Source organism: Streptomyces sp. NPDC024687 (assembly GCF_055559055.1).
On sequence record NZ_JBVHLJ010000005.1, the window covers coordinates 16,115 to 71,689 of the forward strand.

Here is a 55,575-nt window from a genome sequence, read left to right on the forward strand (position 1 = left end):
TCCGTCAGAACCGCCGCGAGAACATGGCCCGCATCCCGCACACCGGGACACGAGCCTTCTTCAGCCACCACGCCCGCGCCCAGGGGGAGGCAGCGCCCGCCGCGAAGCCGCACCTTCCGTCAGAACCGCCGCGAGAACATGGCCCGCATCCCGCACACCGGGACACGAGCCTTCTTCAGCCACCACGCCCGCGCCCAGGGGGAGGCAGCGCTCGCAACGGAGCCGCACCTTCCGTCAGAACCGCCGCGGAAACACGGCCCGCATCCCGCTCATCGGGGTGTGGGCCTTCTTCGCATCGCTCCCGCCGCCCCCGCAGCCCAGCCGCCCGTATACGCAACGCCGGGCCGGGCGACCGGCGCCCGACAGCGGGGCAGGGCGGCGTCCGTGGAGGCTCGCGCCATCTTGACGGCGTCTTCTGGCCCGGGTACCCAGAAACCAGGCCCCGTTCCCGTGGAGCCCGGAGGTGGCGTATGGCGGCATCGGTCAGGCACGAGACGCGGGCGTTGCTGCGCGCACACCTGGCGGCCGCGTCGTCGTATCGGCATCTGACCCGCCACTGCGCGATCTGCCACCGCCTGTTGCGGCTGGCGATGGACTCCGGGCCGGCAGCAGGCTCACCACCGGAGGAGCCCGTGGAGGACGGAACCCCCTCCCCGGCGTAACACCCCTAGCTCACCGGGCCCGACGGCAACAAGGACTCTGGTATGTGACGGGAGTCACCGCATGAGTTTTTGAAACCGTGGAACTTACCGCTCACTTACCACAGGTCAATTTAATATGTGCAATTGCACCCCTGATCGCACACCGGCCAGGGACCGCCCCACAGGAGATCCGACACCCCTCCCCAGACTCCGACAAGCCCGCCCACAGGCCCGCCGGACGCCCACACTCCGCGCACAAAAAAGATCGCGCTGGACTCGGCGGAGTCCAGCGCGATCGACGACGAGGTTGAGAATGGGCCCTGTTGGGGCAGGACCCGCGTCGCTTGGAGCCAGTGTCCGGACGTGGCGACCGGCTGGGGGGCCGACCGGTTTGTCCGGTTATTCAGTTGTTCAGGCCTCGCTGCGCTGCTGCGGGATGCCCGCGAGCAGAGCGCGGACCTCAGCCTCGCGGTAACGGCGGTGCCCGCCGAGCGTACGGATCGACGTGAGCTTGCCGGCCTTCGCCCACCGCGTGACCGTCTTCGGGTCCACGCGGAACATCGTGGCGACCTCAGCCGGGGTCAGCAGCGGCTCGGCATCAGGGGTGCGAGCGGTCATGAGCGGCCTCCTCGGGAGAACCGAACCTTCTCGGTTCTTTCCTCTAAATTCTGCACCTTGACCCGCGTTGCCCGAAATGGCGGATGCGGGTCGAGTCGGTTATAGGACGAACGGCTTGTCCTCGGCACTACAACTACACCATCTGTCCAGCCGCGTCGGCCAAACCGATGGAATTGCCCCCCAGGTGTTCATCGGCGACGGAAGCCGATGGACCATGCCATAGCGGACAGTCACACCCCTGTGACGATCAGTCACAGGGGTGATCAGGAGTCATCAGACCCCCCAAAGCGGAACCTCCCCCGGGCCCCTTGTCCTATTTTGGCATGAGGAGGGGCAAGAGATGCAAGAGCCGGGTACGTGCGGTCCGTCACGCTTGACACTCCGTGAGGCGTACGCCCGGATCGGGACCTACGTCCCCTGTCGGTGAGACTTCAGGGGAAGTTGAACACCTTGAGCCAGGACGAAACCCCAAAACGGGCGTCAGGTCAAACGCCTGTTCGTGACCTGGCGCACATCAGTTCGCCGAGCGACGGTCCCTGACGGCCCGCCAGCGCTCCACGAGCCGCCCGTAGGCCTCGCCCGCCGCGGCCCCGTCACCGTGCCTGAGCGCCTCGATGCCCTCGGCCACGTCCGCCGCCGAGTGGTCGTCCTCCAGCTCGCCCGGCGGGAGCACATGCACCAGACCGCCGTAGTCGAGTTCGACCAGCGAGCGCGGGTGGAACTCCTCCAGCCAGCGCCCGACGTCGATCAGGCCGTCGATGAGCGGCCCTTCGTCGACGGCGTCCTTCAGGGCCCGCAGAGCCCGCGCCACGCGTCGCCGCGCCTGCACCATGGGGGTGCGGTAGCGCAGCATCGGCGGGATCTCGCCGGACCCCTTGTCGAAGCGCCGCTCCTCGTCGGAGACGAGCACGAACCAGTTCACCGGCACCTGCCAGGTCGCGGTGCGGATCCAGGGCCGGGCGTCCGGATTGCGGGCGAGCCAGCGCTCGTAGTCCTGGGCGGTCTGGCGGCGTACGACCTCGGGCAGCACCGCGTCCAGGACCGGCGCCGGCAGCTCCTCCCCGAGCTCCTCCAGGGCCAGCCAGCCGCGCAGCCGGGTGCGCCACGGACACACGCACACCACGCCGTCCACGTCGAGCACGAAGGCGTCGCTGCTCTCGTGCACCGGCACCGGGATCGGCGGGGTGGGCAGCAGGTCGGCCAGGGAGCGGCGCAGCTCGTCCTGGTACGAGGGGCGGTCCGGGCGGCGGGCGTAGCGCGCCCAGTGGCTGCGCTCGGGCTCGGGGAAGGCGGCCAGCGGTTCGTACACGCGCAGATAGGTCGCGTACGGGACGGTCACCGAGGACACCTTGGGCACGCCTGCTCTCTCCCCCGCCGCCTGCCGGGAAAACCTGCGAAACCCGCACACAAACGCGCGGGAAAACTATGCAAATCGTCGCACGCCCGCCCCCCGCGGGAAGGTGATCCTGAGCACTGCACGGTCATGGGCCGCCACAGGCCCTAATCTCGTGCCCACAGGCCCCGCCACCCTTACGGGCGCCTGTGTCCCATCGCCGCAATGGACCCAGGAGTCACCACAGTGACCGACGTAACCGGCGCCGCTGCCGACGTGCTGCACACCCTGTTCCACTCGGACCAGGGCGGTCATGAGCAGGTCGTGCTCTGCCAGGACCGCAAGAGCGGCCTCAAGGCCGTCATCGCCCTCCACTCCACCGCGCTCGGCCCCGCCCTCGGCGGGACGCGCTTCTACCCGTACGCGAGCGAGCAGGAGGCCGTCGCCGACGCGCTGAACCTCGCGCGCGGGATGTCGTACAAGAACGCCATGGCCGGGCTCGACCACGGTGGCGGCAAGGCCGTGATCATCGGCGACCCCGAGCGCGACAAGAGCGAGGAACTGCTCCTCGCGTACGGCCGTTTCGTGGCCTCGCTCGGCGGGCGCTACGTCACCGCGTGCGATGTCGGCACCTACGTCGCCGACATGGACGTCGTCGCCCGTGAATGCCGCTGGACGACCGGCCGCTCCCCCGAGAACGGCGGCGCCGGCGACTCCTCCGTCCTCACCGCCTTCGGCGTCTACCAGGGCATGCGGGCCAGCGCCGCGCACCTGTGGGGCGACCCGTCGCTGCGCGGCCGTACCGTCGGCGTCGCGGGTGTCGGCAAGGTCGGCCACCATTTGGTCGAGCATCTCCTGGAGGAGGGCGCCCAGGTCGTGATCACCGACGTACGGCAGGACGCCGTGGGGCGGATCGCCGAGCGGCACCCCTCCGTCGCCGTGGTCGCCGACACCGACGCGCTGATCCGGGTCGAGGGCCTCGACATCTACGCGCCCTGCGCGCTCGGCGGCGCCCTGAACGACGACACCGTGCCCGTACTGACCGCGCGGATCGTCTGCGGCGCCGCCAACAACCAGCTCGCCCACCCGGGCGTCGAGAAGGACCTCGCCGACCGCGGGATCCTCTACGCGCCGGACTACGTGGTGAACGCCGGCGGGGTCATCCAGGTCGCCGACGAACTCCACGGGTTCGACTTCGAGCGGTGCAAGGCGAAGGCCGCGAAGATCTTCGACACCACTCTCGCGATCTTCGCACGTGCGAAGGAGGACGGGATTCCGCCGGCCGCCGCGGCCGACCGGATCGCCGAGCAGCGGATGCACGAGGCGGCCGTGAAACCGGCGCGCTGACGTTTGAGCGGTACCCGTCGGCGCACTCTTGGAGAGAACTCTCACGTTCGTCGGCGGGTCGGCCGCGAAGAAGTGGTTAAAATCGCGGTTGACCAGCGAGGACGGGGCTCCTCGCGGGACCTGGGTGCGGGCACGTGGTGCGGGCGACGTACCGTATGGCCGTGGGCTCAGGTACCGTGGAAGCCCTACGGACCGGTCTCTCTTTGGAGAGCCCGTTCCAGATCATGAACGCGTGTCAAGACTCTGGGGCCACCGAGCCCCGTATCCGAGGGGGTCGAGCCATGGGGCGCGGCCGGGCAAAGGCCAAGCAGACGAAGGTCGCCCGCCAGCTGAAGTACAGCAGCGGCGGGACTGATCTGTCGCGTCTGGCCAATGAGCTGGGCGCTTCGACTTCGAGCCAGCCGCCGAATGGCGAGCCGTTCGAGGACGACGAGGAAGACGACCCGTACGCCCAGTACGCGGATCTCTACAACGACGACGGGGACGAGGACGACGAGTCCGGTCCTGCGTCTCAACGCCGCGGAGCGTAATGCCTGCAGCGGCCTAGCCGTTGGCTCACCCGGTCCGGAGCTCTCAGCGCCGGACCGGGTTTTGTGCTGACGTCGCGGGGCACCGCCCCGGATCCAGCTCCTCGTACGCCGAGGGGCTGGATCTCTGCGTACGGGATCTACGCGTAGTCGCCGACCAGCTCCGCACCCGTGGTGTGGTCGCCACGGTCCGTGATCTCGCCCGCGACCCAGGCCTCGACCCCGCGGTCGGCCAGGGTCTCCACAGCCACGTCCGCCGACTCCTCGGGGACGATCGCGATCATGCCGACGCCCATGTTCAGCGTCTTCTCCAGCTCCAGGCGCTCGACCTGCCCCGTCCTGCCGACGAGGTCGAAGATCGGGTCCGGGGTCCAGGTGGTGCGGTCCACGACGGCATGCAGGCCGTCGGGGATCACCCGGGCCAGGTTGGCCGCCAGACCGCCGCCGGTGACGTGGGAGAAGGCGTGCACCTCGGCCGTGCGGATCAGCGCCAGGCAGTCCAGCGAGTAGATCTTGGTGGGCTCCAGGAGCTCCTCGCCGAGGGTGCGGCCGAGCTCGTCGATCCGGGCGTCCAGGGCGAGGCCCGCCTCGTTCAGGAGCACATGCCGGACCAGCGAGTACCCGTTCGAGTGAAGACCGGAGGCCGCCATGGCGATGACGGCGTCACCCTTACGGATGCGATCCGCGCCGAGCAGCCGGTCGGCCTCCACCACACCCGTACCGGCGCCGGCCACATCGAAGTCGTCCGGGCCCAGCAGACCGGGGTGCTCGGCCGTCTCGCCGCCCACCAGGGCGCAGCCGGCGAGCACACAGCCCTCGGCGATGCCCTTGACGATCGCGGCGACCCGCTCGGGGTGGACCTTGCCGACACAGATGTAGTCGGTCATGAACAGCGGCTCGGCACCGCAGACCACGATGTCGTCCATGACCATCGCGACCAGGTCGTGGCCGATGGTGTCGTAGACGCCCAGCTGACGCGCGATGTCCACCTTGGTGCCGACACCGTCGGTGGCGGAGGCGAGCAGCGGGCGCTCGAAGCGCTTGAGGGCGGAGGCGTCGAAGAGGCCGGCGAAACCGCCGAGGCCGCCGAGGACCTCGGGGCGCTGCGTCTTCTTCACCCACTCCTTCATCAGCTCTACGGCGCGGTCGCCCGCCTCGATGTCGACGCCCGCGGCTGCGTAGCTGGCACCAGTTGTCTCAGACATGGCAGTAGAGAACCTTCGTGTCGTACGGCAGGTATGGCGGGCTGTCTACGGGCGACGGATCGCGTCGGCCGCGGCCGTGGCGGCGGGCCCTGCGGCCAGCTCGGTCTCCAGCAGCTGCTTGCCGAGCAGCTCGGGGTCCGGGAGGTCCATCGGGTACTCGCCGTCGAAGCAGGCACGGCACAGGTTCGGTTTGGCGATAGTGGTCGCCTCGATCATGCCGTCGAGGGAGATGTACGCCAGCGAGTCGGCGCCCAGCGAGGTGCCGATCTCGTCGATGGTCATGCCGTTGGCGATGAGCTCGGCGCGGGTGGCGAAGTCGATGCCGAAGAAGCAGGGCCACTTCACGGGGGGCGAGGAGATCCGGATGTGGACCTCGGCGGCGCCCGCCTCGCGGAGCATGCGGACCAGGGCGCGCTGGGTGTTGCCGCGCACGATCGAGTCGTCGACGACGACCAGCCGCTTGCCCTTGATGACTTCCTTGAGCGGGTTCAGCTTCAGGCGGATGCCGAGCTGGCGAATGGTCTGCGAGGGCTGGATGAACGTACGGCCGACGTAGGCGTTCTTCACCAGGCCCGCGCCGAAGGGGATTCCGGACGCTTCCGCGTAGCCGATGGCCGCCGGGGTGCCGGATTCCGGGGTCGCTATGACGAGGTCGGCCTCGACGGGCGCTTCCTTCGCGAGCCTGCGGCCCATCTCCACGCGGGAGAGGTACACATTCCGGCCGGCGATGTCGGTGTCGGGGCGCGCCAGATAGACGTACTCGAAGACACAGCCCTTGGGCTTCGCTTCCGCGAATCGGGAGGTGCGCAGTCCGTTCTCGTCGATGGCGACGAACTCGCCCGGCTCGATCTCACGGACGTAGGCGGCACCGCAGATGTCGAGAGCGGCGGACTCGGAGGCGACGACCCAGCCGCGCTCCAGGCGCCCGAGGACCAGCGGACGGATGCCCTGCGGGTCGCGGGCGGCGTAGAGGGTGTGCTCGTTCATGAAGACGAGCGAGAAGGCGCCCTGGACCTGGGGGAGGACCACGGGGGCGGCCTCCTCGATGGTCAGGGGCTTGCCGTCCTCGTCGACCTGGGCCGCGAGGAGCGCGGTGAGCAGGTCGGTGTCGTTGGTGGCGGCCACCCGGGGGCTGCGGCCCTCCTGCTTGGGCAGGTCGGCGACCATCTCGGCGAGCTGCGCCGTGTTGACCAGGTTGCCGTTGTGGCCGAGCGCGATGGAACCGTGCGCGGTGGCACGGAAGGTCGGCTGGGCGTTCTCCCACACGGAGGCGCCGGTGGTCGAGTAGCGGGCGTGACCGACCGCGATGTGACCTTGGAGTGAACCGAGAGAGGTCTCGTCGAAGACCTGGGATACGAGGCCCATGTCCTTGAAGACGAGGATCTGTGAGCCGTTGCTGACCGCGATTCCCGCGGATTCCTGGCCTCGATGCTGGAGGGCGTAGAGCCCGAAGTAGGAGAGCTTGGCGACCTCTTCGCCCGGAGCCCAGACACCGAAGACGCCACAAGCGTCCTGGGGGCCCTTCTCACCGGGGAGCAGGTCGTGGTTGAGTCGTCCGTCACCACGTGGCACGCTTCCGAGTGTAGGCGAGATCGACCACTGGTCCGAATTCACGGAGAGTGGGCTTTCTTACTCCGCGCGGGCCGTGACGCTCTCGCCGGGCGCCTTGGTGATCTTCAGGGAATCGCGTTTCTGCTGGTAGGAGACCTTGCCGGAGAGGATTTCGGCGAGTTGGCGCTCGGTCTTCATCACCGGGCCGGAACACATCATGCGCGTGGTCGCGAGGGGCCCGAACTCGATGGTGCGGTCCTTGACGGTCGCCTTGCCGCGGAAGGTGTTGCACCCGAGGCTGCCGGTGACGGTGTTGTTCTCGGTGAGGGTGAGGTAGGCGTTCTCGCCGAGGGACCAGCGAGTGCCCTTCAGGGCGGGCGGCTTCTCCTCGCGCAGGGTGATGGTGTCGTGCTGCGGGCTGGTCAGGGTGAGCGTCCGGGAACCCGAGGGCCCGTCCAGGCGGGCCTCGAGGTCGTTGTCGAAGACACCGACGAACTTCTCCTCGAACTGCCCCACGGCACCTGGGCAGCCCATCAGTGTCATGACGAGGTCGGAGACCCGCACGGTGTCGCCCTCGATGGCCACGTCGACGCCGATGCTGTTGCAGCCCACGGAACCGCCGGACTCACCACCGTCGCCGTCCGGTTCGGCGGTTGTCGGCTCGAAGATGATCTGGGCCTTGTGCCGGGCACCCTTCACGGGCAGGACGTAGTCCTTGCCGTCGACGGTGACCTTCTTGGGCACCCAGGAGACGTCCTCGATGGCGGAGAGGTCCTGGGTCGAGGTCCCCGCGGGCTCCGTGCCGCAGGCGGCCAGGACGGTGGTCCCGGCCAGGGCCGCGGCCGCGTACTTGGCACATGTCGTCCGCTTTGTCGTCCGCTGTGTCGTCCGCTTCATGGCTCTTTGACGCACGAGCCCCGTGAAGGGTTCAGCTCATCAGCGGGAGCAGCCCGCCCAGGTCCGCCCGCTCCCCGCTCGCGCTGACCTTGGCCGCCTCCAGCGCGTCCTGCCAGGCCAGCCTGCCGGTGGCGAGCCGGATCCAGGTCAGCGGGTCGGTCTCGACGACGTTCGGCGGGGTGCCCCGGGTGTGCTTCGGCCCCTCGACGCACTGCACGACGGCGTACGGCGGGATCCGCACCTCGGTCGAGCCGCCGGGCGCCTTCGCGGCCAGGGCGTCGGCGAGGAGACGGGTGCAGGCGGCGAGCGCCTGACGGTCGTAGGGGATGTCGAGGCCGGGCACGGCCGCGTTCAGGTCGTCGGTTTGGACGACGAGTTCGACGGTGCGGGTGACCAGGTAGTCGGCCAGGGTCATGGCACCGGTACGGGCGGCGAGGACGCGGGAGCCGGGGGCACTCAGGGCGTGCAGGAACCGCTCCTCGGTACGGGCGTACAGCGCGTCGAGGTCCGGATTGGCCGAGGCCAGGTCCCGGGTGCCGTCGGCGATGTCGCCGGCCCGGTCGGCCGTGGCGAAGGGCCATTCGAGAAGGGTGAGCCGCGGCGCCGGGGGTTCCTCCCGGTCGAGGTTCCGGCTGACCGTCTCGACCGCCATGGTGATGTGCGCGGCCAGGTCCCGCACGGTCCAGCCGGTCAGGCGCGTGGCGAGAGCGAGTTGCTCGGGGGTGAGGGCGCCCACGGCCTCCCGTACATGTCCGAACTGGTTCTTCAGAGCCTCGCGGATCTTGGCGGGGTCGTAGGTGCGGGCGCGCTTCCTGGTCGTGGGCATGGCGGTGAGCCTAATCGGCGGTGCTTCGGAGCCCGTCCGCGAACCGGTGGCCACGTGACGAAGGCCCCGCCCGTCACAGCGACGGGCGGGGCCTTCGGAGTCGTACGACCGGCTACTTCAGCAGTGCCGGGATCGTCTCCTCGTGGGCCGTCCGCAATTCCTCCAGGGACAGTTCGAACTCGCCCTGGAGCTCGACCGAGTCACCGTCGACGACACCGATGCGGGTGACGGGCAGGCCCCGCGCGCCGCACATGTCGTTGAAGCGGAGCTCCTCGGAGCGGGGGACGGCCACCACCGCGCGGCCGGCCGACTCCGAGAACAGCAGCGTGAACGCGTCCAGACCGTCCGGGACGATCAGGCGGGCGCCCTTGCCTCCGAGCAGCGCCGACTCCACGACCGCCTGGATCAGGCCGCCGTCGGAGAGGTCGTGCGCGGAGTCGATCATGCCGTCGCGGCTGGCGGAGATCAGGATCTCGGCGAGCAGCCGCTCGCGCTCCAGGTCGACCTTGGGCGGCAGACCACCGAGGTGGTCGTGGACGACCTGGGACCAGGCCGAGCCGCCGAACTCCTCACGGGTGTCGCCGAGGAGGTACAGCAGCTGGCCCTCCTCGCGGAAGGCGACCGGGGTGCGGCGGGCGACGTCGTCGATGACGCCCAGGACCGCGACGACCGGGGTGGGGTGGATGGCCACGTCACCGGTCTGGTTGTAGAGGGAGACGTTGCCGCCGGTCACCGGGGTGCCCAACTGCTGGCAGGCGTCGGCCAGTCCGCGGATGGCCTCCGCGAACTGCCACATGACGGCCGGGTCCTCGGGCGAGCCGAAGTTCAGGCAGTCGGAGACCGCGAGGGGCTTGGCACCGGTCGTCGCCACGTTCCGGTAGGCCTCCGAGAGCGCCAGCTGCGCGCCCGCGTACGGGTCCAGCTTCGCGTAACGGCCGTTGCCGTCCGTCGCGATCGCCACACCCAGGCCGGTCGACTCGTCGATGCGGATCATGCCGGAGTCCTCCGGCTGGGCCAGCACCGTGTTGCCCTGCACGAAGTGGTCGTACTGCGAGGTGATCCACTTCTTGGAGGCCTGGTTCGGGGAGGAGACCAGCGCGAGGACCTGGTCCTTGAGCTCCTCGCCCGTCTGCGGCCGGGGCAGCTTGTTCGCGTCGTCCGCCTGGAGCGCGTCCTGCCAGTCCGGACGGGCGTACGGGCGCTCGTAGACCGGGCCGTCGTGGGCCACGGTCCGCGGGTCGACGTCGACGATCTTGCCGCCGTGCCAGTAGATCTCCAGCCGGTCGCCGTCGGTGACCTCACCGATGACGGTGGCGATGACGTCCCACTTGTCGCAGATCTCCAGGAACCGGTCGACCTTCCCCGGCTCCACGACCGCGCACATGCGCTCCTGGGACTCGCTCATGAGGATTTCCTCGGGCGAGAGCGTGGAGTCGCGCAGCGGTACGTCGTCCAGGGTGACGCGCATGCCGCCGGAGCCGTTGGAGGCGAGCTCGGAGGTGGCACAGGACAGACCGGCCGCGCCGAGGTCCTGGATGCCGACGACCAGCTTCTCCTTGAAGGCCTCCAGGGTGCACTCGATGAGGAGCTTCTCCTGGAAGGGGTCGCCGACCTGCACGGCCGGACGCTTCGACGGCTTGGCGTCGTCGAAGGTCTCGGAGGCCAGGATCGACGCGCCGCCGATGCCGTCACCGCCCGTGCGGGCCCCGTACAGGATGACCTTGTTGCCGGCGCCGGACGCCTTCGCGAGGTGGATGTCCTCGTGCCGCATCACACCGATGGCACCGGCGTTGACCAGCGGGTTGCCCTGGTAGCAGGCGTCGAAGACGACCTCGCCGCCGATGTTGGGCAGGCCCAGGCAGTTGCCGTAGCCGCCGATGCCGGCGACGACACCGGGGAGCACGCGCTTGGTGTCCGGGTGGTCCGCGGCACCGAAGCGCAGGGGGTCGACCACGGCCACCGGCCGCGCGCCCATCGCGATGATGTCGCGGACGATGCCGCCGACACCGGTCGCTGCGCCCTGGTAGGGCTCGACGTAGGAGGGGTGGTTGTGCGACTCGACCTTGAAGGTGACCGCGTAGCCCTGGCCGACGTCCACGACGCCCGCGTTCTCGCCGATGCCGACGAGGAGGGCGTCCGACTGGGGCGCCTTCTCGCCGAACTGGCGCAGGTGCACCTTCGACGACTTGTAGGAGCAGTGCTCGGACCACATGACCGAGTACATGGCGAGCTCGGCACCGGTGGGCCGACGCCCGAGGATCTCGACGACCCTCTCGTACTCGTCCTTCTTCAGGCCCAGTTCGGCCCAGGGCAGCTCGACGTCGGGGGTCGCGGTCGCGTGCTCGACCGTGTCCAGAGGCGTCCGGCTCATACGTTGACCAGCTTCTTGAGGATCGAGGTGAAGAAGGGGAGGCCGTCGGTGCGGCCGGTGCCGATGAGCGGCTCCACGGCGTGCTCCGGGTGCGGCATCAGGCCTACGACGTTGCCCGCCTCGTTGGTGATGCCGGCGATGTCCCGCAGCGAGCCGTTGGGGTTGCCGTATCCATCAACGGCTGCGCCGTGGACGAGGTACCGGAAGGCGACCCGGCCCTCGGCCTCCAGCTTGTCGAGGGTGTACTCGTCGGCGACGTACCGGCCGTCCATGTTCTTCAGCGGAATGTTGATCTCCTGGCCGGCCGAGTAGTCGGTCGTCCAGGCGGTGTCCGCGTTCTCCACCCGCAACTTCTGGTCGCGGCAGATGAAGTGGAGGTGGTCGTTGCCGAGCATCCCGCCCGGGAGGAGGTGGGCCTCGGTGAGGATCTGGAAGCCGTTGCAGATGCCGAGGACCGGGAGGCCGGCCTTCGCCTGCTCGATGAGGGGCTCCATCACCGGCGAGAAGCGCGCGATGGCACCCGCGCGCAGATAGTCGCCGTACGAGAAGCCGCCGCACAACACCACGGCGTCGACCTGGTGGAGGTCCTTGTCCTTGTGCCAGAGAGCGACCGGTTCGGCGCCCGCGAGGCGGATCGCGCGCTGGGTGTCCCGGTCGTCGAGGCTGCCCGGGAAAGTGACGACGCCAATACGAGCGGTCACTTCGTGGCCCCCGCGACTTCCGCAGAGTCCTCGACCTTCACGGTGAAGTCCTCGATCACGGTGTTGGCGAGGAAGGATTCCGCAAGATCATGGATGCGGGCGAGCGCGGCCTCGTCGACCGGCCCGTCCACTTCCAGTTCGAATCGCTTTCCCTGACGTACGTCGGAGATGCCGTCGAAACCAAGCCGCGGCAGTGCGCGCTGCACCGCCTGGCCCTGGGGGTCGAGGATCTCCGGCTTGAGCATGACGTCGACTACGACGCGTGCCACTGGCACTCCCGGTGGTGTGGTGCTGAGCAGGTTCCTTCAGACTACCCGCACAAAAATTCTACGCGCGTTGAGTTGTAGGAATCTACGTGACGGCCATCACGACACATCGCGGAGGCGGCCGGTCGCGAAAATTTCCCGGAAAGATCTCAGATCGACACCCGATACCTATTGCGCTGGCACACGCGGAAGGATTTAGTCGAGCTCACAATGCATTGTTGGGCACTGTACAAATGAATTGGCAACGTGCCGTACGAAGGGACCGATATTCGTGGCGCAGAAGGTCGTGGTCACTCTCTTTGACGACATCGACGGCTCGGAAGCGGCGGAAACGATCGCCTTCGGACTCGACGGCAAGTCGTACGAGATCGACCTGAATCAAGCCAATGCCAAGAAACTGCGTAAGGCGCTCGAGCCGTACGTGGAGGCCGGCCGCAAGCGGTCCAGGTCGGGCAAGGCGTACCAGCAGACCGAGGTCGCTCCCGACCCGGCGGCGGTCCGGGCCTGGGCCCAGGCCAACAAGATGGATGTCCCCGCCCGCGGACGCATCCCCAAGAGGGTCTACGAGGCGTTCGCCGAGGCCCGGTAGGGCCGGTCGACGCCGGGTCACCCGCCCCTCGGGACAACCGACTTGCGTTGCACCCCACCTGGTCAGCTAGAGTCTGGAGCACGCCGAGGGGCGAGGCCGAAAGGCCAAGCTCACGGAGTACATGCGGGTGTAGTTCAGTAGTAGAACATCCCCCTTCCAGGGGGAAGGCGCAGTGTGCAATTCCTGTCACCCGCTCTGCATCGCCGTCCGGACCACTCTGGTGGATCGGGTAGGATGGTGCTCGCGCCGATCGGTGAGAGCCGGTCGGAGGCAATGCGGACGTAGCTCAGTTGGTAGAGCGCAACCTTGCCAAGGTTGAGGTCGCCAGTTCGAACCTGGTCGTCCGCTCCACGAAGAAGACCCCGGTCATCGCGACCGGGGTCTTTTTCATGCTCCGATGCACCGTCTGACATTTGTCATACGGAGTGGTGACAGCACGCACTGCTGTCGCCTCCGCTCCGCCGGGACGCTGGCTTCATGAACACCGACGAACACGAACACGTGATTGAGGTCACCGGCCTACGGCGTGTGTACGGGGGCGGGTTCGAGGCCGTGCGCGGGATCAGCTTCTCCGTGGCCCGCGGAGAGGTCTTCGCCCTGCTCGGCACCAACGGCGCCGGCAAGACCTCCACCGTCGAACTCCTCGAAGGACTCGCCCGGCCGACCGAGGGTCGCATCCGCGTCCTCGGACACGATCCGTACACCGAGCGTGCCGCCGTACGCCCGCGGACCGGGGTGATGCTCCAGGAGGGCGGCTTCCCCTCCGAGCTGACCGTCGAGGAGACCACGCGGATGTGGGCCGGCTGCGTCAGCGGGGCCCGGCCGCCGCTGGAGGTGCTGGAACTCGTCGGGCTCGCCCGGCGGACCGGCGTACGGGTCAAGCAGTTGTCCGGAGGCGAGCGGCGACGCCTCGACCTGGCGCTCGCGCTGCTCGCCGACCCCGAGGTGCTGTTCCTGGACGAGCCGACGACCGGACTCGACGCCGAAGGGCGCCGGGACACCTGGGAGTTGGTGCGGGCCCTGCGCGACCGGGGGACGACCGTGCTGCTCACCACGCACTACCTGGAGGAGGCCGAGGATCTCGCGGGCCGGCTGGCGATCCTCCACGAGGGGCAGATCGCGGCCACGGGGACACCGGCCGAGGTGACCGCCGCCCAGCCGGCACGGATCTCGTTCGAGCTTCCCGACGGGTACTTCGTGGGAGACCTGCCCCCGCTCGCGGAGCTCGGGGTGTGCGGGCACGAGGTCGACGGGAACGTCGTACGGCTGCGGACGCGGGAGTTGCAGCGGGCCGCCACCCGGCTGCTGGTGTGGGCCGAGCGGGCCGGCATCCAGCTGCGACGGCTCGATGTGCGGTCCGCCTCGCTGGAGGAGGCGTTCCTGGGGATCGCGGCGCGTGAGGAGGTCTCGGCATGAGCATGGTCACCACTCCCGCGAGCAGGCTGGGTGCCCTCGCCCGCGCCGAGTTCACGCTGCTCGGACGCAGCAAGGCCACGCTCGTCGCGGCCGTACTGGTGCCGCTCGCGCTGCCGTTCAGCCTGCGGCCCGTCGTGGACGACATGGACGTCGAGAAGTCAGGGCTGAGCGTCGGGCTGGTGCTGCTGCCGGCCGCGGTCGGCTTCACCCTGCTCTTCGGTGTCTACGGCGCTCTGGTCGGGATCTACACCGCCCGGCGCGAGGAACTCGTGCTGAAGCGGCTGCGCACGGGTGAGCTGCGGGACGTCGAGATCCTCTGCGGGACCGCGCTGCCGATCGGCGCGACCGGGCTCACCCAGTCCGTGGTGCTCGTGGCCGCGAGCACGGTCCTGCTCGACGTGCCCGCGCCGCACGCACCCCATCTCGTCGTACTGGGGTTGCTGTTGGGGCTGGTGATGTGCGCGGCGCTCGCTGCCGTGACGGCGGCCGTGACCCGGACCGTGGAGAGCGCGCAGGTCACCACGCTGCCGTTCGTGATGATCTCGATGGCCCTCTCGGGCGTCGCCGTGCCGCTGGAGCTGCTGCCCGACACGTTCGCGTCGGTGTGCGAGCTCCTGCCCCTGTCGCCTGTGATCATCCTGGTCCGCGGCGGCTGGGCCGGCACGCTCTCCCCCTACGAGGCCCTGGGCTCCCTCGCCACCGCGGTGGCCTGGACGGTGCCGGCCGTGTTTGCTGTACAGCGGTGGTTCCGGTGGGAGCCGAGGCGCTGACGTACGGGGAGAACATGCGCGAGGCAGGGGGCTGGTGGCGGCGGAAGAGCACGCCGGCGAAGGTGGAGACGTACACGCGCTGGTCGTTCCACTTCTTCGCGGTGATCTACGTCGCCTCGATCGGACTGCCGGTCTTCGGGCAGGTGACGGGGCAGCTCGCGGTCTGGCTGGTGCTGCTGGTGTGCGCGCACGCCCTGGCGTGCGCGGTGACCGCGTCGCGGGCGCTCGACTGGACGCGCGGGCGGCGCGAGCAACCGGTGCGGGCGCTGTGGCTGCTCGGGGCGGTCACTGCCGCCGTCTCCGTCGCGGTGATCGGCATCGCCGAGCGGGGTCCCCACAGTGACCGGCTCGACATGGCCACGGGGTCGGTCTTCGTGGGCGTGCTGACCTTCGCCGCCGGCATCGGCGCGCTCGGCATCCGCCGGCGACGGCGCGTGCTCGCGCTCGTGGGCGGCTTCGCCGCGGGCGCGGTGCTCGGCGGCTTCCCCCTGGGGCACGCCCTCCCGGAGTCCCTGGTCACCGGGGTCGTGGTGCTGATCGCCGCCGGGTTCCTCGCCTTCACCTCCGTCTTCTCCGTCTGGCTCCTGAACGCCGTCTACGAACTCGACACGGCCCGCGAGACCCGCGCCCGGCTCGCCGTCGCCGAGGAACGGCTGCGGTTCGGGCGGGACCTGCACGACGTGATGGGGCGCAACCTGGCCGTGATCGCGCTGAAGAGCGAACTGGCCGTGCAGCTGGCGCGTCGGGGACGCGACGAGGCCGTGGACCAGATGACCGAGGTGCAGCGGATCGCGCACGAGACACAGCGCGAGGTGCGGGACGTCGTACGGGGATACCGGGAGGCCGATCTGGGGATCGAACTGGCCGGAGCGCGAGGGGTGTTGACCGCCGCCGGCATCGACTGCGAGGTCACCGGTGAGCCGGGCGGGCTGCCCGCCGAGGTGCAGTCGGCGCTCGGCTGGGTGGTCCGGGAGGCCACCACGAACGTACTGCGGCACGGGGACGCCAAGCGGTGCGTGGTGGCCGTACGGACGGAGCAGGAGCGGGTGGTGCTGACCGTGGAGAACGACGGGGTCCTGAGATCGTCGGGCGGTGCCGGCGGGTCCGGGATCGCCGGGCTGCGGGAACGGCTTGCGGCGGTGTCCGGGACGCTGGAGGCGGGACCTGTCCGAGAGGGTGTGTTCCGGCTGGTGGCGGAGGTGCCGCTGGTGGCGGTGGAGGGGGCTTCATGACCGTGCGGGTACTGCTCGCCGATGACGAGCATCTGATCCGGGGTGCGCTCGCCGCGCTGCTCTCGCTGGAGGACGACCTGGCGGTCGTCGCGGAGGCGGCGACCGGCCCCGAGGCGCTGGCGATGGCCCGGGCGCACGAGCCCGACGTCGCCGTACTGGATCTCCAGATGCCCGGCGCGGACGGTGTGAAGGTCGCCACATCCCTGCGGACCGAACTGCCCTCGTGCAGGGTGCTGATCGTCACCGGTCACGGGCGGCCGGGGCATCTCAAGCGGGCCCTGGAGGCCGGTGTGCGGGGGTTCGTCCCGAAGACCTTGAGCGCGCAGCGGCTCGCGGAGATCATCCGCACGGTGCACGCGGGAAACCGTTACGTCGACCCGGAGTTGGCCGCCGACGCGATCTCCGCCGGGGACTCGCCGCTGACCGCGCGGGAGGCCGAGGTGCTGGAACTGGCCGCCGACGGGGCACCCGTCGCGGAGATCGCCGAACGGGCCGCGCTGTCGCAGGGGACCGTACGCAACTATCTGTCCTCGGCCGTCTCCAAACTGGGGGCCGAGAACCGTCACGCGGCCGTGCGGCTCGCGCGGGAGCGAGGTTGGGTATAGTGGTTCTCGCGCCACGGCGCATGCGAACGTAGCTCAGTTGGTAGAGCGCAACCTTGCCAAGGTTGAGGTCGCGAGTTCGAACCTCGTCGTTCGCTCCATCGAGAAGCCCCCCGGTTTTCACCGGGGGGCTTCTCCGTTACGACCAGCGCTACGACCAGCTCGTACCCGTCAGACGCTCGTACGCCTCGATGTACTTGGCGCGGGTGCGGTCCACGACCTCCTGCGGCAGCGGCGGCGGGGGCCGCTCGCTCTTCCTGTCCCAGCCGGACTCCGCCGAGGTCAGCCAGTCGCGCACGAACTGCTTGTCGTACGACGGCTGCGCGTGCCCCGGCTCCCACTGGTCGGCCGGCCAGAAGCGGGAGGAGTCCGGGGTGAGGACCTCGTCCGCGATGACGAGGGTGTCCCCGTCGAAGCCGAACTCGAACTTGGTGTCCGCGAGGATGATCCCGCGGTCCCGGGCGATGTCCCGGCCCCGCGAGTACACGGCGAGGGTCGCCTGGCGCAGCTGGGCGGCGGTGTCCGCGCCGACCTGGCGGGCGATCTCCTCGTAGGAGACGTTCTCGTCGTGCTCGCCGACGGCGGCCTTGGTGGCCGGGGTGAAGATCGGGGCGGGGAGTTCGCTGCCGTCCGTGAGCCCCTCCGGGAGGGCGAGGCCGCAGACCGTGCGGGACTCGTTGTACTCCAGCAGTCCGGAGCCGGTGAGGTAGCCGCGGGCGACGGCCTCCACGGGGACCATCCGGAGCGACTTGCAGACCAGGGTGCGGCCGGCCCAGTCGGCGGGGGCGCCGTCCGGCACGTCCGTGCTCAGGACGTGGTTCGGCAGCAGGTCGGCGATCTGGTCGAACCACCACAGTGACAGCTGGGTGAGGACGCGGCCCTTGTCGGGGATCTCGGTCGGCAGCACCCAGTCGAAGGCGGAGATGCGGTCGCTGGCGACCATCACGAGGTCGCCCGCCTCGTTCTGGTACAGCTCGCGCACCTTGCCGGTGTGCAGGTGCACCAGCCCCGGAACCTGGAGCGGCTCGGGCTTTTCTACGAATCCGGACACGGTTCCTCCCCGTGGGTATGTCCTACGGGTCGATTGTCCCGTACACCGGGCTGACCTTGGACTTGGGGTGTGCTGGGGGTGTGCTGCGGGTGCTCCGCCGGCGTTGTGCCGGTGGGGTGCCGGTGTTTTGCGTGGGCTCAGTCACGCTTGCAGATGCGGTCCAGGAGGTTGGAGGTGGCGCGCTGGACACGGGCGTCGACATGCCCCGGGCGGTCCAGCGCCGGGGACCAGGCGAAGGTGCCGGCGGCGAAGACCAGGGCGCCGGAGGGGGCGCGGTAGAGGGACGTCTCCTGGTGGCGGAGGACGCCCTCGCTGTCGGCGTAGGGCGAGTGGGCGAGCAGGATGCGGTCGTCGTGCTCGGGGAGCGGAGCGCGCGGGAAGTAGCGGTCGGCCTCGCCCGCGACCAGGCCGGCGAGCTCGTCGCCCTCCTGGGCGCCGGTCGCCTCCCACAGCCAGTGCTCGGCGTTGCGGACGATCAAGGGATACGGCTCCGGCACCCGGCCCGCGTACTGGATGCCGACCAACTGCTGTTCGGGGCGGTCGACTTCGCGCCAGAGCGCCGGTTTTCCCGGCCCCCTGCGCTTGCGGCAGGTGAGCAGGCGGTCGGGGACGCCGGACGGCGACGGACCCAACTCGACCTGCCAGTACATGGTGTTGGCGGACAGGAAGACCAGCGAGGTGCCGCTGTCGCGGGCCCGCTCGACCGTGCGGCGCATGGCCGCCGACCAGTACTCGTCGTGGCCGGGGAAGACCAGACCCCGGTAGCGGGTGGGGTCGAGGTGACCGGCGTGCAGGTCGCGGGCGTCGGCGTAGGCGAGGTCGTAGCCGTAGCGCTCGGCGAAGCGGATGAAGTCGTAGGCGTGGCCCACGTGCATCGGCAGGCCCGCGCCCGCGTACGGCCGGTCGAAGGAGACCGTGGTCGCCGCGTCGGCCTCGCCGAGGAGCCGGCCCTGTTCGTCCCAGGCGTGGTAGAGGCTGGCGCCGGTGCGGCCGTCCTCCGGGTAGAGGTTGTACGCCTGCCACGTCACGTCGGGCAGCAGGAGCAGTAAGTCCGCGGGGTGGTTGTCGCGGACCGTGAAGGGGATGTGGGAGCGGTAGCCGTCGACGGTGGTGAGGACGGCGACATACGCCCCGATGCTCCAGTACGACGGGATCTGCAGCCGCCAGGACAGCCACCAGTGGTGACAGGAGACCGTGCGGTCGGCGGTCAGCGGCGGGGGCTGGACGATGCCGGAGAGACGGGGGCTGGTGGTGATCTTCGCCGCGCCGTCGCCGCCGTAGTGGCCGATGCGGTAGATGTCGACGGCGAATTCCTGCGGCGGGTCGACGGTGATGTGGAAGTCGACGGCCTCGCCGGGGGCCACCGCGCCGGTCGAGGTGAAGCCCTTGATCTGGCGACGGACGTCGTCGGCGGAGCGGGGGCCGCCGCCGGGGTCCGAACGGGGGGAGGGCACGCGCGGGGCGCCCCGTTTCGGGGTGTGGGCGGGGTCCGTCTCGACGTACCAGGGGACCACCTGGCCGGTGTCGTCGAAGTACGTCTCACTGCCGCGCAGCCAGGGGACGGGGCCCTGGCCGAAGGGGTCCGTCACGGCGTGCGCGAGTGCTCCCGACTCCCAGCGGCGGATGTGCTCCTGTCCCGGCGCCATGGTCGCTCCCCTCCCTCGTGCCCCCGTCGTCCGTCCTGCGCGGTGCTTTGGTACGCGTGTCGTGCACCTGTCCTATGGCGCGAGCCCTTGCCATGTGCGCGACCGGTCCCAGCACATCACATTCCGCACTTGAACTGTCACTGTTCGTTGCGAATTGGCCGAAAGTGGAAGCGGGGGTTCCGCCTGTTCCGTCGTCGTCAGACGAGGCGGACGGGCTTCTCGGGGCGTATCCCCGACTTGACCAGCCAGGCACGCAGCGGGCCCGGGTCGCCGTCCTCCACGAGGCTCAGGACGCGGGGGGCGAGGTCAGCGGCGCGTTCGCCGTTGATGAGGAGCGACGGGCCGTCGAGCCAGTCCAGGCCCGGGGTGGCACCGGCGGTGTCGATCGCGGCGCAACAGATCATCGCGGTGACGTGATCGGTGAGCAGTTCTCGGGCGCTGCGCGGGGGCTGGAGCGGGAACAGGGGCAGCGCGGTGTCGTCCCAGGGGGTGGCGTCGGGAGCGGTACGGGCCGTGGGGGTGGCGGCTTCCTCACGGGCGAGCTCGGCGGTGAGGGCTGCGGCGAGGAGCTCGGCGAGGGGTTCGTCGTGGGGTGGCGGTGAAGCGTGGGGGGTGAGCTCGCCGGCGGCAGTTGTGGGGGCGTCCGGGGTGTCCGGAGCGTCTGCGGAGGGGTACGGCGGGGCCGGGGCGGGATCGGTGGTCGCGGGCGCCTGGGGCGGTGTGGGCGCGGGCGGTGCCGCGTCGCGGTCGGCCGCGGCGGTCCGTGCGCCGTCCGTCGCCGTGTCGTCGGACGGCGGAGTCGGTACGGGCTCGGCGGTGGCGGAGGCCTCGGCGTGCGGGTCGGTGGGTGCCGGGTGGGCGGCCGAGGGGCGTGCCGCCGGGTCGGCCGGCCTGTCGGCTGCCGTGGAGGGTGACGCCGTACCGGCGGGCCCATCAGTCGCCGCGGACCGTGACACCGAGTCGGTGGACCCGGACAGCGGACCCGAACCTGGCTGCGCTGCGGGGCCCGTCGGCGGAGAGGAGGACAGGTGGGACAGGACTCGGGAGAGGGTGGGGGCGTCGGATTCCGGTGGGGTTCCCGCGGGGCGGCGTACACCCTGGGCGTCGAGGACTCGGTGGAGGCGGGCCGCGTCGAGGCGCCACTTTCGGTCCACCACCTCTTCCGGGTACTCCTGCCAGTCCACCGGCGACCAGTCCGGGCCGGTCTCCGCGGGGCCGCCGTGGAAGAGACGGGCGGCGAGCAGGGAGGCGGCCTCGTCGATCGTGCCGGGCTCTTCGAGCAGGTCGCAGGCGGGACGCTCACCGAGGCGGGAGGCGAAACCCTCGGCCAGGCGGTCGCGGCGTGACAGTTCGGTGAGGGCGGCCACCACGCCCGCGTCCAGGCGGGAGGGCCAGCGCCCCATCCGCCAGGCGGGGAGCGCGACCCGGGTCAGCAGCCGGTCCCAGCCCGCGTAGGCCAGGCCGACCTGCTCCTGGGCCACGATCCTGAGGCCGTAGTCCACAGCCTGTGCACGCTCGGCGGCCGCCGCAGCGACCCCGCGCTCCATCTGGGTCGCGTGCTCCCGGCAACTGCGCAGGAGCAGGCGGGCCACCCAGGCGACGCCCGCGCACATCACCCGGGTCAGCGGACAGCGGCCGGGTACGGAGCCGACGGCCACCGCCGCGTCCAGACCCCGTACGAAACGGCGGGCCGCCGCTATGTCGGGGTGGGCCGAGGGGCCCGTACCGGCGACGACCGGGGCGAGGACCGCGCGCAGTTCGCCGACGCGCATCCACCACAGGAACGGCGAGCCGATGACCAGCACCGGTGCGGCCGGGACCCGGCGGTGGGAGCCGCGGACGCCCGCGATCTCGTCCTCCCGGCCCTCCTGCGGGGGCGGGCCGTGCGCAGGGTGGGTGCGGTCCTCGAGCCAGCTGTCGCAGTCCGGGGTGAGCGCTATGGCGGAGGGGGCGGGGACGTCCAGGCGGTCGGCGAGGTCGCGCACCATGCGGTACAGATCGGGCGCGGACTCCTCGGCGATCGCGACGGTCGGGCTGACCGCGGGGCGGGCGCGGGCGATGACCAGGGCGACGGCCCCGGCGGCGAGCAGCACCACGGCCCCGAGAACGCTCATGACCAGCCGGGCGGTGTCCCAGAACCCGCCCACGAGATGGCTGGTGGAACCTCCGGCGAGCAGCACCACGGCCACCGCCGCGGGCAGCAGTGCCACGGCCAGCGCACGGCTGCGGATCCGCAGCACGGCAAGGGCCCAGGAGCGCGCGGCCTGCGCGCCCGCCTCCACACCGATACCGGTCATGACCGGACCTCACCCCCTCCCTGCCGTCCTGAATGCCCAGCTTTCCTGGTGTTGCTCACTCCCCCACTGTGGCACCCGCCACTGACATCGCAATGCCGGTGGGCCAAGTGCCGGAACGCTTGCGCCGCACCCTAGTTGGGCTCCGGGCCCCCGTCAGCCGTATAGCGCCCCGGTCACTCGATGGAATGGCTTTGGGGAAAGGTGGATGACGTACAGCAAAGATCAGGCCCCGAATCCTTAGACGGATCCGGGGCCGGTCGGGTTGTTCGGAGCGGCTTCGGGACAGGGGTTTCAGGACAGGAGTTTCGGGGAGTTTCGCCCCGGACTCCGGGCTTCTCAGGCTTCGGACGCCGCCTTCGCCGCGATGTCCGTCCGGTGCTGGGAACCGTCGAGGCGGATACGGCCCACGGCCCGGTAGGCGCGCTCGCGGGCCTCGGTGAGGTCCTTGCCGGACGCCGTGACCGACAGCACGCGGCCGCCGGCGCTGACGACGGCGTCGCCGTCCCGCCTGGTGCCGGCGTGCAGGACGTACGCGTGCGGGGCGTCCTGCTCGGCCACCTCGTCGAGGCCGGTGATCGGGTCGCCGGTGCGCGGGGTGGCCGGGTAGTTGTGGGAGGCGACGACCACGGTGACCGCGGCGTCCTCGCTCCAGCGCAGGGGCGGCAGGTCCTCGAGGTTGCCGCTCGCGGCGGCGAGCAGGACACCGGCCAGCGGGGTCTTGAGGCGGTTCAGCACGACCTGGGTCTCGGGGTCGCCGAAGCGGGCGTTGAACTCGATGACCCGCACGCCCCGGGAGGTGATCGCGAGACCGGCGTACAGCAGCCCGGAGAAGGGGGTGCCGCGGCGGCGCATCTCGTCGACGGTCGGCTGCAGAACCGTCTGCATGACCTCGTCCACCAGCTTCGGGTCGGCCCAGGGCAGCGGGGAGTACGCGCCCATGCCGCCGGTGTTCGGGCCCTCGTCGCCGTCGAGGGCGCGCTTGAAGTCCTGCGCGGGCTGCAGCGGGAGGACGGTGTCGCCGTCGGTGATGGCGAAGAGGGAGACCTCGGGGCCGTCGAGGAACTCCTCGATGACGACGCGGTCGCAGGCGTTCGCATGGGCCGTGGCGGCCTCGATGTCGCCGGTCACGACGACGCCCTTGCCCGCGGCGAGACCGTCGTCCTTGACGACGTAGGGGGCACCGAAGGCGTCGAGGGCCTCGGCGACCTCCTCGGGGGTCGTGCAGACGTAGGAGCGGGCGGTCGGGACTCCGGCCGCGGCCATGACGTCCTTGGCGAAGGCCTTGGAGCCCTCGAGCTGCGCGGCCTCCCCGGACGGGCCGAAGACCGGGATGCCCACCTCGCGCACGGCGTCGGCGACCCCCGCGACGAGCGGGGCCTCCGGGCCTACGACGACCAGGTCGGCGCCGAGTCGCTGGGCGAGCGCGGCCACCGCCCCGCCGTCGAGGGCGTCGACCGGGTGCAGCTCGGCGACCTCGGCGATACCGGCATTGCCGGGTGCGCAGTGCAGTGCGCTGACGTCGGGGTCGAGGGACAGGGAGCGGCACAGGGCGTGTTCGCGGGCGCCGTTACCGATGACGAGGACCTTCACGGGGCTCAGCCTAACGGGGTTTTTGTGCGGGCTTCCCAAGGGGCGGAGGGAGAGGAGCCGTAGGTTCCTCCAAGGTGCGGGCCCTCTTGCCCGCTCCTCCGCCGCCCCCTACTCGTTCGTGATCTCCTCCACCACGGTCGCCCCGAGCTCCCGCACGATCAGTTCGCGGCCCGAGAGTGCCGACTCGTTGAGGTCGGGGTCGTCGTCCTCGGGGATGTCGTCCTCGATGGAGACCGGCGGGGGTTCCGGCGCGGACCGCTGTGGGGAGGGGGCCTGGGTGGGGGCGGGCGTCTGTCTGGGCTGGGCCGCCTGGCCGGACGTCGGCTGGGGGGACGACGGCGGGGCCTGGGGGGCCGGGGCGCCGTAGCCTCCCGTGTTTCCGGTGCCGTAGCCGCCGGTGTTGCCGCCTCCGCCGTAGCCACCGCCGCCACCGCTGCCGTTGAAGCCGCCGGATGCCGGGGGTGCCGCGCCGCCGCCCGAGGGGTCGACGACGGCCTCGATCTTCCACTGGACGCTGAACTGCTCGGAGAGTGCCTGGCGCAGCACCTCCTCGCTGCCGCTGCTCGCGAAGTTGTCGCGGGCGCCGACGTTGACGAAGCCGAGCTGGAGGGTGGTGCCGTCGAAGCCGGCCACCTGGGCGTTCTGGCTGAGCAGGATCCAGGTGAAGCGGCGGCGGTTCTTGACCGCTTCCAGGATGTTGGGCCAGAGCTGGCGGGGGTCGAGGCCACCGGCCGGCGGGGCGTAGGAGGCCGGACCGGGTGCGGAGGCCGCGGGGGCGGGCTGGGCGGGCGCCGGGACCGCCGCGGGCCGGTGTGCCGCGGGCGCCTGGGGCTGGCCGCCGCCGGTCGCAGCCGGGGTGGGCCAGCCGCCGGGACGCCGTCCGCCGCCGAGGGGGGCGGCGGTGGGCCAGGCGCCGGGGGCGGGGGCCGTGGCGGACGGTTGCTGGTGGGTCGAGTGGGGTTGGTCGGAGTGTGGCTGGTCCGGGTGGGCGGCGGCGGGGGACGGGCCGGGCGGTGGACCGGCGGGAGCACCAGGGGCCTGGCCCGCGGGTGAGCCGTGCGCCTGACCGGCGGACGGGCCCGAGGGCGGACCGGCGGGGGCGGCCGCTGCGGCGAAGGACGCCGGGTCGGCCGTAGCGCCGGGGAAGCCGCCCGAGCCACCGGCTGCGCCGGGAGTGCCGCCGCCCTGTGCGCCACCGCCCTGGGTGCCGCTGCTGTCGTTGCCGCTGCCGGGCCCTGGGCCGCCGGGCGTACCCGCGCCGGAAGCCCGGACCGCCGCCCTGGCCGCGGCCGGACCGCTACCCGGCGGAACCGGAACCGCAGACGGAGTCGCAGCCGGAGCCGATGGCGGGACGGCGGCCGCCGAGTGGCCGGGGGCGGCTCCCCCGTGCACCTCCGGCCCCGGCCCCGGTACGTATCCCATCGCGGGGGCGCCGCCGCCGGCCGAGAAGTTCACGCCCCGCTCGATGCGGTCGAGGCGGGCCATGACCGAGCGCTCGTCCCCGTAGGACGCGGGGAGCAGCACGCGCGCGCAGATGAGTTCCAGCTGGAGGCGGGGCGAGTTGGCGCCGCGCATCTCCGTCAGGCCTTCGTTGACGAGGTCGGCGGCGCGGCTGAGCTCCGCCGCGCCGAAGGTGCCGGCCTGGGCCTGCATGCGCTCGATGACGTCGGCGGGCGCGTCGATGAGCCCCTTCTCGGCGGCATCCGGGACGGCGGCGAGGATGACCAGGTCCCGCAGCCGCTCCAGCAGGTCGGCGACGAAACGGCGCGGGTCGTTGCCACCCTCGATGACACGGTCGACGACCTCGAAGGCGGCGGCGCCGTCACCGGTGGCGAAGGCCTCGACGACGGAGTCCAGGAGGGAGCCGTCGGTGTAGCCGAGGAGGGAGGTGGCCATGGCATACGTCACACCCTCCTCCCGCGCACCGGCGAGCAGCTGGTCCATGACGGACATGGAGTCACGCACGGAGCCCTGGCCGGCCCGGACGACGAGGGGCAGGACACCTTCCTCGACGGGGATGTTCTCCTTGCCGCACACCTGGCCGAGGTATTCCCGCAGGGTGCCGGGCGGTACGAGCCGGAAGGGGTAGTGGTGGGTCCGCGACCGGATCGTCCCGATGACCTTCTCGGGCTCGGTGGTGGCGAAGATGAACTTGAGGTGCTCCGGGGGCTCCTCGACGACCTTCAGCAGCGCGTTGAACCCGGCCGACGTGACCATGTGGGCCTCGTCGATGATGTAGATCTTGTACCGGCTGCTCGCGGGCCCGAAGAAGGCCTTCTCGCGCAGCTCACGGGCGTCGTCCACGCCACCGTGGGAGGCGGCGTCGATCTCGATGACGTCGATGGAACCCGGGCCGTTCCTGGCCAGGTCCTGGCAGGACTGGCACGTGCCGCAGGGCGTGGGTGTGGGCCCCTGCTCGCAGTTCAGGCACCGGGCGAGGATGCGCGCGCTGGTCGTCTTGCCGCAGCCGCGCGGACCGCTGAACAGGTACGCGTGATTGACCCGGTTGTTCCGCAGCGCCTGCTGCAGCGGGTCGGTGACATGCTCCTGCCCGATGACCTCGGCGAAGGACTCCGGGCGATAGCGGCGGTACAACGCGAGAGACGACACGCTTACGAGGTTATAGGCGACCACTGACAACCCGACCCCGCGCGGGCACTCCGTCCAGGAACGCGAACGCCCCCCACGCACCCGCCAGAGCCAACCTACCCTTGCTGCCTTCCGGCCCTGGGGGAGTTCAGTCAGATAGCGCCGCGTGAGGGGCTGCCCAAACAGTACCCGATGGCAGGGGGTGGGAACGAGTTCGCGAGCACTCCTCAACGTCTTGTATTGTTTGCCGCGGAGGATTCGCCTAGAGGCCTAGGGCGCACGCTTGGAAAGCGTGTTGGGGGCAACCCCTCACGAGTTCGAATCTCGTATCCTCCGCCAGTGCCTCACCGGGCACGATGTCGAAGGGCCCCACCGTTCGCGGTGGGGCCCTTCGTCGTTGTCCGTCTCGTGCGCAAGGATGCGGGGGTGAGCCTCATGGACATGAGTGAGCGTGAGTACTGGGCCTTCGTGTCCGAGGGCCCCGAGACCTTCGTGGGTCAGGCCACACTCGCCCGCGTGGAAAGCTTCTTGATCGGCTACGACGCCCACGCTCGGCGGCACGGCGGACCCGGACTCGACGGCTGGCGGGACTGGCTGGTGGCCAGGCGCGGCCGGGAATGCCAACACGCTTGGATGGGTCTGGTCCGCCACATCGCCCTCCCCGATGAAAAGTGGGATCACTGGCAGCTCTCACCGGAGCAGGAAGAGCGTGTCATCACGGTTCTCTTCGCGCTGCTCGATGAGTTCCTCGCCGAGCGGGCAGAAGAGCCGCCCACGCTCTGAGCGTCACCGCGTGAAGCCGACGGCGCCGCTGTCACCGCCCGCAGGCGGCGAGCCCGCCCGCGAGGGTGGCGGCGGCGGTCGCCGCGGTGATGCCGCGTTTCAGGCTGTGTCGGGAGTGGTGAACGGGCTGGCTTCCTTGGAAGTTGAGCGAGCAAACCGAGACGCATCGGCCGCCTCGTACTCGGCCCGTCCTACCTGGAAGCCTGCCGACACCTGAGAGAACCGTCGCAGGATGGTAACGGCAGCGATAGTATCTCTATCGATACTATCTTCTGCGGGGGCATCGATATGCGTCGTTTCATCGGGCGGGACCGGGAGCTGGGGGTTCTTCGAAACGCCTTCCAGGCGGTTCAGGATGCCGTCGGGTCGCCGAAGCCAGGGCAGTGCATCCTTCTGCGCGGACGGCGACGGGTCGGCAAGTCCAGTCTCATCGAGGAGTTCCTCCGGCGCACCGAGGCCCCGAACCTCTTCTTCACCGCGGCGGGCGGTACCGCGGAGGACGAACTGACGGAACTGCTCGACGCCGTCCTCAGATCCACCCTGCCGGAGCGGGGGTTGTTCTCGGAGGAGACCCCCGACCAGTGGAACGCGGCGTTCAGGCTGCTGGCCGAGGTTCTGCCCGACGACAGCCCCAGTGTGGTCGTCATCGACGAGGTTCCGTATCTCATGGACCGCATCGACGCCTTCGAGGGCATGCTCCAGCGGGCGTGGGATCGCCTGCTCAGCCGCAAGCCCGTACTCCTTCTCCTGGTCGGCTCCGATCTGTCGATGATGGAGAGGCTGAACAGCTACGACCGCCCCTTCCACCAGCGGGGCCGGGAAATGGTCCTGGGGCCGCTGAACCCTGCCGACATCGGTGAGATGCTCGGGCTCGAGCCGGCAGCCGCCTTCGACGCCGCCCTGGTCACAGGCGGGCTCCCGCTGATCTGTGCGGAATGGCGGCCCGGAGCGGACGTCTGGGAGTTCCTCCGCGACTCGCTGGACAATCCGATCTCGGCGCTCCTGGTCTCCGCCGAGCGTTCGCTGGCCGCGGAGTTCCCACCGCAGGCGATGAGCCGGGAGGTCCTGCGGGCCATCGGATCCGGAGAGCGGACCTTCACCAACATCGCACGCGCGGCCGGCGGCATCGCCCACACCACGCTGACCCGAGCCACGGAGGTCCTGACGGAGAAACGGGTGGTAGCCGCCGAGCTACCGCTTGCCCTACGACCGTCGAAGGAACGTCGCTACCGAGTGGCCGACCCTTACCTGCGCTTCTGGCTCGCGTTTCTCGATCCCCACATGGCGGAGATCGAGCGAATGCGAGGGGATCTCACACTGAGCCGGATCAAGGAGCGGTGGACAAGCTGGCGTGGGCGCGCGATCGAACCCCTCGTCCGGGAATCCCTCGCCCGCCTCCTGCCGGACGCGGTCCTGCCCGCCGCCCCGGCGATCGGCGCGTACTGGACCCGCAGCAACGACGTCGAAATCGACCTGGTGGGTGCCGACCGGCAGCCGGTGGCCAAGGAGTTGCTCTTCCTCGGCTCGGTCAAGTGGCTCGAGAACTCCACGTTCGACAGCCACGACCTTGCCGCGCTGCAGAAGCACCGGGCGGCGGTCACCGACGAGCCCGTGCCGCTCGTGGCGGTCTCCCGCAACGGAGTGAGCTGTTCAGGGCTCCAGGCGGCGTACGGCCCCGAGGAACTGCTCAGTGCCTGGCGCAGAGCATAAGCAGTTGCCGAAATCCCTGTCGTCCTAGCCGCCGCCGCGCTCGCCGCCGCGGCCGGACTCGCCACCGCCGCCCCGGCCGGGGCCCTGACCCCCACGGTGACCCAGCAGAGCACGCTGTACGCGTGGATCGACGGCTGGGGCGGTGGCACGGTCACCAGCAACCCGGCCGGGATCAGCTGCCACACCACGGCCTACGACCCGTACAGCGAGGAGCCACCCCCGGTGAACTCGACCGGTCCGTGCGAAGCGCGCTTCCCGGTCGGTACGACCGTCACCTTCACCGCCAAGCCCGACCCGGGCTCCGGCCTCAACCAAGGACCCGATCCGGCCTCCCTGACCGTGCGGTCCGGCTACAACTCGGTGTGGGCCATGTTCTGCCCCGACGGACGGTCTCTGCTCCGCCGGATGACACCTGGGCCCCCAAGGCCCGCCCGGCTCAGTGCACCGACAACCCACCGTCCACAAAGATCGACTGACCCGTGACATAGGCCGAGGCCCGGCTCGCCAGGAACACCGCCGCGCCCGCGAAGTCCTCCGGGACGCCGTTGCGGCCGGTCATCGTGCGGGCGGCCAGGGACGCGACCTGTTCCGGGTCGTCGGCGAGGCGGGAGTTGAGGGGGGTCAGGACGAAGCCGGGAACGAGGGTGTTGCAGGTGACGCCGTGCGGGGACCAGGCCTCGGCCTGGGAGCGGGCCAGGGACTCCAGGCCGCCCTTGGAGACGCCGTAGGCGCCGCTGCTGACGAAGGCGCGGTGCGCCTGTTGGGACGTGATGTGGATGATCCGGCCGAAGCCGCGCTCGGCCATGCCGGGGCCGAAGCGCTGGCCCAGGAGGTAGGGGGCCTCCAGGTTGACCGCCATGGTGGTGTCCCACACGTCGTCGGTGAGCTCGGTCATCGGTGGACGCAGGTTGATTCCCGCGGAGTTGACCAGGATGTCCGGTTCACCGAACAGCGCGGCCGCTGCCTCCGCCGCCGTACGGACACCCTCCCTCGTGCTCAAGTCGCCGCTCACCCAGGCCGCCCGGCAGCCGTCGGACCGCAACTCCTCGACCGTCGAGGTCAGTTCGGACTCCCTGCGGGCGACGATCACCACGCTCGCCCCCGCCCGCGCCAACGCCCCCGCGATCGCCCTGCCGATGCCCGAGCTCCCGCCCGTCACCAGTGCCACCCGGCCGTCCAGCGAGAAGAGTTGGGAGAGATACGCCTGGGAAGTCATGGCCGCACCCTAAGGCGGTACCCGGTCCCCCATGACCCGCATTCTCGTCGGCACGTGCTCCTGGACCGATCCCGCGCTCGTCCGCAGCGGCTGGTACCCGCCGGGGCGGCGGGACGCCGAGGGGCGGTTGCGGTACTACGCCGAGCGGTTACCGGTGGTGGAGGTGGACGGCACGTTCTACGCCCTGCCCAGCGAGCGCAACAGCCGTCTGTGGGCGGAGCGTACGCCCGCCGGGTTCGTGTTCGACGTGAAGGCGTACGCCTCGCTCACCGGGCATCCGGCGAAGCAGACCGCCCTCGTGGACGTCCCCCTGGACGAGGTGTGGGCGCGGTTCGCCGCCGGGATCGAGCCGTTGCGGGAGGCCGGACGGCTCGGCGGGGTGCTGTTCCAGTTCCCGCCGTGGCTGCGGCCAGGGGCGCGGGCGGAGCGGTTCCTGGAGGAGACCGCGGAACGGACCGCCGGGTGGCCCGTCCATGTGGAGTTCCGGCATCCGTCCTGGTGGGAGGAGGGGCAGCAGGACTTCACCTGCGCGCTGCTCGGCAAGTACGACTTCGCCGCCGTGGCCGTGGACATGCGCCAGGGACTGCCCGCTTCCCTGCCGCCGGTCACCCCCGTCACCGCGCCCCGGCTGTCCGTGGTGCGCTTCCACGGGCGCAGCTCCTCCTGGGGCCGCGGTAGCAAGGAGGAGCGTTTCCGGTACGACTACACGCGCGCCGAACTCGCCGAGTGGGTACCGCGGTTGCGCGCACTGGCCGAGCGGTCCGACGAGCTCCACGTCCTGTTCAACAACTGCTGCGGAGCGGCCGCCGTGCACGCCGCCGAGACCATGGCGGACCTGCTCAGCGCACGATCCTCACCGTCTTCGTCACGCTGATCTGGTCGACGTCGGAGACCCTGATCGTCGCCTTCATCCGCCAGTCGCCCGCGAGGGGGAGGGTGAGGTCGTTCGTGCCCCAGTAGCCGCCCATGTTCTTCAGGCCGGCGTCGATCGGGCCGATCTCCTTGGCCGGGAGGGTGAACGACAGCCGCAGTTCGGGGACGGTGGCGAGGCCGCCGTCGGCCGCGTAGACGATGGCCTGGACCGAGTTTTCGCCGGTGCGGCCCGGGTCGAGGGTGATCTGCACCTTGCCCGTGGCGCCGCCCACCGCGAAGGGGACATTGGTCAGGGACGCGGCGGGCAGTCCGCCCTCGGCCGGTCCCGCCTCGGCCGCCTCGGCCTGCGCCCGCCCGGGCAGCGTGCCGCTCAGCACGGTGCTCAGCACCAGGACCACGACCCCGACGGCCACTTCGGCGAGCACGGAACGACGCAGTCCGTGCCGGTAGGCCGGTGCGGCCGGCGCCACGGGTGTGGCCGGGCCTGGGCTGACGGGGCCCGGTGCCGAGACCGACGGCGGCCCGTCCACCCACGCCGACTCCACGCCGGCCGGGGCCCCGTCCGTCACCGCCTCCGCGGTGCTCGACGAACCCCCCACCCGCTCCGGCACCCTTTCCCGTACGAACGCCTCCGCCTCCGGCTCCCGCTCCCGCTCGGTCGTGATCGTCATCAGCCGTCCCGTCCACCGTCGCGACAGCCGTGCCGCCGCCAGCAGCAGCGTCACCGCGAGGAGCTTGAGGACGAGCAGGTGGCCGTACGTCGTGCCGGTGATCGCGCTCCAGGAGCCGAGGCCGCGCCAGGACTGGTAGACGCCGGTGCCGACGAGGACGGTCACGGAGGCGAAGGCCAGCCGCGAGAAACGGGCGACGACGACGGCCGGGACGTGTGACGAGGCCCGGTACAGCGTGGTGAGCAGGGCCGCGAGACCGCCCAGCCAGACGGCCATCGCCAGCACGTGCAGCACCGCGGACGTCATCGCCACCGGGACCTGGATCCCGGCGGACGCGTGTTCGGCGGCGGCCCAGGTCAGCGCGAGACCCACGGCGAGCGCGCCGCCCACCGCCTGCCATGCGCGGGGCAGCCTCGACTCGCCGAGCCGCAGCAGTCGTACGACGAAGAAGTACCCGATGAGCAGCAGCGCCAGGCGGATGAGCAGGGCCTCGCCGGGGCGGGTGGTCAGGGTGCGTTCGAAGGCCTTCAGTGAGAACGCGGACGTCGGGCCCGCCCCGGACTCGTACGGCGCCCGCAGCACCAGCAGGAACACGGTCGAGCCGAGCAGGGTGCCCCAGCCCGCCCACAGGAGCCGGCGCAGCGTGGACGGCTCCGGGGGGCGGCAGGCGGTGAGGAAGACGGCGGTGCCGATGAGCAGGGCCACGGCGAGGTAGGCCAGGTAGCGGCCCATGTTGAAGAGGCTCTCCGTGGCCGGGTTCTCGGTCGGGCCGGTGTTCACGAACACGGTGGCCGGGGAGGGCTTGCCGACCGAGAAGGTGAAGGCGCCGGACACCGGGTGGCTGTCGGCCGAGACCACCCGCCACGCCACCGTGTAGGTGCCCTGGGCGAGTTTCGCGGGCAGGGAGACACGGGCCGTGTCCGAGCCGCCCGCGCCGTGTCCGGCGTCACCGGTCTTCAGGCGCTTGCCGTCCGGGTCCAGCACCCGGAAGGAGTCGTCGAGCAGACCGACCGACTCGGTGAAGGTCAGGGTGATGTCACGGGGGGCGGACTTGAGGACGCTTCCGTCCTCGGGGTCCGTGGCCCTGAGGGCCGCGTGGGCCGACGCGGCCCCGGCACCGCCGAAGAGGAGCAGGACCAGCACGGCGCCCAGCAGCACCAGCCCTTGAAGTCCTCGCCTTCGCCGGCCTGCGCTGCTGCCTGCACGCTCACACCTCACGTCACTACTCCGTACCTGGGCTCGCGGTCTTCCCGACATGTACGGACGCGGACCGCCGAGCGCTCACCACGTCGGCCGGGCGGACACCCCGCCGTCCACCACCAGGTCGTGCCCGGTGACCCAGGACGCGAGCGGGGAGGCGAGGAACACGCACGCGTCGGCCACGTCCTCGGGGCGCCCGAGCCTGCCCAGGGGCGCCTTCCGCACCCACCGCTCCACCCCCTCCGGCCAGGCCTCCGCCAGCCCGTCCCGGTCGATCAGCCCGGGCGAGACCGTGTTCACGCGGATGCCGTGCGGGCCGTACTCCAGGGCCGCCGACCGCGCGTGCATCACGACGGCGGCCTTGGAGGCGGAGTAGGGGGCGTGCCCGGGAGCGGGGTGGCTCGCCTCGATGGACGCGATGTGGGTCACGGATCCGCCCGGCCCCATGACCTCGGCCGCCGCCTGCGTACACGCGAAGACGCCGGTGAGGTTGGTGTCCACGACGGCCCGCCACTGCACGGCCGTCATCCCGGGCAGCGGCCGCGTGGGCTGCACACCCGCGTTGTTGACCAGGGCGGTCAGTCCCCCGCCCCATTCCGCCGCCTCCCGGACCAGCCGGTGGCACGCGTCCTCGTCCCGCAGATCCGCTTCCAGTACGACGGCCCGGGCGCCGAAGTCCTCGATCCGGGCCGCCACTTCACGGGCCGCCGAAGCCGCCGTCCGGAAATGGACCGCGACCGCGACCGCGCCCTGCTCGGCGAACCGCAGCGCGATGCCCCGCCCGATGCCACCGCCGGCGCCCGTGACCAGGGCGACCTGGCCCTCCAGGAGTCTCATGGGCGGCACAGTCCCGCGATCCGCTCGGCCTCGGACGGGTAACGCGCCGTCAGTTCGGCCGGGTCGCCGTGCTCGTAGTCCTCGTAGGTGAAGCCGGGGGCCATGGTGCAGCCGAAGAAGGTCCACGCGCCGCGGGTGCGGGCCCCCATCCAGGTGCCCGCGGGCACGGTCAGCTGGGGGTGCTGGCCGTCGCGTATGTCGGGGCCCAGGACGGCGGTGGTCGCCGTGCCGTCCGGGGCCAGGAGCAGGAGGTCCAGAGGGTCGCCGAGGTAGTGGTGCCAGATCTCGTCGCTGGGCAGGCGGTGCAGGGCGGAGTAGTCGTCCGAGGTCAGCAGGGCGACGATCGCCGTGCCGTGGGGCCTTCCGTCGGCGCGCTCCTGCCCCGCCCAGGTCTGCCGGAACAGCCCGCCCTCACGGGGGATCGGTTCCAGGCTGTAGTGGGCGACGAGGTCGTCAGGCGTCACCCGGAAAGGCTACCTCCCTTGTCAGGAAGGCCAGTTGGGCGTGCTTCTCCGGCAGATGCACATCAGGGATGTCGATCTCCGGCAGCACGACCATGTCTCCGGCCACGAACCCCTGCTTCAGGAAACGGGCGATCGCCTTCTCGTTGCGCACGTCCGGATCGACCACGACCCGCCGCCGGTCCAGGCCCAGCAGCACGTACGAGGCGACGGCACCCAGCAGCGCCGACGACCAGCCGGTCCGGGTGCCCCCCGACGTGGCGGGCGCGAGCAGCAGGTGGACGCCGATGTCGCCCGGGCGGACCTCGTAGCACTCGCTGACCCGGTCGGCCTCGGGCTCGTAGGTCTGCAGGAGCCCGACCGGTTCGCCGTCCCTCTCCAGGAGATACGCATGGTGGGTGTCGAGGGTGTCCACATGGGCGTAGACCTCGGCCACTTGCTCTTGCGAGAGGCCGTTCATGCCCCAGAACGCGGCGCGCTCCTCGCGCACCCAGGCGTGCACGGTCGCCGCGTCGGCGTGCGGGTCGAGCCGCAGGATGCGCACGGTGCCGAAGCCGTCCACGCGCTGGGTGTGGACCGCCTCACGGGTGGGGATGTCGGACATCGCTCTCCTCAGTCTTCCTTCGTCAGGTGCTGCCGGTCGGTGACGACCGGGACGAGATCCCCTTTGAGCCACAAGGGGAGTTGGTCACGGTGATGCGCTGAGCCGGGGACACCGGACGCGCCGAGCGGGACCACCCAGAGGCTGTCCTCGCGGCGGGCCAGGTCCCAGACGTAACGCGCGGCCGGGCCGCGCGCGGCGAGGTCGGTGAGCCCGGGGACCGCCGAGGTGCACAGCACGCAGTCGTGGTCGCCGGAGAGGGCGGGGGCCAGCGCGGCGGCGTCCCCGTCACTGTGGCTGTCGCTGTCGCTGTCGCTCTCGGGGAGTGCCTGCCAGGCGGCGAGGCGATGGGTGTCGCCCCAAGTGCCCGGCAGCGGCTCGGCGGCCACTTCCTCCACGGCGGCCCGCACGATTCCGGCCCGGTCGATGCCGTACAACTCCTCGGCGCGCAGGAGGTGTTCGAGCGCGAAGGCGATACGCGGGACGAGACCGAGCCAGGGGAGGAGGACGTCGGGGTAGGCGGGCGGGTCCGCCAGGGCCGCGAACGCGGGGTGCGCGGCGAGCCGTCGTACGACCGCGCCGCGTACGGCGGCGTACAGGGCGGCCTCCGTGCTGTTCGCGGTCATGCGGCGATCCCAGCGGAGAATCGTTTCCCTCGCGGTCATGGCCTCGGGGCTCAGGCCGTCGAGAGCCTCGATGTGGTCCAGCAGGGGCTGTGCCGAGCCGAGATGGGTGTCCATGTGGATCAGGGGCATGTCGGCGGCCGACCACCGCTCCTTCTCCGCCAGCAGGGCGGTGATGCGGTTCGCCCGGTGGGGCGGGGCGAACTCGACGCCGAGCGGGGTGGCGGGGCCGCGCTGGTTGGCCATCACTGCGATGCCGTCGGTGAGACCGGCGCGGGGGGTGTCGTGCCAACCCTGCCAGTCGTGGCCGGGCTCCCAGGCGGGGACGGGGTGCAGCCGGTTGGCCTCCGCACGCACGGGGACCCTTCCGGCGACCCGGTGCAGCAGTCCGCCCTCGGTGTCGGCTGCCTGGACGACGTTCACGGGCTCGGCCCACAGGTCGAACGCCCGGTCCACGTCGGCGGTGCGGCGGGCCCGGAGCAGGGGGAGCAGGGCGCTGAAGCCGAGATCCTCGGTGACCCGGGGCGGGTAGCGGAGGGAGAGGGCCACGGGCGTGCCGGGGAAGCCCGGCAGCTCCCCCTCCGGCACCTCCCCGTCCAGCCCTTCCGGCACTACCCCGTCCAGCCCTTCCGGGCCCCCCGCGATCACCGGTCCCCGCCCGGTCTCGATCACCTCGATCTCGACCGGGGACTCGCCCGCCACCTCGACCGTCTCGGTGTGCCGGGTGGCACGGTGCCAGACGCCGTCCGGGCCGAGGGCCTCCACCCCGGCCCCCGTGCGGCGCAGTCGCTCCCGGTACAGGTCCTGGTAGTCGGCCATGGCGTTGGTGATGGACCAGGCGACCGTGCCGGTGTGGCCGAAGTGGGCGATGCCGGGAACGCCGGGGACGGCGAGACCGATGACGTCGAACTCGGGGCAGGCCAGGTGGATCTGCTGGTAGACACCGGGGTCCTCGATGTACCGGTGGGGGTCGCCCGCGAGGACGGCATGCCCGGTGGTGGTGCGGGCGCCGGCGACCAGCCAGCCGTTGCTGCCGGAGGTTCCCGGGCCGTCGGCGGCGAAGAGACCGACCGCGTCCGGGCCCAGGTGCCGTATCGCCTGGTCCCGCCAGAGCTTGGCGGGGAAGCCGGCGAAGAGGATGTGGGTGGCGAGCCAGACGCCGAGCGGGGTCCACGGCTCCCACCGCCCGGGGGCGAGGCCGACACGGGCGAACTCGGGGACGGAGGCGCCCGGCAGCTCCTCGTTCACGCCGTCGACGTACGCCCGCACCCAGTCGGCCGTCTCCGGGTCCCGTCTCTCCAGGGCCCCGAAGCAGCGTCTCGCCGTGTCGTCCAGGCGGGCCCGTCTCGCGAGGGTGTCCCAGGACAGGGCCCCGGCACCGAGGAAGGCGGCCGAGGTGCCCTGCGCGCGATGCCGTTCGACCTCCAGCTGCCAGGCACGGTCGCGGGCGGTGACCTGCCCCTGGGCGCGGGCGAGTTCACGCGCGCTGCCCGCGCGGAGATGGGGGATCCCCCAGGCGTCGCGGTAGATCTCGATGCTCACCCTCAACCCGCTTCTCTTTAAGTTAGGCTAACCTAAGTTGTCTTGGTGGGGGAATCGTACGCGAAGGGTGCAAAGACCATGGGGCAGGGGCACGGCTGGGAGGGAGCGGTCCTGCGGCTGCTGCGCGCGAAGGACTTCGTGTTCACCGTGACCGGCGCCGAGGACGTCACCGACGCGTACCGGCGGGTGCATCTCACCGACGGCGGGATGCTGGCGGCCACCGGCGTCCACCCGACGATGTGGGTCCGCCTGTGGTTCGCCGCGGCGGGCAAGCCGCACCAGCGCGCCTACACCCTGGTCGACCCGGACCCCGCGGCGGGCACCTTCACGCTGGAGTTCGCTCTTCACGACGGCGTCGCCAGCGACTGGGCCCGCGCCGCGAAGCCCGGCGACACCGTCGAGGCCACCGTCCACGGCACCGGCTTCGACCGCCCCGACCCCGAGCCCACGCACGTCTTCGCCTTCGGCGACCCGGCCTCCCTGCCCGCCCTCAACTCCCTCCTCGGCGCCCTGGACTCCTGCCCCGCGACCGTCTGGTTCGAAGGCGGCGACGAGGGCCTCCCCTTCCGCACCGACCCGTCCCGCCACGAGGTCCGCCGGGTGCTGCGCCTCGATTCCGGGGCCCACCTGGTCTCCCAGGCGAAGGCGGACCTGCCCAGCCTCCTGGAGAACCACCCGGACGCGTACGTCTGGATCGCCTGCGACACGGCGACGACCCGGACCCTGTCGTCGTACGTCCGCAAGGAGCTGGGCGTGCCGAAGCAGCGGGTGCACGCGCTCGGCTACTGGCGGGAGCTGCCGGCCGGCTCCCGGTAGAGGCGCGCTGCCGGCGGGGGCATGATCGGGGACATGGACGTCACCCTTCACCTCGCCCAGGACCCCGAGGCCGACGAACTCCTCGGCCGCTCACCGCTCGCCGCGCTGGTCGGGATGCTGCTGGACCAGCAGGTTCCGATGGAGTGGGCGTTCAAGGGCCCCCGCACCATCGCGGACCGGCTCGGCGCGAGCGACCTCGACGCGCACGACATCGCCGCGCAGGACCCGGAGGCGTTCGTCGCGCTGCTCTCCGAGAAGCCGGCCGTGCACCGCTACCCGGGCTCGATGGCCAAGCGGATCCAGCAGCTGTGCCAGTACCTGGTCGAGCACTACGACGGTCGGGCCGAGCTGGTGTGGAAGGGCGTGGCCGACGGCCGTGAGCTGCTGCGCCGCCTGGAGGAACTGCCGGGGTTCGGGAAGCAGAAGGCGCAGATCTTCCTGGCGCTGCTGGGCAAGCAGCTGGGCGTCCGGCCGACGGGCTGGCGGGAGGCCGCGGGCGCGTACGGCGAGCCGAAGTCCTTCCGGTCCGTCGCCGACATCACCGGTCCCGAGTCGCTGACGAAGGTCCGCGCGCACAAGCAGGAGATGAAGGCGGCGGCGAAGGCGGCGAAGGCGGCCGAGAAGTCCTAGTCAGCCGGGTGGCCCGCCCCGGGTGACCGCGCGGTGCACGGCGGTCCCAGCATGGACCATGACCGAGTTCGACGACCGCTCCGACGATCGCTCCGACGACCGCAAGGTCCACGCGGGCCACCCGCCGGGCGCCTCGCCGGGCACTTCGCCGCACGCGCCCGAACCGCCCTTCGAGGGCCCCCCTGCACGCCCTCTCCCGGGCGGCCTGGCAGGTCGTCCTGCTGACCGGCATCGCCTCCCTGGTCCTGGGCGTCCTGGTCCTGGTCTGGCCCGACGCCTCGCTGCTCGCCGTCGGTGTCCTCTTCGGCGTGTACCTCCTGATCAGCGGCGTCTTCCAGCTCGTCGCGGCCTTCGGCACCCACAGGACGACAGCCCTGCGCGTCCTGGCGTTCATCAGCGGCACCCTCTCCATCCTCCTGGGCCTGTTCTGTCTGCGCGGCCCGATGCGGTCGATCCTGCTGCTCGCCCTGTGGATCGGGATCGGCTGGCTGATCCGCGGCATCACCCAGACCCTGGCCGCCGCGTCCGACCGTTCCATGCCGGCCCGCGGCTGGCACATCCTCCTGGGGGTGCTCACCTTCGTCGCCGGGATCGTGCTGATCGACTCCCCCTTCGAGTCGGTGGCCGTCCTCACCCTGGTCGGCGGCATCTGGCTGGCCGTCGTCGGAGTCGTGGAGATCATCACCGCGCTCAGCATCCGCACCCGGACCCGCGAGGTACCGATCACACTGTGACGGGCCGGGCCGGCCCCTGCCGCGGACGGGCGGGACCCGGGCCCCCGACACGCACGCCGCGAGGACCGGCGGGGACGGCCCTTGACCTACTCCACAGGCGGGCCCACCGGCACGACCGGGCCGATCCCATGGCCGAGGTGATGCCGACGCACACCGGACAGCGACCGGCAGGCGCCACACCGGCGCCCCACCCGCCAGCGCACCACCACGACTGGGCCGAACCGAGGGACGAAGTGATGCGAGCCGCACACGGGACGGCGACCGGCAAGCGCCACGCCGACCGGCAGGCGCCACGCCGACGCCCTCGACACACCACCGCCCCCGCCGGGCGGAACCAACGGGCGAAGTGATGCGAGCCGCACACCGGACGCAACCGGCAGGAGCCACGCCGATGCCCTAGACACACCACCGCCCCCGCCCCACGACCCCACCCGCAGGCGCATCACCACGACCGGGTGGATCGCACGCCCGAGCAGGGCGCACCGGCCGGCTACCGGCCGGTGGTACCACCGCCTGCTCAGCCACCACCCCGGCCCGGCAGCCGCATTGCCACGGCCTGGCCGATCCCAGCCTGAGATGACCGACGCACACCGGACGGCCTCAGCTGCCTGAATCGGCGTCCCGCGCGCGGGACGACCCTGCGGGCGCCACCCGACCGTTCTCGGCACGCCACCACCGCGCCGCCGGCAGGGGCACCCCCTCGCTTGCTGCACCCGGGTGAATCCCCTGGCCGAAGTGATGAAGGGGGCGTGCCGGAGGGGGAGACGAGGTGTGTGAGTTCCGTACGACGCCCCCCGCGCAGCCGCGACTGGCTGCGGGCGCTCGTGCTGTTGCTCGCGCTGCTGGTTCCCGGCGCACATCTGCAGGCGCAGGCGATGCCGACCGTCCCGGCCGGGGAGCTCGTCGAGTACGACGTCCTCGACACGGCCCTGCGGCCACCGGCCAGGATCGTCCACCGTGCGGTCGTACCTCTGAGGCCGGTTCCCTGGCCCGAGGCGGCCCCCGGGGTGCCGGCGGACCGTCCCCTCCCGGCGGCCCCGCGACCGCCGCACGCCCTGCCCGCCCTGCGTTCCGTGGTCCTGCGCTGCTGACAGAGCCCGCTTCCGACAGGTCTGTTCAGCACTCACGCGAGGAACACCGCCATGCCCGTCGACCCTTACGCGGTCCTGCGCGCCCTGCTGCGCGCGGAGGCCGCCCGCAGTGCGCCGAAACCGCAGAGCACGACGAAACAGCCGCCGGTGAGACAGGAGAAGCGCGGCTGAACCTCCGGAGGAGGCGGGGCTACCGCCTCCTCCGGGCCGTACCGAAGACGGAGCGGGTGATCTCACGCCCGATCTGCGTGCCCAGCGACCGCGCGAGCGACTTGAACACGCCACTGCCGACGACCTGTTCGACGACGGACGCGTTCTTCTCCCGTGCAGAAGGCGGGGCCTTCGGCGCGGCCTTTGTCGGGACCATCTCGTCCGGGCCCTTGGCGCCGCGGGAGTCGAGCCTCTCGTACGCCGACTCCCTATCCACAGCCTGTGCGTAACGCCCGTACAGCGAGGAGGCCCTGACCGCCGAGTCCAGCGCACCCGCGTCGAGGGGACCCATCAGGGACTCGGGGGCGCGCAGGCGGGTCGCGGCGACGGGCGTAGGAGCCCCCCTCTCGCTCAGCACCGTCACCACGGCCTCCCCCGTCCCCAGGCCGGTGAGCAGCTCCTCGAGGTCGTACGCGGAGTCCGGGAAGGTCTTCACGGTCGCCTTCAACGCCTTCTGGTCGTCCGGCGTGAAAGCCCGCAGCGCGTGCTGGACCCGGTTGCCGAGCTGGGCGAGGACATCGGCGGGTACGTCCTTCGCGGTCTGCGTGACGAAGAAGACGCCGACTCCTTTCGAGCGAATCAGCCGGACGGTCTGCGTGAGGGAGTCGAGGAACGCCTTAGAGGCCCCGTTGAAGAGCAGATGCGCCTCGTCGAAGAAGAAGACGAGCTTCGGCTTGTCGACGTCCCCGACCTCCGGCAGATCGTGGAAGAGATCGGCGAGCAGCCACATCAGGAAGGTCGAGAAGAGCCGCGGCCGGTCCTGTACGGCGGCCAGCTCCAGCACGGACACGAGCCCACGCCCGTCGTCCGCGACCCGCAGCAGCTCACCGGTGTCGAACTCGGGCTCCCCGAAGAAGTCGGCCATGCCCTCCGCCTCGAAGGCGGTGAGGGAGCGCAGGATCACTCCCGCGGTGGCCGTGCTCAGCCCGCCGATGCCCTTCAGCTCGCTCCTGCCCTCGTCGGAGGTCAGAAAGGCGACGACGGCCCGCAGGTCCTTCAGGTCGACCAGGTCCAGCCCCTTCTGGTCGGCGTAGTGGAAGATCAGGCCGAGGGACTGCTCCTGGGTCTGGTTGAGCTGGAGCACCTTGGACAGGAGCAGCGGCCCGAAGCTGGTGACGGTCGCCCGGACCGGAATGCCGTGCCCGATGCCGCCGAGGGCGTAGAACTCCGCGGGAAACCCGGTGGGCTCCCACCGCTGATGCACGTCGGCGGCCCTGGCCTGCACCTTCTCGTTCCGTGCGCCCGGCTCGCGGATCCCCGACACATCGCCCTTGATGTCGGCGAGGAAGACGGGCACTCCCTGCGCCGACAGCTGCTCGGCGATGAGCTGGAGCGTCTTGGTCTTGCCGGTGCCGGTGGCGCCGGCGACGAGCCCGTGCCGGTTGAGCATCGGCAGAGGGATCCTGACCTGCGCGTCCGGCAGGCAGACGCCGTCCCACAGCAGTGCGCCGAGGTCGAGCGCGGGCCCGGCGAAGGCATAGCCGGAGGCGATCTCCAGGGCCTGCTGGGGCAGCGCGGCGGGGCCGGACTGTGCCTTTGGCATGGACCGGTCGGTGGTTGCCGCGGCGGCTCCCGTCACACCCTCCGGCGGGGTCTTTCGCTCGCTCATACCAAACCCCTGCTCCCGTTACGCCCCTTTTCGCGACTTTTTTCCAGCGTCGCACTCGGCCGCCATGGCTGCGCCCGGAAGGTCTTGACCGGTAGGCTTTCCGTGTGATCTTCAAGCGCATCGGAAACGGCCGGCCGTACCCCGACCACGGCCGGGAAAGCACCCGGCAGTGGGCGGACGTCGCACCGCGCCCGGTCCGCCTCGATCAGCTGGTGACGACCAAGGGCCAACTCGACCTGGAAACCCTGCTCGCCGAGGACTCGACGTTCTACGGCGACCTGTTCGCGCACGTCGTGAAGTGGCAGGGCGACCTGTACCTGGAGGACGGTCTCCACCGCGCGGTGCGGGCGGCACTCCAGCAGCGACAGGTGCTGCACGCGCGCGTGCTCGAGCTGGACTGAGCGACCACGCTGTAACGGTTTGACCCTTTCGGGTTCACCTGCGCCGTGGTCAATGATCATCTAGTAGGCATTGCCGTCCCGGCGCACTACGCTGCGCCCATGAGCATGCTGACGCCCCCCGGCATGGGCGGTAAGTACCGGATCACGGGCGACAAGTACCCCCGGATGCGTCGGCCCCGGCGGCGCGGCAGGCTCGTGCTCGGTGTGGTGGCCTCCGTCGCCGCGCTGAGCCTGGTCGGCTGGGGCACGCTCCAGCTCATCGACGTGTTCACGGGTGGCGGGGACCGGGCCTCCGCGGCCGGCTCCGGGACGAACTGCAGGACGAAGGCCGGCGCGTCCCCCTCCCCCTCCGCGGCCCCTCTCCCCAAGCCGGGCCAGATCACCGTCAACGTCCTGAACGCCACGGCTCGCGGCGGGCTCGCCAAGAAGACGGCGGACGAGCTGAAGAAGCGGGGCTTCAAGATCGGCGAGGTGGGCAACGCGACGGCGACCTACGACAAGAAGGTCAAGGGCACGGGGGTACTGCTCGGTCCCTCCTCCGCCCTCAAGACCTCGCTGCCGGTCCTCGCGGCGCAGCTGGCCTCCGCCGAGACCCGCACGGACACCCGCAAGGGCGCCGAGGTCGACCTGATCATCGGGACGGCTTTCAAGAACCTCACACCGAAGGCGACGGCGGACAAGTCGATGGCAGCACTGGCCCATCCCGACCCGTCGGCGACGACGTCGAAGAAGAGCTGCTGAGGTGTCGTAGGGCGCTTATGGGGGTGCCGGGTCAGGTAGTCGGGCGAGTGTGGGCCGGTGGGGGCTGGTCGCGCAGTTCCCCGCGGTGCCGCTGCGCTGGGCTTGGACGGGGCGCCTAAGGGGGTGCCGAGTCAGGTTGTCGGGCGGCTACCGGCCGGTGGGTGCCGGTCGCGCAGTTCCCCGCGCCCCCAGGGGGTTGCAGTCACCCGCGCCAGGAGGGGCACCCCCTGCCCCGGAGCCAAGCGGGCCGCCGCAGGCATTCAGGGGCGCGGGGAACTGCGCACAACGCTCGCCCCCACCGAACCCGCAGGGAACCCCTACTCGGCCGACCCGTACAGACGGTCGCCCGCGTCGCCGAGGCCCGGGACGATGTAGCCGTGCTCGTTGAGGTGGTCGTCGACCGCGGCCGTGACCACCGTGACCGGCGTACCCGCCAGCTCGCGCTCCATGATCTCCACGCCTTCGGGGGCGGCCAGCAGCACCACCGCCGTCACATCGTCCGCGCCCCGCTTGATCAGCTCACGGATCGCGGCGACCAGCGTGCCACCCGTCGCGAGCATCGGGTCGAGGATGTACACCTGCCGCCCGGACAGGTCCTCCGGCATACGCGCGGCATAGGTGGTGGCCTGCAGCGTCTCCTCGTTGCGGATCATGCCGAGGAACCCCACCTCGGCGGACGGCAGCAGCCGGACCATGCCGTCCAGCATGCCGAGCCCGGCACGGAGGATCGGCACCACCAGCGGACGCGGATACGACAGCTTCACACCGGTCGTGGCGGCGACCGGGGTGCGGATGTCGACCGCCTCGGTGCGCACGTCGCACGTGGCCTCGTAGGCGAGCAGGGTGACCAGCTCGTCGGCGAGACGACGGAAGGTCGCGGAGTCGGTGCGCTGGTCGCGCAGCGTGGTGAGTTTGTGGGCGACCAGAGGGTGGTCGACGACGTGGAGACGCATGGCCACAACAGTAGCCCGGTCCATCCATGCCCTCGCGCTGGCGTCAAACCCCCCGACCGGGGGAACGTGGGAGGGACGGACTGGGGTGGTGAACCGATGCCTGACCTGCCAGAGCACGAACCGTCGTCACAGGAGACCGACGCCGAGCGCCGGCGCCGACGCGCGCAGTTTCTGCGCGACCTCGCGGAAGCCCGGGAACTGCGTGACCGAGTGCAGCCGCGCCGGGCGAAAGTGGCCCGTCTGCGGCACGCGATGCGCATGCGGACCTTCCGCTGGTAAGAAAGATCACTGGACGCGAGCCGCACGGAACAGGTGGCCGTGTGTGGGCGGTTGGGAAAGCCGCGTACGATCCCGCTCGTGGCGGCGACGAGTGCGCTGGTGAGTCCTTCACCGACGTGCCGACGCGCGTGCGATCAAAACCACCGGACACAGGGTGCCGAAGACGTCCCCTGAACGCCTCGTTTCTGCCACGATTCCGAGTGGGTGGGGCTCGGAGCCGAGCTCTCCCCGCCCGAACCTCCGCCGGGGGGACCGCCAACCGGCACACCTATGACCAGTGGGAGAGTCACGGTGTACTTCGCCGCACTGCTCGCGCGCACCGAAGACGGGTGGGAAGCGAGCGACACAGAGCTCCTCGACAATGTGGAGACGCTGTCGGATCTGGCCGACCTCGCCCGGGAAGCCGCGGCCGAGGACGACACGGTGCTCGTCCTGATCGAACAGGAGGACGCCTGGTTCGGCGTCGTCCGCATCGACGGCGAGGAAGACCCTCGTATCTACGTCTCGGACGCCGCCGCCGCTGCCCGCAGCTCGTACGGCGAGATCCTGCTCACCGACGAACTGCTCGGAAGAGAGCCCGACGACGACCCCGACCTCGACGCCCTCGACCTCGACGGCACCGAGGACGGTGAGGACGAGGACGAGGACGACGACGACGTCACCGCCGAGGCGGTCGGCTCCGGGGAGGCCGTGCCGCACGGCCCGGTCGGCGACCCCCAGGTTCTCGACGACCTGGGCGTCAGCGTGAAGGAGCTGAAGGCCCTGTCGGAGGACGCCCTCACCGCGATCGCCGAGGCCCTGGGCGCCTCGGAGGTCCTGGAGACCGTCCGCTGACCGCAGGAACCGAGAAGGACGGCACCCCGGACCCGGTACGCGACCGCTGGCGGGCCGCGATGCGGCTCGCCCTGGCCGAGGCCGGCCGGGCGGGCGCGGACGTGCCGGTGGGCGCCGTCGTCCTGTCCCCGGACGGTACGACGGTGCTCGCGGCCGGACACAACGAACGCGAGGCGGTCGGTGACCCGACCGCGCACGCGGAGGTCCTCGCGATCAGGCGGGCGGCGGCGGAGCTCGGCGAGTGGCGGCTGACCGGCTGCACGCTCGTGGTCACGCTGGAGCCCTGCACGATGTGCGCGGGCGCGATCGTGCAGTCCCGGGTGGACCGGGTCGTCTACGGCGCCCGGGACGAGAAGGCGGGCGCGGCCGGCTCCCTGTGGGACGTCGTCCGCGACCGGCGCCTCAACCACCGGCCCGAGGTCATCGAGGGTGTGTTCGCCGAAGAGTGCGCCGGGCTCCTCACGGAGTTCTTCCGCGACCGCTGACGGACCGCCTGCCTGACCGCTGACGGACCGCCCCCCGACCACCGATCGACCGCCTCCGGGCCGCCGATACCGATTTCAAACCATGCCCCACCTTGCTGTAAGGTCTCCCTCGGTAGCGTGTCCGAGCGGCCGAAGGAGCTCGCCTCGAAAGCGAGTGTGGCGCAAGTCACCGAGGGTTCAAATCCCTCCGCTACCGCTGAAGAAGGGCCCCGTCGAGAGACGGGGCCCTTCGTGCGTACTGATCACCCCGGTTACTGATCACCCCGGTTACACTCGCGCCCCAGAAGGAACAGACGCACCAGTAGCGGGGGAGGCCGCGGTGGCGGTGAACGGAAAGAAGATCGCCGTCTATTTGCTCGTGGTCTTCGTGCTGTACGTGATCATCACGGACCCGGCCAAGGCCGCCGACTACGTGCAGATAGGGTTCCAGGGCATATCGGACGCCGCCAAGGCCGTGGGCGACTTCTTCACCTGGCTGGCCGACGGGGCGCACTGAACAGACTCGAGGGAGCGCCCATGATCCGCCATCTCGTCCTCTTCAAGCTCAACGAGGGTGTCGAGCGCGACGACCCTCGTGTCGTCGCGGGCGTCGAGGCCTTCCGCGCGCTGGACGGCAAGATCCCCGAGATCCGCTTCTGGGAGCTGGGCTGGAACCTCAGCGACCGCCCCATCGCCTACGACTTCGCCATCAACTCCGGGTTCGAGGACGCGGCCGCGCTGCGGACGTACGTCGAGCACCCGGAGCACCAGGCGGGCGTGGCGCTGTGGAAGGAGTTCGCCACCTGGGTGATCGCGGACTACGCGTACTGAGCCCGAGTGCTCGGAAGCCTCCTGCCGGCAACGGCGGGAGGCTTTTCTGCGTCTTCCAGCTCCACTTGCCCCTCAACACGGCGTACCCAACGTTATGCGGTGCTTGCACACAGTGCACATGTCTTGTGATGCTATGACCGCTTTTGACGGATGAGTTGACCAACGAAGAGGTGGCGTTGACCGTGGCGGCCAGTACCGCGCCTCCCCAGGAGGCCCCCCAAGAGGCCGCCCCACGCAGTCGCGGCGCCGACACCCGGGCGCTGACCCAGGTGCTCTTCGGCGAGTTGAAGGAGCTCGAGCCGGGCACGCCGGAGCACAACCGGGTACGGACGGCGCTCATCGAGGCCAACCTCCCGCTCGTGCGCTACGCGGCCGCCCGCTTCCGCTCCCGCAACGAGCCGATGGAGGACGTGATCCAGGTCGGCACCATCGGGCTCATCAACGCCATCGACCGCTTCGACCCGGACCGGGGCGTGCAGTTCCCGACCTTCGCGATGCCGACCGTCATCGGCGAGATCAAGCGGTACTTCCGCGACAACGTCCGCACGGTCCACGTCCCGCGCCGGCTGCACGAGCTGTGGGTGCAGGTCAACGGCGCGACGGAGGACCTGACGACCGCCTTCGGACGCACCCCGACGACCGCCGAGATCGCCGAGCGGCTGCGCATCACCGAGGACGAGGTGCTGTCCTGCATCGAGGCCGGACGGTCGTACCACGCCACCTCGCTCGAAGCGGCGCAGGAGGGTGACGGACTGCCGGGCCTGCTCGACCGGCTCGGCTACGAGGACCCGGCGCTGGACGGCGTGGAACACCGCGACCTGGTCCGCCATCTCCTGGTCCAACTCCCCGAACGGGAACAGCGAATCCTGCTGCTGCGCTACTACAGCAATCTCACCCAGTCGCAAATCAGCGCGGAACTCGGCGTCTCACAGATGCACGTTTCGAGGCTACTCGCGCGTAGCTTCCAGCGGCTGCGGTCCGCCAATCGGATCGACGCATAATCTTCGGCGGATAGCGGATGCATAAGGGGCGCACGGTCGCACGTTCCGGAACACCGCAGCTCGCAAGCGGGATCGAGAGGTAACTGGCGCGAGCGAATCGCTCACCAGCGCCGTTCCCGACACTTCTGTGCCGAAAAACCGTCAGACCCCCTTTATCCAGGGCGGATTCGGGTCTCACATGTCGACATGTCACTACAGCGTGTTGCCGACATGTGACATTCTGCCGGAAGCGCGTTTGCCGAGGCTTCGGCGCCGGTATTCAGGTGAAGGCTGACGTTCCACCACGGGGCGTTCGCCACGACCGTCCCGCGACCCAAAGGGGGTGGCATGTCCGCAGATCAGGGCAGCTCGAAGGTGCTCACGCTCACCAAGAGCGAGGCTGAGCCCGCACTCGACGACGTCACGGCTGTCGAGGCCGCGTCGGCCCCGGCTCTCCCGGCTCCCCCGACGGTGTCGGGAGCCATCGACACCCGCACCCTGTCCCGCTCCCTCTTCCTGCGGCTCGCCGCACTCGACGAGAACAGCCCGGAGCGCGCGTACGTCCGGGACACCCTCATCGAGCTCAACCTCCCGCTGGTGCGCTACGCGGCGGCTCGTTTCCGCTCGCGCAACGAGCCGATGGAGGACATCGTCCAGGTCGGCACCATCGGCCTGATCAAGGCGATCGACCGCTTCGACTGCGAACGGGGCGTCGAGTTCCCGACGTTCGCGATGCCGACGGTCGTGGGGGAGATCAAGCGGTTCTTCCGCGACACCTCGTGGTCGGTGCGTGTCCCGCGCCGTCTGCAGGAGCTGCGGCTGGCCCTCACCAAGGCCAGTGACGAGCTCTCCCAGAAGCTGGACCGCTCTCCGACGGTCGCCGAACTCGCCACCGTGCTGGGCGTGTCCGAGGAGGACGTCGTCGACGGCCTCGCGGTCGGCAACGCCTACACCGCGTCCTCGCTCGACTCTCCGGCCCCGGAGGACGACGGCGGCGAGGGCTCTCTCGCGGACCGCCTCGGCTACGAGGACACGGCTCTGGAGGGCGTCGAGTACCGGGAGTCCCTGAAGCCGCTGCTGGCCAAACTCCCGCCCCGGGAGCGCCAGATCATCATGCTGCGCTTCTTCGCCAACATGACCCAGTCACAGATCGGCGACGAGGTCGGCATCTCCCAGATGCACGTCTCCCGCCTCCTGACCCGAACCCTGGCCCAGCTCCGCGAGGGTCTCATCTCCGACTGAGGGTTCCCCTGTCACCGGGCATCCGGAAGCACCTGAGGGCGCCTACGGATGTACCGGGTCAGGTTGTCGGGCGGCTGCGGGCCGGTGGGGGCTGGTCGCGCAGTTCCCCGCGGTGCCGCTGCGCTGGGCTTGAACCGGGCGCCCATTGGGGTGCCGGGTCAGGTTGTCGGGCGGCTGCGGGCCGGTGGGGGCTGGTCGCGCAGTTCCCCGCGCCCCTAGGGGGTTGCGGTCGCCGGTGCCAGGACGGACCGCAAGTCACCTCGCGGGCCATCACGGACCGTTCGCCATCTCACGTACCCCTACGAGCCGTCGCCCTGCCGCGCGCCACGATCCGGCCGTTGGCCGCGTACGGCGTGCAGGGGACGGGGTGGGGGGTGTCCGCCCGCAGCGGCCGGCGTCCGTTGCCGGGTACCGATGAAGCAACAGCGCCTCCGCCCCGGCACCGACCCACCCACCGAACCTCACGCGCTACCCACGCCCCCACCGGAGCCAAGCAGGCCGCCGCAGGCACTCAGGGGCGCGGGGAACTGCGCACGACGCCCGCCCCCACCCAACCCGCACCTGAAAAGGAACCCCGGCGCGCTACCTCAGCGCCAGCCAAGCCACCGCCGCGACGATCGCCACCGCGACCACCACCCCGATGATGAGCCCGATGCGCGGGCCGCCCGACGTGGCGGCCGGCGCAGTCGGCTGTCGGCGGCCCTGCGGGCCCTCGTCGACGAACGCGCGGAACATCTGGGTACTGCCGGCGGGGTCGTGGTTGCCGTCGGGGACCTGGTTCTCAGCCATGCCCAGAGACCCTAGCGAATCCGGGACCGGGGCCCAAGTGCGGGGCTGACCACGGCACCAGCAACCCTCACATGCGGGTTTACGTTCGCAATACTTGCCTTTGCCAACTTTTTGTACCGCATCCACCCCCTTTTATTTGCCTGTAGCAACCAAGCACGTCTATGGTTGCCCTAAGCAACGAATACGGGAGGTGTGATGGCCGAGCAAGCGCGATACGAGGAGCTGATCCGCCAGTTCAGCGCCTTCGGGGCCGTGAAGCGGGAGATCGGGCGGATGATGCCGTCCGAGTGCCCCTCCGGTTCCGCCGCCGTGCTGACCCTCCTCGGGCGCTACGGGGACATGCGCATGAGCAAGCTCTCCGAGCTGCTCGCCGTGGACATGTCGGTGACCAGCCGCCACGTGGCGCACGTCGCCGAGCGCGGCTGGATCGAGCGCTCCCCCGACCCGGCGGACAAGCGCTCACGCATCCTGCGTCTGACGCCGGCCGGCCAGGCGCTCCTGGACCAGCTGTCCCGCCGGACCTGCCTCATGCTCGCCGAGCGGCTCAGCGACTGGAGCGACGACGAGGTCGTCCAGTTGACCGCGCTGATGGCCCGCCTCCGGGCGAGCTTCGACGACACCCGCGCCCACGGCCCCGAACCCCGGCCGCCCGTCACCCCCGTACTCGAACAGACCACCCGTACACCCGCGATCACCCAGTAAGAGAAGGAAGCCCATGGCAACGACCACACCAGCCGGTGTGCGGGCTCACGCCAAGCACGGGGGAGGCTCCACCGAGTACGCCCCGATGACGCACCGGCAGATCATGGAGGCCATCTCCGGCCTGCTGCTCGGCATGTTCGTGGCGATCCTGTCGTCCACGATCGTCACCAACGCGCTCCCGCACATCATCAGCGACCTCGGCGGCGGCCAGTCCGCCTACACCTGGGTCGTCACCTCCGCCCTGCTGTCGATGACCGCGGCCACCCCCCTGTGGGGCAAGCTCGCCGACCTGTACAGCAAGAAGGCGCTCGTCCAGATAGCCCTGGTCATCTACGTCCTGGGCTCCGCGGCCGCCGGTCTCTCGCAGAACGCCGGCATGCTGATCGCCTGCCGTGTCGTCCAGGGCATCGGTGTCGGTGGTCTGTCCGCGCTCGCCCAGATCGTCATGGCCGCGATGATCTCCCCGCGTGAGCGCGGCCGTTACTCCGGCTACCTCGGCGCGACCTTCGCCGTCGCCACCGTCGGCGGACCGCTGCTCGGCGGTGTCATCACCGACACCTCGTGGCTGGGCTGGCGCTGGTGCTTCTACGTCGGTGTCCCCTTCGCCGTCATCGCGCTGATCGTGCTGCAGAAGACCCTGCACCTGCCCGTCGTGAAGCGGGACGTGAAGGTGGACTGGGCGGGTGCGTTCTTCGTGGCCGCCGCCGTCTCGCTGCTGCTGGTCTGGGTCACCTTCGCCGGTGACAAGTACGACTGGATCTCCTGGCAGACGTACGCGATGGTCGGCGGTTCGATCGTCCTCGGTCTGATCTTCGTGCTGGTCGAGTCCAAGGTGCGCGAACCGATCATCCCGCTGCGCCTGTTCAGGAACCGCACCATCACCCTGGCCTCGCTGGCCTCGCTGTTCGTCGGTGTCGCGATGTTCACCGGCACGGTGTTCTTCAGCCAGTACTTCCAGCTGGCCCGCGACAAGTCCCCGACGATGTCGGGTGTGATGACCATCCCGATGATCGGTGGTCTGTTCGTCTCCTCCACCGTCTCCGGGCAGTTCATCACCCGCACCGGGCGCTGGAAGGCGTGGCTGGTCAGCGGTGGCGTGCTGGTGACGGCGGGCCTCGGTCTGCTCGGCACCATCCGGTACGACACGGCCTACTGGAAGATGTCGATCTTCATGACCCTGCTGGGTCTCGGCATCGGCATGATGATGCAGAACCTGGTGCTGTGCACGCAGAACCAGGTCGACCCGAGCGACCTCGGCTCCGCCAGCTCCACGGTCACCTTCTTCCGCTCCCTCGGCGGTGCGGTCGGCGTCTCCGCGCTCGGCGCGGTCATGTCCCACCGGATCACGCACTACGTGTCGGACGGCGTCGCCGCCCTCGACCCCAAGTACCAGGCAGCGCTGTCCGGTTCCGGCTCCTCCACCGACAGCATCCCGGACCTGAGCAAGCTCCCGGCCCCGGTGCGCACCCTGATGGAGAGCTCCTACGGCCACGGCATCGCCGACGTGTTCCTGATCGCCGGCGCCCTCGCGGCCGTCGCGTTCCTGATCACCCTGTTCATCAAGGAGGTTCCGCTGCGGACCAAGGGCGCGCTGGCACAGGCCGCCGGCGAGGAGACTCCCGCTCCTGCCGAGGCTCCGGTGGAGACCGAGGCCGCCGCGCACACTCCGAGCTGGGCGGCCACCGAGACCGTCTCCTCCGACACCGAGACCGCTCCCGAGGGCACGCAGCGGCTGTCCGCCGTGGCCACCCTCGCCCGTCCGGAGGCGTCCGGTGAAGGCGGCGGCATCCCGGTCCGCGGCTTCGTGCGCGGCAACGAGAGCGCTGCGGTCCCGCAGGCCGCGGTCACGCTGATCTCGCTCGCGGGACGGCAGCTGGGCCGGTCGGTCACCCAGGCCGACGGTTCCTACGCCGTCGAGGCGCCGAGCGTCGGGTCGTACGTCCTGATCGCCTCCGCGGACGGTTTCCAGCCGCAGGCGTCCACGGTGCTCGTGAACGGCGAGCCGGTCGCCTACGACATCCTCCTCAGCGGCACCAGCGGGCTGAACGGGCTCGTGCGGGCCGCGCAGAACGGGGAGCCGGTCAAGGACGCGATGGTGATCGTCACCGATGTGCGGGGTGATCTGCTGGCCACCGGAACCACCGGTGAGCAGGGCGAGTTCGCCTTCGGCGAGCTGGTGCCGGGTGCGGTGACCGTCGCGGTCAACGCCGCCGGGTTCCGGCCGCGCGCCCTGCCCGTCGAGGTCGGCGGCACCGGCGTCACCCGCATCGAGGTCGACCTCGACTCGGGCGCCCGCCTGCAGGGTGTCGTACGGGCGCCGCACGGTCCGCTGGCCGACGCGCGGGTCACTCTCGTGGACGCGGCCGGCAACGTGGTCGGTACCGCCACCACCGGGTCGGACGGGGCGTACGCCTTCACCGACCTGGACGGCGGCGAGTACACGGTCATCGCGACGGGCTACCCGCCGCAGGCGACGGCCCTGACCGTGAACGGCCCCGGCGTCGACGGCCACGACATCGAACTCGCCCACCCCGGCGAGTAGTTCACCCGCTCCGGCCCGTGGCAGGGAGCGCGCGCTCCGAGCGGAGGCGCGCGCCCGCCACGGGCCGGTCTTCTTTGAGGAGGTACGAGACATGGGACTGACCGCGAGGATCCGCACCCGGGACGGATGGGCCGTGTCGCACGCGGTCGTCACGGTGACGGACATGACCGGCACCCAGGTGCTGCGCGCGGAGGCGGACCCGGAGGGGGCCGTACGGGACGCGACTCCGCTGGAGCCGGGGCCGTACACCGTCATCGTCACGGCCGTCGGGTACGCGCCCGCCGCGTCCAGCGCGATCGTCACCGCGAGCGGCCGCGCCGAGGTCGGCACGGTCACCCTGGCCCGCATCGGCGGCACGGAACTCCCGCCGCCGGGGCCCTGGACCGTCGATCCGGCCCACTCCAGTGTGGGCGCGGTCGCCCAGCACCTGGGCATCTCCAGCGTGCACGGCCGCTTCACCGACTTCACGGCGGCGATCGAGGTCGCCCCGGACGACGTGACCAAGTCCCGGGTGGAGGCGGTGATCCGGGCCGCCTCCATCGACACGGGCAACGCGATGCGGGACGAGCACCTGAGGTCGGCGGACTTCCTGGACGTCGAGCGGTACCCGGAGATCACCTACCGGTCGACGCGGCTGGTCGTGTCCGGTACGGACCGCTGGACGGTCCGGGGCGAGCTGGCGATGCGCGGTGTCGTACGGCCCGTCGACCTGGACCTCGCCTACCTGGGCACCGGAGCCGACCCCTGGGGCGGGACCCGGGCCGCCTTCCGGGCGACGACCCAGCTGCGGCGGGAGGACTTCGCCATGAACTACAACCAGGTCGTCCAGGCGGGCATCGCGGCGATCGGGACGACGCTGAAGGTCGAGCTCGATGTGCAGGCGGTGCAGGGGGAGTCGCTGCCGCAGGCCTGAGGGCGTTGTCAGTGGCGGGTCGTACGGTTCGGGGTATGGAGCGGACCACGGGGGTGCAGGGCTACTACGCCGAGTCGGCGGAGCGGCTGGGGAGGGTGTACGAGAGCGTCTCGTTCGAGACCGTGCACGGGGCGCTGCTGGATCTCCTGCCGGAGGCGCCCGCGCGGGTGCTGGACGTCGGCGCGGGAACCGGGCGGGACGCGGCGGCGCTGGCCGGCCGGGGATACACGGTCGACGCGGTGGAGCCGGTGGCCGAGCTGCGCCGGGTGGCCGAGCGGCTGCACCCCGGCAGCGGGGTGAACTGGCGGGCGGGCGCGCTGCCGGAGATACCCGGCGTGCGGGGCCCGTACGACGTCGTCCTGCTGTCCGCGGTGTGGATGCACCTGCGGCCGGAGGAGCGCCCCGTCGCCATGCGGCGGCTGGCCGGGCTGCTCGGCCCCGGCGGGATCCTGCTGATCACGCTGCGACGCGGTGAGCCGCCCGTGGGCCGGCGGATGTTCGACATCCCGCCGCAGGAGGTCGCCGGGCACGGGGCGGAGGCGGGGCTGAGGCTGCTGCGGACCGTGGAGGAGGGGGCGGACCGGCTCGGCCGGGACGCGGTTCACTGGAACGCCGTGGCGCTCCAACTAGGCTGATTCCATGGCACCGAACATTGCGACCAACAAGGCCGTCTCCCTGGAACAGCTGCTGGACTTCGTACGGCCCCGGCACCGGGCGATCCTGCTGACGCGGCGGGCGGACGGGTCGCCGCAGGCCTCGCCGCTGACCTGCGGGGTGGACGACTCGGGGCGGATCGTCGTGTCGACGTACCCCGAGCGGGCCAAGACGCGGAACGCGAAGCGGGACTCCCAGGTCAGCGTGCTCGTGCTGAGTGACGACTGGAACGGCCCGTGGGTGCAGGTCGACGGGACCGCGGAGGTCATCGACTCGCCGGAGTCCGTGGAGCCGTTGGTGGAGTACTACCGGAACATCTCCGGGGAGCATCCGGACTGGGACGAGTACCGCTCGGCGATGGTGAAGCAGGGGAAGTCGATCATCCGGGTCACTCCGGTGCGGTGGGGGCCGGTTGCCACCGGCGGTTTCCCGGCGCGGTTGGCCTGATCGCGGGGTGGGCAAGCGCGCCTAAGGGCGCTCGACCATCGCCTCGATTCCCCTGACCAGGAGGTCCAGGGCGAACGTGAAGTCCCTGTCCCGCATGTCCTCCACCGTGTCGCCGCCCCTCGCCGTCATGATCTCCTCGTTCTCCTTGAGGAGTTCGGCTGCGGCGGGGGCCCGGGTGGCGGTGGTCATGGCGTGGCGGAAGTAGGACTCCTGGGTCATGCCGGCCTGGGTGGCGCGGGCGATGAAGTGGCCCTCGATGGTGCCGAAGCCGTAGACGAACTGGAAGACGGCGGAGATCGCGCCGGTGATGCCGTGCGCGGGCAGGCCGGTCCTGCGGACGATGCGGTGCACGGTCCGGGACAGCGCCAGGGAGTGCGGGCCGATGTTGAGGAAGGTGCCGGCCAGCGGTGAGACCCAGGGGTGCCGTACCAGCAGACCCCGGTACTCCCGTGCCACCGTGCGCAGTTGGTCCCGCCAGTCCTCGTCGGCCTCCGGGTCCGGCAGCTCCAGCTCGCCGAAGGCCGCGTCCAGGGCGAGTTCGAGGAGGTCGTCCTTGGTGTCGACGTACCAGTAGACGGACATCGCGGTCACGTTCAGCTCGGTGGCAAGCCGCCGCATGGAGAACTTGGCCAGCCCCTCGGCGTCCAGGAGACGGACGGTGACCTCGGTGATCCGGTCGCGGTCCAGCCCGGACGGCTGCCCGCCCCCACGCCCACCCCGGCGCACCTTGCCCTCCAGCCAGACACTGGTTCGCGCGGCCGCTTCCTGGCCTGCCTTCACCATGGCGCACCTTCCGAGACGTCGTTCACTTGCCGAGATGCTAGGCCTGCACCGACCTGTGAGGGGCGCGGGGCTGTGCCGGTATGCGGCTCCGCCCCGTGGGCGCGACCAGCCACCATCGGACTGCGGCCGCCGATGAGCCGAAGCCGCCACCCCGCTAGGCGTCCCGCGCCCGCTCCGCCCGCCGCAGCAACACCCCCGCCACCACCCCGCCCAGCAACACCGCCACCGCCCCCACCAACTGACTGCTCTCCAGGCCGGAGGCGAACGCCTCCGTGATCCGCGCCCGCTCCGACGCCGACCCCGCCTCCGCCAGCGCCCCCGGCAGGGACACCGCGGCCACGGAGATCC

At 71.0% G+C, this 55,575-nt stretch carries 54 protein-coding genes, 5 tRNA genes, 1 other RNA gene and 1 pseudogene (1 of these 61 running past the window's edge); 35 read left to right on the forward strand and 26 right to left on the reverse strand.

Annotation, left to right across the window (positions count from 1 at the left end):
- The first annotated feature begins 470 nt into the window (after positions 1–470).
- Positions 471–662, forward strand: coding sequence for a DUF6274 family protein (locus tag ACZ39I_RS20150; protein WP_467245725.1), 192 nt, complete (start codon positions 471–473; stop codon positions 660–662).
- A gap of 390 nt (positions 663–1,052) precedes the next feature.
- Here the strand turns inward: ACZ39I_RS20150 and bldC are convergent, their stop codons facing one another.
- Positions 1,053–1,259: a developmental transcriptional regulator BldC gene (gene bldC / locus ACZ39I_RS20155; RefSeq protein ID WP_003949541.1), complete on the reverse strand. Its 207-nt coding sequence runs from the start codon at positions 1,257–1,259 to the stop codon at positions 1,053–1,055.
- Between the two features lie 514 nt (positions 1,260–1,773).
- A complete protein-coding gene (locus ACZ39I_RS20160) occupies positions 1,774–2,616 on the reverse strand; it encodes a DUF8083 family protein (RefSeq protein WP_467245726.1) in 843 nt (280 codons plus the stop codon).
- A 222-nt stretch (positions 2,617–2,838) separates the two neighbouring features.
- Here ACZ39I_RS20160 and ACZ39I_RS20165 point away from each other — a divergent pair, with 222 nt between their 5' ends.
- Together ACZ39I_RS20165 and ACZ39I_RS20170 are read left to right on the forward strand one after the other, a co-directional pair.
- On the forward strand, positions 2,839–3,939 hold the full coding sequence (locus ACZ39I_RS20165; RefSeq protein WP_467245727.1) for a Leu/Phe/Val dehydrogenase: 1,101 nt from the start codon (positions 2,839–2,841) through the stop codon (positions 3,937–3,939).
- Between the two features lie 281 nt (positions 3,940–4,220).
- On the forward strand, positions 4,221–4,469 hold the full coding sequence (locus ACZ39I_RS20170) for a DUF3073 domain-containing protein (protein WP_352391842.1): 249 nt from the start codon (positions 4,221–4,223) through the stop codon (positions 4,467–4,469).
- A 137-nt stretch (positions 4,470–4,606) separates the two neighbouring features.
- Here the strand turns inward: ACZ39I_RS20170 and purM are convergent, their stop codons facing one another.
- From purM to purS, 7 genes are all read right to left on the reverse strand, one after another.
- Positions 4,607–5,671, reverse strand: coding sequence for a phosphoribosylformylglycinamidine cyclo-ligase (gene purM, locus ACZ39I_RS20175; protein WP_467245728.1), 1,065 nt, complete (start codon positions 5,669–5,671; stop codon positions 4,607–4,609).
- A 45-nt stretch (positions 5,672–5,716) separates the two neighbouring features.
- On the reverse strand, positions 5,717–7,243 hold the full coding sequence (gene purF, locus ACZ39I_RS20180; protein ID WP_451472296.1) for an amidophosphoribosyltransferase: 1,527 nt from the start codon (positions 7,241–7,243) through the stop codon (positions 5,717–5,719).
- 57 nt (positions 7,244–7,300) lie between these two features.
- Entirely contained in the window at positions 7,301–8,119 is an 819-nt protein-coding gene (locus tag ACZ39I_RS20185; RefSeq protein ID WP_467245730.1) for an META domain-containing protein, read from the reverse strand.
- 31 nt (positions 8,120–8,150) lie between these two features.
- Positions 8,151–8,945, reverse strand: coding sequence for a maleylpyruvate isomerase family mycothiol-dependent enzyme (locus tag ACZ39I_RS20190; protein WP_467245731.1), 795 nt, complete (start codon positions 8,943–8,945; stop codon positions 8,151–8,153).
- A 112-nt stretch (positions 8,946–9,057) separates the two neighbouring features.
- Positions 9,058–11,316: a phosphoribosylformylglycinamidine synthase subunit PurL gene (gene purL / locus ACZ39I_RS20195; protein ID WP_451472293.1), complete on the reverse strand. Its 2,259-nt coding sequence runs from the start codon at positions 11,314–11,316 to the stop codon at positions 9,058–9,060.
- The gene (gene purQ / locus ACZ39I_RS20200) at positions 11,313–12,017 is read right to left on the reverse strand and encodes a phosphoribosylformylglycinamidine synthase subunit PurQ (protein ID WP_398662510.1); all 705 of its coding nucleotides are present in this window, start codon (positions 12,015–12,017) and stop codon (positions 11,313–11,315) included. The genes purL and purQ overlap by 4 nt, the downstream gene beginning before the upstream one ends.
- Positions 12,014–12,286 (reverse strand): phosphoribosylformylglycinamidine synthase subunit PurS, encoded by a 273-nt coding sequence (gene purS / locus ACZ39I_RS20205; RefSeq protein WP_467245732.1) that lies wholly within the window; start codon positions 12,284–12,286, stop codon positions 12,014–12,016. Before purS ends, purQ begins: the two co-directional genes overlap by 4 nt.
- A gap of 268 nt (positions 12,287–12,554) precedes the next feature.
- Between purS and ACZ39I_RS20210 the strand changes: the two genes are divergently transcribed.
- From ACZ39I_RS20210 to ACZ39I_RS20245, 8 genes are all read left to right on the forward strand, one after another.
- Positions 12,555–12,872 carry a histone-like nucleoid-structuring protein Lsr2 gene (locus tag ACZ39I_RS20210; RefSeq protein WP_352391850.1) on the forward strand — a complete coding sequence of 106 codons (318 nt, stop codon included), beginning with the start codon at positions 12,555–12,557 and terminating at the stop codon, positions 12,870–12,872.
- Between the two features lie 123 nt (positions 12,873–12,995).
- Positions 12,996–13,067, forward strand: a tRNA-Gly gene (locus tag ACZ39I_RS20215).
- An 80-nt stretch (positions 13,068–13,147) separates the two neighbouring features.
- A tRNA-Gly gene (locus ACZ39I_RS20220) sits at positions 13,148–13,223 on the forward strand.
- Positions 13,224–13,349: 126 nt separating this feature from the next.
- Positions 13,350–14,288, forward strand: coding sequence for an ABC transporter ATP-binding protein (locus tag ACZ39I_RS20225; protein ID WP_467245733.1), 939 nt, complete (start codon positions 13,350–13,352; stop codon positions 14,286–14,288).
- Positions 14,285–15,058, forward strand: coding sequence for an ABC transporter permease (locus tag ACZ39I_RS20230; RefSeq protein ID WP_467245735.1), 774 nt, complete (start codon positions 14,285–14,287; stop codon positions 15,056–15,058). Before ACZ39I_RS20225 ends, ACZ39I_RS20230 begins: the two co-directional genes overlap by 4 nt.
- Positions 15,059–15,072: 14 nt before the next feature.
- Positions 15,073–16,290 carry a sensor histidine kinase gene (locus tag ACZ39I_RS20235; RefSeq protein WP_467245736.1) on the forward strand — a complete coding sequence of 406 codons (1,218 nt, stop codon included), beginning with the start codon at positions 15,073–15,075 and terminating at the stop codon, positions 16,288–16,290.
- Positions 16,287–16,895: a response regulator gene (locus tag ACZ39I_RS20240; protein ID WP_403656975.1), complete on the forward strand. Its 609-nt coding sequence runs from the start codon at positions 16,287–16,289 to the stop codon at positions 16,893–16,895. The genes ACZ39I_RS20235 and ACZ39I_RS20240 overlap by 4 nt, the downstream gene beginning before the upstream one ends.
- A 22-nt stretch (positions 16,896–16,917) precedes the next feature.
- A tRNA-Gly gene (locus ACZ39I_RS20245) sits at positions 16,918–16,993 on the forward strand.
- Positions 16,994–17,043: 50 nt separating this feature from the next.
- On the opposite strand, the gene ACZ39I_RS20250 is transcribed toward ACZ39I_RS20245, so the two are convergent.
- The 6 genes from ACZ39I_RS20250 to ffs form a co-directional block, all read right to left on the reverse strand.
- Positions 17,044–17,943, reverse strand: coding sequence for a phosphoribosylaminoimidazolesuccinocarboxamide synthase (locus tag ACZ39I_RS20250; protein ID WP_467245738.1), 900 nt, complete (start codon positions 17,941–17,943; stop codon positions 17,044–17,046).
- 137 nt (positions 17,944–18,080) lie between these two features.
- The gene (locus tag ACZ39I_RS20255) at positions 18,081–19,589 is read right to left on the reverse strand and encodes a N,N-dimethylformamidase beta subunit family domain-containing protein (protein ID WP_467245739.1); all 1,509 of its coding nucleotides are present in this window, start codon (positions 19,587–19,589) and stop codon (positions 18,081–18,083) included.
- Between the two features lie 197 nt (positions 19,590–19,786).
- On the reverse strand, positions 19,787–21,886 hold the full coding sequence (locus ACZ39I_RS20260) for a M48 family metalloprotease (RefSeq protein WP_467245740.1): 2,100 nt from the start codon (positions 21,884–21,886) through the stop codon (positions 19,787–19,789).
- A gap of 336 nt (positions 21,887–22,222) precedes the next feature.
- Entirely contained in the window at positions 22,223–23,476 is a 1,254-nt protein-coding gene (purD, locus tag ACZ39I_RS20265; RefSeq protein ID WP_467245741.1) for a phosphoribosylamine--glycine ligase, read from the reverse strand.
- Positions 23,477–23,584: 108 nt separating this feature from the next.
- Complete coding sequence (locus ACZ39I_RS20270) at positions 23,585–26,086, reverse strand: DNA polymerase III subunit gamma and tau (protein ID WP_467245742.1); 2,502 nt, start codon at positions 26,084–26,086, stop codon at positions 23,585–23,587.
- Between the two features lie 59 nt (positions 26,087–26,145).
- Positions 26,146–26,244, reverse strand: an RNA gene (ffs, locus tag ACZ39I_RS20275) — signal recognition particle sRNA small type.
- A 72-nt stretch (positions 26,245–26,316) separates the two neighbouring features.
- On the opposite strand from ffs, the gene ACZ39I_RS20280 reads away from it, so the two are divergent.
- The 4 genes from ACZ39I_RS20280 to ACZ39I_RS20295 all read left to right on the forward strand — a co-directional run bounded on the left by ACZ39I_RS20280 (position 26,317) and on the right by ACZ39I_RS20295 (position 29,041).
- Positions 26,317–26,404, forward strand: a tRNA-Ser gene (locus tag ACZ39I_RS20280).
- A gap of 96 nt (positions 26,405–26,500) precedes the next feature.
- Positions 26,501–26,848 carry a hypothetical protein gene (locus ACZ39I_RS20285; RefSeq protein WP_467246249.1) on the forward strand — a complete coding sequence of 116 codons (348 nt, stop codon included), beginning with the start codon at positions 26,501–26,503 and terminating at the stop codon, positions 26,846–26,848.
- A 288-nt stretch (positions 26,849–27,136) separates the two neighbouring features.
- Complete coding sequence (locus ACZ39I_RS20290; RefSeq protein ID WP_467245743.1) at positions 27,137–28,558, forward strand: ATP-binding protein; 1,422 nt, start codon at positions 27,137–27,139, stop codon at positions 28,556–28,558.
- Between the two features lie 96 nt (positions 28,559–28,654).
- Positions 28,655–29,041, forward strand: a complete 387-nt coding sequence (locus tag ACZ39I_RS20295) for a hypothetical protein (RefSeq protein WP_467245744.1) — start codon at positions 28,655–28,657, stop codon at positions 29,039–29,041.
- Here ACZ39I_RS20295 and ACZ39I_RS20300 read toward each other — a convergent pair.
- A complete protein-coding gene (locus ACZ39I_RS20300; RefSeq protein ID WP_467245745.1) occupies positions 28,995–29,774 on the reverse strand; it encodes an SDR family NAD(P)-dependent oxidoreductase in 780 nt (259 codons plus the stop codon). The two genes, ACZ39I_RS20295 and ACZ39I_RS20300, sit on opposite strands and share 47 nt — an antisense overlap.
- Before the next feature lie 31 nt (positions 29,775–29,805).
- Between ACZ39I_RS20300 and ACZ39I_RS20305 the strand changes: the two genes are divergently transcribed.
- A complete protein-coding gene (locus ACZ39I_RS20305) occupies positions 29,806–30,648 on the forward strand; it encodes a DUF72 domain-containing protein (RefSeq protein WP_467245747.1) in 843 nt (280 codons plus the stop codon).
- Here the strand turns inward: ACZ39I_RS20305 and ACZ39I_RS20310 are convergent.
- The 5 genes from ACZ39I_RS20310 to ACZ39I_RS20330 all read right to left on the reverse strand — a co-directional run bounded on the left by ACZ39I_RS20310 (position 30,614) and on the right by ACZ39I_RS20330 (position 36,582).
- Positions 30,614–32,476 carry a copper resistance CopC/CopD family protein gene (locus ACZ39I_RS20310; protein WP_467245748.1) on the reverse strand — a complete coding sequence of 621 codons (1,863 nt, stop codon included), beginning with the start codon at positions 32,474–32,476 and terminating at the stop codon, positions 30,614–30,616. The genes ACZ39I_RS20305 and ACZ39I_RS20310 overlap by 35 nt on opposite strands.
- Positions 32,477–32,599: 123 nt before the next feature.
- The gene (locus ACZ39I_RS20315; RefSeq protein WP_467245749.1) at positions 32,600–33,355 is read right to left on the reverse strand and encodes an SDR family NAD(P)-dependent oxidoreductase; all 756 of its coding nucleotides are present in this window, start codon (positions 33,353–33,355) and stop codon (positions 32,600–32,602) included.
- Positions 33,352–33,819: a cupin domain-containing protein gene (locus ACZ39I_RS20320; RefSeq protein ID WP_467245750.1), complete on the reverse strand. Its 468-nt coding sequence runs from the start codon at positions 33,817–33,819 to the stop codon at positions 33,352–33,354. Before ACZ39I_RS20320 ends, ACZ39I_RS20315 begins: the two co-directional genes overlap by 4 nt.
- On the reverse strand, positions 33,809–34,420 hold the full coding sequence (locus ACZ39I_RS20325) for a GNAT family N-acetyltransferase (protein WP_467245751.1): 612 nt from the start codon (positions 34,418–34,420) through the stop codon (positions 33,809–33,811). The genes ACZ39I_RS20320 and ACZ39I_RS20325 overlap by 11 nt, the downstream gene beginning before the upstream one ends.
- Positions 34,421–34,428: 8 nt before the next feature.
- The gene (locus ACZ39I_RS20330) at positions 34,429–36,582 is read right to left on the reverse strand and encodes a penicillin acylase family protein (protein ID WP_467245752.1); all 2,154 of its coding nucleotides are present in this window, start codon (positions 36,580–36,582) and stop codon (positions 34,429–34,431) included.
- Positions 36,583–36,660: 78 nt separating this feature from the next.
- On the opposite strand from ACZ39I_RS20330, the gene ACZ39I_RS20335 reads away from it, so the two are divergent.
- The 4 genes and pseudogenes from ACZ39I_RS20335 (at position 36,661) to ACZ39I_RS20350 (ending at position 39,853) form a co-directional block, all read left to right on the forward strand.
- Entirely contained in the window at positions 36,661–37,398 is a 738-nt protein-coding gene (locus tag ACZ39I_RS20335; protein ID WP_467245753.1) for a siderophore-interacting protein, read from the forward strand.
- A gap of 33 nt (positions 37,399–37,431) precedes the next feature.
- The gene (locus ACZ39I_RS20340) at positions 37,432–38,028 is read left to right on the forward strand and encodes an HhH-GPD-type base excision DNA repair protein (RefSeq protein WP_467245754.1); all 597 of its coding nucleotides are present in this window, start codon (positions 37,432–37,434) and stop codon (positions 38,026–38,028) included.
- A 58-nt stretch (positions 38,029–38,086) separates the two neighbouring features.
- Positions 38,087–38,762: pseudogene (locus ACZ39I_RS20345) on the forward strand (HdeD family acid-resistance protein).
- 773 nt (positions 38,763–39,535) lie between these two features.
- The gene (locus ACZ39I_RS20350; RefSeq protein WP_467245755.1) at positions 39,536–39,853 is read left to right on the forward strand and encodes a hypothetical protein; all 318 of its coding nucleotides are present in this window, start codon (positions 39,536–39,538) and stop codon (positions 39,851–39,853) included.
- A 190-nt stretch (positions 39,854–40,043) separates the two neighbouring features.
- Here the strand turns inward: ACZ39I_RS20350 and ACZ39I_RS20355 are convergent, their stop codons facing one another.
- Positions 40,044–41,606 carry a helicase HerA-like domain-containing protein gene (locus tag ACZ39I_RS20355; protein WP_467245756.1) on the reverse strand — a complete coding sequence of 521 codons (1,563 nt, stop codon included), beginning with the start codon at positions 41,604–41,606 and terminating at the stop codon, positions 40,044–40,046.
- 170 nt (positions 41,607–41,776) lie between these two features.
- Between ACZ39I_RS20355 and ACZ39I_RS20360 the strand changes: the two genes are divergently transcribed.
- Complete coding sequence (locus tag ACZ39I_RS20360; protein ID WP_003999914.1) at positions 41,777–42,073, forward strand: type II toxin-antitoxin system VapB family antitoxin; 297 nt, start codon at positions 41,777–41,779, stop codon at positions 42,071–42,073.
- Positions 42,074–42,172: 99 nt separating this feature from the next.
- A complete protein-coding gene (locus tag ACZ39I_RS20365) occupies positions 42,173–42,814 on the forward strand; it encodes a LytR C-terminal domain-containing protein (RefSeq protein ID WP_467245757.1) in 642 nt (213 codons plus the stop codon).
- Positions 42,815–43,131: 317 nt separating this feature from the next.
- On the opposite strand, the gene upp is transcribed toward ACZ39I_RS20365, so the two are convergent.
- Positions 43,132–43,767: a uracil phosphoribosyltransferase gene (gene upp / locus ACZ39I_RS20370; RefSeq protein WP_467245758.1), complete on the reverse strand. Its 636-nt coding sequence runs from the start codon at positions 43,765–43,767 to the stop codon at positions 43,132–43,134.
- A gap of 96 nt (positions 43,768–43,863) precedes the next feature.
- On the opposite strand from upp, the gene ACZ39I_RS20375 reads away from it, so the two are divergent.
- From ACZ39I_RS20375 to ACZ39I_RS20410, 8 genes are all read left to right on the forward strand, one after another.
- Positions 43,864–44,046: a hypothetical protein gene (locus ACZ39I_RS20375; protein WP_007383124.1), complete on the forward strand. Its 183-nt coding sequence runs from the start codon at positions 43,864–43,866 to the stop codon at positions 44,044–44,046.
- Between the two features lie 291 nt (positions 44,047–44,337).
- Positions 44,338–44,880: a tRNA adenosine deaminase-associated protein gene (locus ACZ39I_RS20380; protein WP_467246250.1), complete on the forward strand. Its 543-nt coding sequence runs from the start codon at positions 44,338–44,340 to the stop codon at positions 44,878–44,880.
- 59 nt (positions 44,881–44,939) lie between these two features.
- Complete coding sequence (gene tadA / locus ACZ39I_RS20385; RefSeq protein WP_467245759.1) at positions 44,940–45,365, forward strand: tRNA adenosine(34) deaminase TadA; 426 nt, start codon at positions 44,940–44,942, stop codon at positions 45,363–45,365.
- Between the two features lie 111 nt (positions 45,366–45,476).
- Positions 45,477–45,561, forward strand: a tRNA-Ser gene (locus ACZ39I_RS20390).
- 123 nt (positions 45,562–45,684) lie between these two features.
- Positions 45,685–45,861 (forward strand): hypothetical protein, encoded by a 177-nt coding sequence (locus tag ACZ39I_RS20395; RefSeq protein WP_352391355.1) that lies wholly within the window; start codon positions 45,685–45,687, stop codon positions 45,859–45,861.
- 20 nt (positions 45,862–45,881) lie between these two features.
- Positions 45,882–46,175 (forward strand): Dabb family protein, encoded by a 294-nt coding sequence (locus ACZ39I_RS20400; RefSeq protein WP_352391356.1) that lies wholly within the window; start codon positions 45,882–45,884, stop codon positions 46,173–46,175.
- 143 nt (positions 46,176–46,318) lie between these two features.
- Positions 46,319–47,176, forward strand: coding sequence for an RNA polymerase sigma factor SigF (locus ACZ39I_RS20405; protein WP_352391357.1), 858 nt, complete (start codon positions 46,319–46,321; stop codon positions 47,174–47,176).
- A 327-nt stretch (positions 47,177–47,503) separates the two neighbouring features.
- On the forward strand, positions 47,504–48,397 hold the full coding sequence (locus ACZ39I_RS20410; protein WP_403656901.1) for an RNA polymerase sigma factor SigF: 894 nt from the start codon (positions 47,504–47,506) through the stop codon (positions 48,395–48,397).
- A 582-nt stretch (positions 48,398–48,979) separates the two neighbouring features.
- Here the strand turns inward: ACZ39I_RS20410 and ACZ39I_RS20415 are convergent.
- Positions 48,980–49,186: a hypothetical protein gene (locus ACZ39I_RS20415; protein ID WP_467245760.1), complete on the reverse strand. Its 207-nt coding sequence runs from the start codon at positions 49,184–49,186 to the stop codon at positions 48,980–48,982.
- 195 nt (positions 49,187–49,381) lie between these two features.
- On the opposite strand from ACZ39I_RS20415, the gene ACZ39I_RS20420 reads away from it, so the two are divergent.
- The 5 genes from ACZ39I_RS20420 to ACZ39I_RS20440 all read left to right on the forward strand — a co-directional run bounded on the left by ACZ39I_RS20420 (position 49,382) and on the right by ACZ39I_RS20440 (position 54,444).
- Positions 49,382–49,888 carry a MarR family winged helix-turn-helix transcriptional regulator gene (locus ACZ39I_RS20420; protein ID WP_467245761.1) on the forward strand — a complete coding sequence of 169 codons (507 nt, stop codon included), beginning with the start codon at positions 49,382–49,384 and terminating at the stop codon, positions 49,886–49,888.
- A gap of 85 nt (positions 49,889–49,973) precedes the next feature.
- Complete coding sequence (locus tag ACZ39I_RS20425; RefSeq protein ID WP_467246251.1) at positions 49,974–52,430, forward strand: MFS transporter; 2,457 nt, start codon at positions 49,974–49,976, stop codon at positions 52,428–52,430.
- A gap of 91 nt (positions 52,431–52,521) precedes the next feature.
- Positions 52,522–53,343 carry a YceI family protein gene (locus ACZ39I_RS20430; protein WP_467245762.1) on the forward strand — a complete coding sequence of 274 codons (822 nt, stop codon included), beginning with the start codon at positions 52,522–52,524 and terminating at the stop codon, positions 53,341–53,343.
- Between the two features lie 35 nt (positions 53,344–53,378).
- Positions 53,379–53,978 (forward strand): class I SAM-dependent methyltransferase, encoded by a 600-nt coding sequence (locus tag ACZ39I_RS20435; protein WP_467245763.1) that lies wholly within the window; start codon positions 53,379–53,381, stop codon positions 53,976–53,978.
- 4 nt (positions 53,979–53,982) lie between these two features.
- Positions 53,983–54,444 (forward strand): PPOX class F420-dependent oxidoreductase, encoded by a 462-nt coding sequence (locus ACZ39I_RS20440; protein WP_467245764.1) that lies wholly within the window; start codon positions 53,983–53,985, stop codon positions 54,442–54,444.
- A 21-nt stretch (positions 54,445–54,465) separates the two neighbouring features.
- On the opposite strand, the gene ACZ39I_RS20445 is transcribed toward ACZ39I_RS20440, so the two are convergent.
- Complete coding sequence (locus ACZ39I_RS20445; RefSeq protein ID WP_467245765.1) at positions 54,466–55,227, reverse strand: TetR/AcrR family transcriptional regulator; 762 nt, start codon at positions 55,225–55,227, stop codon at positions 54,466–54,468.
- Between the two features lie 154 nt (positions 55,228–55,381).
- A protein-coding gene (locus tag ACZ39I_RS20450; RefSeq protein ID WP_467245766.1) for an MFS transporter crosses the window boundary here: on the reverse strand, positions 55,382–55,575 show its final stretch. Its footprint extends 1,300 nt past the window's final position; only the last 194 of its 1,494 coding nucleotides appear in the window; its start codon lies beyond the right edge, outside the window — the gene reads right to left on this strand; its stop codon occupies positions 55,382–55,384.

Excerpts from the sequence above, each read along its gene's own strand:
- ACZ39I_RS20420 (WP_467245761.1), top strand. The coding sequence starts at position 49,382 with ATGGCCGAGCAAGCGCGATACGAGGAGCTGATCCGCCAGTTCAGCGCC.
- ACZ39I_RS20435 (WP_467245763.1), top strand. The coding sequence starts at position 53,379 with ATGGAGCGGACCACGGGGGTGCAGGGCTACTACGCCGAGTCGGCGGAG.
- ACZ39I_RS20225 (WP_467245733.1), top strand. The coding sequence starts at position 13,350 with ATGAACACCGACGAACACGAACACGTGATTGAGGTCACCGGCCTACGG.
- ACZ39I_RS20230 (WP_467245735.1), top strand. The coding sequence starts at position 14,285 with ATGAGCATGGTCACCACTCCCGCGAGCAGGCTGGGTGCCCTCGCCCGC.
- purL (WP_451472293.1), bottom strand. The coding sequence starts at position 11,316 with ATGAGCCGGACGCCTCTGGACACGGTCGAGCACGCGACCGCGACCCCC.
- ACZ39I_RS20425 (WP_467246251.1), top strand. The coding sequence starts at position 49,974 with ATGACGCACCGGCAGATCATGGAGGCCATCTCCGGCCTGCTGCTCGGC.
- ACZ39I_RS20445 (WP_467245765.1), bottom strand. The coding sequence starts at position 55,227 with ATGGTGAAGGCAGGCCAGGAAGCGGCCGCGCGAACCAGTGTCTGGCTG.
- ACZ39I_RS20325 (WP_467245751.1), bottom strand. The coding sequence starts at position 34,420 with ATGTCCGACATCCCCACCCGTGAGGCGGTCCACACCCAGCGCGTGGAC.
- ACZ39I_RS20190 (WP_467245731.1), bottom strand. The coding sequence starts at position 8,945 with ATGCCCACGACCAGGAAGCGCGCCCGCACCTACGACCCCGCCAAGATC.
- ACZ39I_RS20255 (WP_467245739.1), bottom strand. The coding sequence starts at position 19,589 with ATGGCGCCGGGACAGGAGCACATCCGCCGCTGGGAGTCGGGAGCACTC.
- ACZ39I_RS20365 (WP_467245757.1), top strand. The coding sequence starts at position 42,173 with ATGAGCATGCTGACGCCCCCCGGCATGGGCGGTAAGTACCGGATCACG.
- upp (WP_467245758.1), bottom strand. The coding sequence starts at position 43,767 with ATGCGTCTCCACGTCGTCGACCACCCTCTGGTCGCCCACAAACTCACC.
- ACZ39I_RS20170 (WP_352391842.1), top strand. The coding sequence starts at position 4,221 with ATGGGGCGCGGCCGGGCAAAGGCCAAGCAGACGAAGGTCGCCCGCCAG.
- ACZ39I_RS20355 (WP_467245756.1), bottom strand. The coding sequence starts at position 41,606 with ATGCCAAAGGCACAGTCCGGCCCCGCCGCGCTGCCCCAGCAGGCCCTG.
- ACZ39I_RS20335 (WP_467245753.1), top strand. The coding sequence starts at position 36,661 with ATGGGGCAGGGGCACGGCTGGGAGGGAGCGGTCCTGCGGCTGCTGCGC.
- ACZ39I_RS20440 (WP_467245764.1), top strand. The coding sequence starts at position 53,983 with ATGGCACCGAACATTGCGACCAACAAGGCCGTCTCCCTGGAACAGCTG.
- ACZ39I_RS20235 (WP_467245736.1), top strand. The coding sequence starts at position 15,073 with ATGCGCGAGGCAGGGGGCTGGTGGCGGCGGAAGAGCACGCCGGCGAAG.
- ACZ39I_RS20150 (WP_467245725.1), top strand. The coding sequence starts at position 471 with ATGGCGGCATCGGTCAGGCACGAGACGCGGGCGTTGCTGCGCGCACAC.
- purM (WP_467245728.1), bottom strand. The coding sequence starts at position 5,671 with ATGTCTGAGACAACTGGTGCCAGCTACGCAGCCGCGGGCGTCGACATC.
- ACZ39I_RS20410 (WP_403656901.1), top strand. The coding sequence starts at position 47,504 with ATGTCCGCAGATCAGGGCAGCTCGAAGGTGCTCACGCTCACCAAGAGC.
- ACZ39I_RS20415 (WP_467245760.1), bottom strand. The coding sequence starts at position 49,186 with ATGGCTGAGAACCAGGTCCCCGACGGCAACCACGACCCCGCCGGCAGT.
- bldC (WP_003949541.1), bottom strand. The coding sequence starts at position 1,259 with ATGACCGCTCGCACCCCTGATGCCGAGCCGCTGCTGACCCCGGCTGAG.
- ACZ39I_RS20375 (WP_007383124.1), top strand. The coding sequence starts at position 43,864 with ATGCCTGACCTGCCAGAGCACGAACCGTCGTCACAGGAGACCGACGCC.
- ACZ39I_RS20285 (WP_467246249.1), top strand. The coding sequence starts at position 26,501 with ATGGACATGAGTGAGCGTGAGTACTGGGCCTTCGTGTCCGAGGGCCCC.
- ACZ39I_RS20340 (WP_467245754.1), top strand. The coding sequence starts at position 37,432 with ATGGACGTCACCCTTCACCTCGCCCAGGACCCCGAGGCCGACGAACTC.
- ACZ39I_RS20185 (WP_467245730.1), bottom strand. The coding sequence starts at position 8,119 with ATGAAGCGGACGACACAGCGGACGACAAAGCGGACGACATGTGCCAAG.
- ACZ39I_RS20400 (WP_352391356.1), top strand. The coding sequence starts at position 45,882 with ATGATCCGCCATCTCGTCCTCTTCAAGCTCAACGAGGGTGTCGAGCGC.
- ACZ39I_RS20305 (WP_467245747.1), top strand. The coding sequence starts at position 29,806 with ATGACCCGCATTCTCGTCGGCACGTGCTCCTGGACCGATCCCGCGCTC.
- tadA (WP_467245759.1), top strand. The coding sequence starts at position 44,940 with ATGCGGCTCGCCCTGGCCGAGGCCGGCCGGGCGGGCGCGGACGTGCCG.
- ACZ39I_RS20315 (WP_467245749.1), bottom strand. The coding sequence starts at position 33,355 with ATGAGACTCCTGGAGGGCCAGGTCGCCCTGGTCACGGGCGCCGGCGGT.
- ACZ39I_RS20300 (WP_467245745.1), bottom strand. The coding sequence starts at position 29,774 with ATGACTTCCCAGGCGTATCTCTCCCAACTCTTCTCGCTGGACGGCCGG.
- ACZ39I_RS20290 (WP_467245743.1), top strand. The coding sequence starts at position 27,137 with ATGCGTCGTTTCATCGGGCGGGACCGGGAGCTGGGGGTTCTTCGAAAC.
- ACZ39I_RS20430 (WP_467245762.1), top strand. The coding sequence starts at position 52,522 with ATGGGACTGACCGCGAGGATCCGCACCCGGGACGGATGGGCCGTGTCG.
- ACZ39I_RS20240 (WP_403656975.1), top strand. The coding sequence starts at position 16,287 with ATGACCGTGCGGGTACTGCTCGCCGATGACGAGCATCTGATCCGGGGT.
- ACZ39I_RS20260 (WP_467245740.1), bottom strand. The coding sequence starts at position 21,886 with ATGACCGGTATCGGTGTGGAGGCGGGCGCGCAGGCCGCGCGCTCCTGG.